A 54,401-nucleotide genomic window follows, 5' to 3' on the forward strand; every position below is an offset into this window, starting at 1 on the left:
GCTGCGCGTCGCCCGCCGCTCGGAGCCGCGCGGCATCGAGGTCGAGGCGGCGCCGCTCGAGCGGGTCGCGGCCGACCTGCTCCAGGTCACGATCAGCCCGGTCTCGAAGCTGCACGGCGTCGAGGTCGGCGAGCTGAGGCTGCCGCTGGGCGCGAACGTGTCGATGGTCGTCCGGGACGGGCAGACGATGGTGCCCGAGCGTCGTACCGTCCTGCGCCACGGCGACGACCTGATCGTCGTCACGCCCCGCAAGCTGCGCGAGGCGACCGAGCAGCGGCTGCGCCAGGTCAGCCAGGGCGGCCGGCTCGCGCAGTGGCTCGAGGACTGACCGGTACGGCGGTCAGCTCGGGTTCTCGGGCTGGCTGCTGAGCGGCGGTGTGCACACGTAGGCGTCCGTGCGGGCGGTGACGGTCGGGTTCCCCTCGACGACGCCCTGGAACCGCTTGCCGACCACGATGGTCACGCCCGGGTAGCCGGAGGGCTGGTCGACGATGTCGACGTCGCTGCCGAGGTACGACGCCAGCAGGATCGCCGCCGGGTCGCCGGGGTCGTCCGACCACACCTGCGCTGCCACGGCGCCGCCGGTGTCGGGGGCGTTGCCGGTGTCGCCCTTGGCGAAGCCGAAGCTGACCAGCTTGTCCATCGTCGTGCCCGCCAGTCCGTTGGCGCCCCCGCCGTTGAGCACCGTGACCATGACCTGCGGCGGCGCGAGGTCATCGCCCTTCTTGATCAGGGTGGCGGCGCAGGGCGCCGGCTCGACCTTCTCCGGGAACGGCTGGGTCACCTTCGCCCAGCCCCACGCGGCGCTCGCGACGAACACCACTGCCAGCGCACCCAGGGTCACCGCCGATCGGCTGCTCGCCTTGACGTCGAGGGCTTCCATGCGGCTCTCAGCCCTCCATCCGGATCACGCGCGCGTGGAGGACGTTGCGCTGTTGCAGAGCGGCCCGCAGGGCGCGGTGCAGCCCGTCCTCGAGGTAGTAGTCGCCGCGCCACAGCACGACGTGGGCGAAGAGGTCGCCGAAGAAGGTGGAGTCCTCGTCGAGCAGGGACGAGAGCTGCAGCGTGTCCTTGGTCGTGACCAGCTGGTCGAGCCGGACCTGGCGCGGCGGCACCGCGGCCCACCCCTTCGAGGTGAGGCCGTGGTCGGGGTAGGGACGCCCGTCCCCCACGCGCTTGAAGATCACGGCTTCGGAGTCTACGGGGCGAGGCCGACCGCGGATTCACCACGGGATGTAGGCGAACGGGCGGTTCCCTCGTGGAGCTCCGCTACAGATGCTCCGATTCGTCTACATCCCGTGGTGAATCCGCCCCCGGCTCCGCCTAGAGTTCCGGCATGACGCAGGAGCAGACGCCCACTCCCGACGCAGCACCTGACACCGCGGCCCCCGAGGCCCCCGCCGCCGAGGCTGACGCCCCGGCCGACGCGCCGGCCGACGCCCCGGCCGACGCCCCGGCCGACGCCCCGGCCGACGCCCCGGCCGACGCCAAGAGCCCCATCGAGGAGGCGATCGCCGCCGGGTACGCCTTCGAGGGGCCCGCGCTCGAGCTCGGCGGTCTGATGACCGGCCCCGACCAGCTCTCCGGCAGCACCATCCGGATCCCGCTGGCGATGCTCAACCGGCACGGCCTGGTGGCCGGCGCGACCGGTACCGGCAAGACCAAGACCCTCCAGCTGCTCGCCGAGCAGCTCAGCGCGGCCGGTGTACCCGTGTTCGCCGCCGACATCAAGGGCGACCTGTCCGGCATCGCCACCGCCGGCGAGGCCAACGACAAGCTCCTCGCCCGCACGAAGTCGGTCGGGCAGGACTGGAAGGCGACCGCCTTCCCGGTGGAGTACTACGCGCTCGGTGGCCAGGGCATCGGCATCCCGATCCGGGTGACCGTGTCGTCGTTCGGCCCGATCCTGCTCAGCCGGGTGCTCGGGCTCAACGACACCCAGGAGTCCAGCCTGGGCCTGGTGTTCCACTACGCCGACAAGCAGGGTCTGCCGCTGCTCGACCTCCAGGACCTGCGCGCGGTCGTCCAGCACCTCACCAGCGACGAGGGCAAGGCCGACCTCAAGGAGCTGGGCGGCCTGTCGTCGGCCACCGCGGGCGTGATCCTGCGCGAGCTCATCGGGTTCGCCGACCAGGGCGCCGAGGCGTTCTTCGGCGAGCCGGAGTTCGACTCCGCCGACCTGCTGCAGCAGGCGTCCGACGGCCGCGGCCTGGTCAACCTGGTCGAGCTGCCGAACCTGCAGGACCGGCCGGCGATCTTCTCGACCTTCCTGATGTGGCTGCTCGCCGACCTGTTCCACGACCTGCCCGAGGTCGGCGACGTCGACCAGCCCAAGCTGGTCTTCTTCTTCGACGAGGCGCACCTGCTGTTCAAGGACGCGTCCAAGCCGTTCCTGGAGTCGATCGCCCAGACGGTGCGGCTGATCCGGTCGAAGGGCGTCGGCGTCTTCTTCGTGACGCAGAGCCCGACCGACGTACCCGACGACGTGCTCGCCCAGCTCGGCTCGCGGATCCAGCACCAGCTGCGCGCCCACACGCCCAACGACGCGAAGGCGCTCAAGGCGACCGTCAACACCTACCCCAAGAGTGCGTACGCCGACCTCGGCGAGGTCATCACGACGCTCGGCATCGGTGAGGCGATCGTGACGGTCATGGGCGAGAAGGGCGCGCCGACGCCGGTCGCGTGGACCCGCCTGCGCGCGCCCGAGTCGCTGATGGCGCCCAGCAGCGCCGAGTCGATGGAGGCGACCGTCAAGGCCAGCCCCCGGCAGGCGAAGTACGCCGAGGTCGTCGACCGCGAGTCGGCCCGCGAGATCCTCGCCAAGAAGCTCGAGGAGGGCGCGAAGGCCGAGGCCGGCGAGAAGGCCGACAAGCCCGCGGCGAAGGAGAAGGCCGCGCCGAAGAAGAAGGACGACGGCAACGCCGCCGGCGAGATCGTCAAGGACGTCGTGAAGTCCTCGGCGTTCAAGCAGTTCATGCGCACCGCCGCTGCGGAGATCGCCCGCGGCATGTTCGGTACGGCGCGCCGGCGCCGCTGACGCCCCGGACGAACACCGCCGGGCGGCTCCTGCGTGAGGAGCCGCCCGGCGGTCCGGGGAAGGCGGTCGAGGGGCGCCGGTCAGGCCGACCAGCGGATGGCGTCGTCGACGAAGTCGGCGAGCGGGTGCACGCCGCGCAGGTCGGTGCGCTCGTCCATCAGGCGCGAGAGGCCCTGGGCGTGGCGGTCGCGCAGGGCGGCGCGGCGGGTGAGGGAGCGGTCCACGGCGTCGAGGTCCTCGACGGACTCGAGGTGACGCCCTGCGATCTGGGTCTCAGGAGAGGTCGTCTTGGTCATGCATCCAGCCTGCTGTCCGCAGGTTTCCGGTCGGCCGCGCGTCGGTTACGAATTGGTGACCCCACGTGTGAGCCGCGCGACAGTGCGACGCTCAGGCGCCGTCGAGGCCGTTGAGCAGCAGGAAGAACACGACGATCCCGGCCAGCGCGCCGAGCACGCCGATTCCGGCTCCGGTCAGCGCGCGCCGGCGGGGTGGGCGGGACCGGTCGAGCACGAGCCCGCCGAGGGCCGCGCCGACCGCCGCGGTCACGAGCAGCTGCACCGGCACGATCAGGTTCTCGCCGGTGTCGGTGCCGTCGAGGACGAAGGCGCTGAGGGGCAGCGCGATGCACCCGACGACGGCGAGGGCGACGACCAGCAGCAGAATCCGCACGCAGTCAGCGTGACAGAGCCTCGTGCGCCTCGACCATCGCCGGGCCGTACCAGGTCAGCAGCCGACCCGACACCAGGCGGGTCGGGACCTGCGTGAACGCCTCGGGCCCGTCCTCGGGGGTGAACACGTAGGGCTCGTCGGGCAGCAGGACCAGGTCGAGGTCGGCGCGGTCGAGGTCGGCCAGGTCGACCGTCGGGTAGCGGTCCGCACCGGCACCTGCCCCGGCGTCGTACGCGTTGCTCCAGCCGAGGCGGGCCAGCAGGTCGCTGGTGTAGGTCCGTGGCCCGACGACCATCCACGGGTCCCGCCACACGGGTACGGCGACCCGGCCGCGTCCCGCGGGCGACGGGCCGGACCACAGCTCCCGCGCCCGGGCCAGCCACGGGGGAGGGGCAAGGCCCAGCGCCTCGTCGTACAACCGGGTGAGGGAGGCCAGTGCCTGCGGCACCGTCTCGATCGCGGTCACCCAGACGGGCACGCCGGCGGCGCGCAGGCGGCGTACGTCGAGCTCCCGGTTCTCCTCCTGGTTGGCCACCACCAGGTCGGGGTCGAGCGCGCGGACGGCGGCGAGGTCGGGGTTCTTGGTGCCGCGCACCCGGGCGACGGCGAGGTCCGCGGGGTGGGTGCACCAGTCGGTGGCGCCGACCAGCCGGTCGGGTACGTCGCTCGCCAGGGCCTCGGTGATCGACGGGACGAGGGACACGATCCGGGTCGCCGGGCCGGGGAGGGGGACCCCGGCGCCGAGGTCGTCGAGGTGGCTCGTGCTCACCGCGCCACCGTAGTCCGTGGGGATCAGGCGCTGACCTGGTGATGACTCGTTCGGACCACCCCGTTCGGGCCCTCGCCCCTAGCCAGTAACACGTTCCATGGGCAAAGATCGGCTTCGACCTCGCGATCCGGCCGACATGGGAAGCCAGTTCAGGCTGACCGGATCGCACTGGGGGGAGAGAAAGGTCCACCATGCTCCGATTCCGACTTCTGTGCGCCCTGGGCGCGGCCACGGCGGCCGTTGCGGCCCTCGCGCCGGTGACCGCCAGCCCGACCGCGGCGGCTGCCGCCGTGGCTGCTGCGGCGCCGTCCACCGCGTGTGGCGGTGAGCGCCCGGCGAAGCCGGGCGGCGGGCGCTACGCATGCTCGTTCGAGGACGACTTCAACGGCAGTACGCTCGACCGGTCGAAGTGGGTGGTCCAGTCGACGGCGGTCACCGGTATCAGCGCGCTCGGCTCCGGTTGCTACGTCGACGATCCGGACAACATCCGGGTCGGCTCGGGACAGCTCTTCCTGACCGCTCGCAAGGAGGACGCGGTCTTCGCGTGCACGAGCCCCTACAGCTCGTACAACACCGACCGCACCGCCGCCACGATCGGCAGCTACGGCCTGTTCACGCAGACCTACGGCCGCTTCGAGTTCCGCGCCAAGATGCCGAACACCACGATCCAGGGCATCCACTCCGCGCTGTGGCTCTACCCGCAGAAGCACACCTACGGTGCCTGGCCGAACTCCGGCGAGATCGACGTCGCGGAGTGGTTCAGCGGCGCGCCCAAGAACGTCTACCCGTCGGTCCACTACGCCGGCGAGAACACTGCGCTGAGCAGCGGCTACAACTGCCCGGTCGCCAACTCCGGCACCCAGTTCCACCGCTACGCCGTGGAGTGGACGCCGACCTCGATGCGCTTCCTCTACGACAACCGGGTCTGCTTCACCCACTCGTGGACGCCGTCGGCGCCGCTCGTCGCCCCGCAGCCCTTCGACCAGCCCTTCTACCTGGTCCTCACCCAGGTGTTCGGCGGCCGCTGGAACGCGATCACGCCCGACACCCCGACGTCGGCGACGATGGCCGTCGACTGGGTCCGGGCCTGGAAGTGAGGCCGCCGCGCCTGAGCTTGCGAAGGCGCTGGTGAAGGCCGAAGGTCGAGGAGCGTCGGATCGGTCCCGAGCGCCAGCGAGGGGACGATCGAGGCGTCACGAGACCCCGCGGCTGCGTGCCATGATCAGCCCGTGAACGCGATCTTCGGGTGGTCGGTCCTGGCCCTGGTCTTCCTCGACGAGCTGCTGGCCGTGGCAGCGTTCGGGGTCTGGGGCTGGGACCGCAGCCCGCGGTGGCTGCTCGTGTGGCTGCTGCCCCTGCTGGCGATGACCGTCTGGTTCTTCCTGGCCTCGCCGAAGGCGCCGTACGGCGGCCCGCTGGTTCGCCCGCTGGCCAAGGTCGTCGTCTTCGGCCTGGCCAGCCTGGCCCTGTGGGACGCCGGCCACGAGGACTGGGCGGTCGTGCTGCTCGTGTTCTCCGTCGTCGTCAACGGGCTGGCGCAGCTGCCCAGCATCCGGGTCCTGGTCGAGGAGCAGTAGGCGTCAGCGCGGTTTGCGGGCCACGACGTACAGCCGCTCGGTGGTCTCGCCGCGGGCGATGACCGGCCCGCGCCGGTACCACTCGACGTCGACGAGTCCTGCCCGCTCGACGAGCGCGACGACGTCGGCCGGCTCGTGGAGGACCACGTCGAGGTCGACCTCGTGGTCGAACCAGGTGTCGTGGTGGCGCACCTCCGCCCCCGCGTGGAGGGCGAGCACGAGGAGCCCGTCGGAGCTCATCGGTCGGGTCAGCGCCTCGACCGCCCCGGGCAACTCGGATGCGGCGAGGTGGATCAGCGAGTACCAGCCCAGGACGGCCGCCCATCCCGAGCCGTTGACCGGGCGCATGAGGGTGCGCAGGTCGCCGACCTCGTAGACGCCGTCCGGGTAGCGCTCCCGCGCCTGCGCGACCATCTCGGGCGTGAGGTCGAGCCCGGTTGCGTCGGCGCCGGCTTCGGCGAGGTACGCCGTGACGTGGCCCGGCCCGCACCCGACCTCGACGACCGGGTCGGTGCCGGCGTGCGTGGCGACACGGTCGAGCAGCCACCGCTCGAACGGCAGCGCGTCGAGCTCGCCGGTCAGGGCATCGGCGTACGCCGTCGCCACGGCGGCATAGGCCGCCCGCACCTTCGCGTCACGGGTCTCGGGGCCGGCGGCGAGCACCGCGTCGCGGTCGACGGCCGGCGGCGCCGCGCCGGCCGCTGCGGCCGGAAGGTCGACGGGCCCGAGGAGGTGGATCCAGCGGGCGTCCTGCTCACGGGGCTGCTTGGGCAGCACCCGGACGAGCGGCTGCTCGCGCTGGGCGAGCCGCTGCAGGCACGCCTCGACGGCATCCCGGTCGGGGAAGGGGTGCAGCCGCTCGGTGCGCGTGCGGAGTGCACCCGGCGGCTGCGGGCCACGCAGCAGCAGCACGGTGATCAGGGCTCGCTCGTCCTCAGCGAGGTCGAGCCGCGCCGCGAGCGTCTGGAGGTACTTGAGCGTGCGCCGTCCGCGGTCGTCCCACGTGACCGCGACGAGGTCGCGCTGCTTGAGGTCGCGCAGCGTGTGGTGCACGAGGTCGTCGTCGTAGTCCACGACGGGCTCGCGGCTGCTCTGCTGGTTGCAGGCGGTGCGCACGGCGGTGAGCGTCATCGGGTACGACGCCGGCACCGTGACCTCCTTCTCCAGGAGGCTCCCCAGCACGCGCTGCTCCTCGGCCGTCAGGACGGGCAGGTCACTCACGTGCAGAGGGTATCGATGGGCGCCCCGTTCGGGTTGGCGCGTCCTGCAAGAGACCCACCAGTCCGGACGTGGTTTCCGTCGCGCGCGCCGCGTTGCCTGGACGGAGCGGAGCGGAGCGAGCGCCAGCGAGCGCAGCGGAGGAAGGCGACGCGCAAAAGCGCGCGTGACATGCGCGAGCGGAGCGAGCGCCAAACCAACACCGTGAGTCGCTCACGCAGCGCACCAGTCCCGAGCGGGGTTTCCGTCGCGCCGCCCGCCGTTTCTGGACGGAGGAGCGAGCGAGGAACGAGCGAGCGGGGGAGGAAGAAACGGCGTTGGCAGGCGGCGCGACATGCGCGAGCGGAGCGAGCGCCAAACCAACACCGTGAGTCGCTCACGCAGCGCACCAGTCCCGAGGGGGCGCCCGACAGACTGACTAACGCAGCTTGAGGCAACCCGAGGTGACCGGCGTCCAGTCGAACGCCTCGTGCTCGGCGACCCGCTTGTCGAGGCCGGCGGCGATGTCGGCGGGCCAGGGCGCGGTCTTGCGGTCGGCGATCTCGACGCAGAGGAAGATCTCCTCGAACACGCAGGCGATGCGCTGGTTGGTGTCGTCGAGCACGAAGACCAGTGCGTGCGCGGCGCGCTCGGAGCGGCCGAGCAGGCGCACTCGGACGGACATCTCGTCGCCGGTCCGCAGCTCGTGCAGGTAGGTCAGGTGGTGCTCGGCCGACAGGCAGGCGAAGCCGCTGAGCACCGGCCAGTTGAACGGGATCCCGATGTCGTAGAGCGACTCGTCGAGGCCCTCGCTGCCGATGCCGAGGTAGTGGCGCACGTTGAGGAAGCCATTGCTGTCCTCGAACGCGCTGGGGACCGGCTGGACCGCGAACGCGGGGAGAGTGACGAGCTGGTCGTACGTCGGCTGCGTGCTCATGCCCGGACCCTACTGAACCCCGCCGATGATTGGGCGGTGCCCCACACGCGGCGTACCCTGAGATGAACAGATCCACTGCGTGTATCTACCTCGCGCCGGCTCGACCGGCGGTCCAAGGCGGCACCCGAACCACCTTGGACGAAGGACATGCCTGATCACTCCCCGACGCTGGTGCGTGCCGCCGGTGCGTCGTACTTCCCGATCGCGCTGGTCGCGCGCCTGCCTTACGCGATGATGGTCGTCGGCGTGCTGACCCTGGTCGTCGCCGGTCGTGACTCGCTCGCCTTCGGCGGGCTCAACTCCGCGGTCGTCGGCCTCGGCGCCGCGACCGTCGGCCCGCTGCTCGGCGCGGCCGCCGACCGGTTCGGCCAGCGCCGGGTGCTGCTCGCCAGCGGCGTCGCGTCGACGACGGCGCTCGGCCTGATGGCGTGGGTGGTCTACAGCCCGCTGCCCGCCGCGGCCGTGCTCGGGGTGGCGTACCTGGTGGGCGCGAGCGCCCCGCAGATCGCGCCCATGTCGCGCAGCCGCCTGGTCCAGATCATCGGCGCGCGGATCGCGCCCGGACGTCGTTCGCGCACCTTCGACGCGACCATGGCCTACGAGTCGGCGGCCGACGAGATCGTCTTCATCGTCGGTCCGTTCGTGGTCGGCATCCTCGGTACGACGCTCGACCCGTGGGCGCCCGTCGCCGGCGCGGCCCTGCTCACGCTGGTGTTCGTGACCGCCTTCGCGCTGCACCCCTCGGCCCTCGCCGCGGCCGGTGCCGACGAGCAGGCCGCCCCGCCCGCCCCGGCGCGCGAGATCGCCCGGCCGGCGCTGCTGGCCGTGGTCGCCGGCATCTTCGGCGTCGGCCTGTTCTTCGGCTCGATGCTGACCTCGCTGACCTCCTTCATGGCCGACCACGGGGGTGCGGAGTCCGCCGGCCTCGTGTACGGCGTGATGGGCATCGGCTCCGCCGCTCTGGCCCTCGGCGTGGCGCTGTTCCCGTCCGCCTTCTCGCTGCGCGCCCGCTGGCTCGTCTTCGGCACCGCCATGCTCGCCGGCGCCGCGCTGCTGCCGTTCGCCTCGTCCGTCGCCGCCATGTGCGCCGTGCTGCTGCTCATCGGCTGCGGCATCGGGCCCACGATGGTGACCCAGTACAGCCTCGGTGCCCTGCGCAGCCCGGTCGGCCGGTCCGCCACCGTGATGACGATCCTCGGCTCGGCGGTCATCGTGGGCCAGTCCCTGGCCTCCGCCGTCACCGGCAACCTGGCCGACCGCTTCGGCACCTCGACCGCGCTGTTCATGCCGATCGCGGCCGCTGCCGTGGTCGTCGTCGCCGGCGTCGTGAACGCGGTGCTCTCGCCCCGGTCGGTTCCCACCGACCTCCCGGCCGGCGCGCCCGAGCTGGAGCTCGCCGGGCGCTGACCGCCCGGATCCACCGGGGGCGCCGTCGGGCCGTGGCACGATGGCGCCCATGCAGCTGACGCTCGGGCCGGCCTGGATCCACGAGGTCTTCGTCGGGCTCGGAGTCGCCGTGGCTGCGACCGTGTTCGTGCTGGAGGCTCGACGCCGCGGCCAGACCGACGAGCGGCTGATCTACGTCGTCACCGGCGCCCTCGTCGGTGCTGCGCTGCTGATGCGTCTGGGCACCTGGGCCCAGCACCTCGACCTGCGGGCGAACGCATCCCTGCCGGAGCAGTGGCTCTACGGCAACCGGTCGATCCTCGGCGGCCTGGTGGGCGCCTGGCTGGGCGTGCACGTGACGAAGCGTCTCGTCGGCTACCGGGTGCGCACCGGCGACCTGTTCGCCCCGGCCGTCGCCCTCGGCATGGCCGTCGGCCGGATCGGCTGCCTGCTCACCGAGAAGCCGGGCACCCCCACCGGTCACGGCTGGGGGGTCCGGCTCGACGAGGCCGACGCCGCTCGCTTCAGCGTCGCGGCCGGCGTACCCCTGCATCCGTCGTTCGCCTACGAGATCGCCTTCCACCTGGCGGCGTTCGCGGTGCTGTGGTGGTGGCTGCGCCGCGCCGACCTGCCGCCCGGCACGACCTTCGTCTGGTACGTCGCGGCCTACGGCATCTTCCGCTTCCTGGTCGAGCTCGTGCGTGGCAACGAGGTGGTCTGGGTCGGTCTCACCCGGCCGCAGCTCTTCCTACTCGCGACGGTGCCACTGGTGCTGGCCCGGATCGGGTGGCAGTGGCGGCGCGGCGCCTACCGCGGGCTGCGTCGTACGCCGGCCGGAGCGGCCGCATGAAGGCGCCCCGCGGGGCGGGCATGCCGCTGCGTGGCGACCGGATCCACCGCTACGTCAACGCGTTCTGCCCGCTGTGCCACGAGGAGGAGCCGACCCGGCCCCTCGACCAGGTGGCGCGACTCAGCGGCTGGCTGGCGGTCCGCGACGACCGGGTGTGGCTCGAGCGCGGCTGCGCACGACACGGACTGGTCCGCACGCTCTACGACGAGTCGCCGGAGATCCTCACCTGGCTCGAGCAGTGGACGGCACCGACGAAGGTCCATGCTCCCGACCTGCTCGGCAACTTCGCCCCGGTGCCGGCGGCGTACGCCGACGGGCTGCCCGAGATGCAGACCCAGCACACCTGCATCCTGCTGGCCGACCTGCTCGACCACTGCAACCTGAAGTGCCCCACCTGCTTCGCCGAGTCCTCCCCGGCCCTGGCGAGCGTCGCCCCGCTGGCCGAGGTGCTCGCCTCGATCGACACCCGGATCTCCCGCGAGAACGGGCGCATCGACGTCCTCATGCTCTCGGGCGGGGAGCCGACGCTGTACCCCCACCTGGCCGAGCTCCTCGACGAGGTGGCGCAGCGCCCGGTCGTGCGGATCCTGGTCAACACCAACGGCCTGCTCATCGCTCGCGACGACGCGCTGCTCGACCTGCTCACCCGCCACCGCGAGCGGGTCGAGGTCTACCTGCAGTACGACGGCCAGAGCGCCGAGGCGTCGACGCACCATCGTGGGGCGGACATCCGGCGCTTCAAGGAGGACGCGATCGAGCGCCTGTCGAGCCGGGGCATCTTCACGACGCTGACCATGACCGCCGCGCTCGGCGTCAACGACGACGAGATCGGGTTCGTGGTCAAGCGCGCCCTCGACACGCCGTACGTCGGTGGCGTGACGATCCAGCCGGTCTTCGGCAGCGGTCGGTCGAGTGGCATCGACCCGCTGGACCGGCTCACCCACACCGGGGTGCTGGCCCGGCTCGGCCCGCAGACCGGCGGCATCGTCGGGTGGCGCGACCTCACCGCGCTGCCGTGCAGCCACCCGCACTGCTGCTCGGTCGGCTACCTGCTGCGCGACGACGCCGGCACCTGGCGCTCCCTGGTGTCACTGATCGGCCCGGAGCGGCTCAAGCAGTGGCTCGACCTGGAGCCCGACCTGCTGGCCAACCGGATCGCCGACGACTCCATCCCGGCCGACCTGCGGCGGGTCGTGAAGGACTCCCTGCTCGACCTGCTCTCGGAGCAGTCCAGCCTCAGTCATCCCTCGATGGCGAACATCTGGCGCGACATCTGCCAGAGCTGCGACCTCGGCATCGGCACCCTGGCCACGCTGGCGGCCACCCGGCTGCCCGGGCAGCAGCAACGACTGCGCCGCCTGCTCGGCGAACGGGTCCTGCGGGTCACGGTCAAGCCGTTCATGGACATGAACACGATGATCGAGGAGCGACTCACCCAGTGCTGCGTGCACGTGGCCACCGTCAACGACACGACCGGCGGTCACCAGTGCGCTCCCTTCTGCGCCCTGCAGGCGTGGGAGCCGCTGGCCCGCACCCGGCTGTCGACGGCGACGGGGGAGACCGCCCGGTGAGCGCCGCGGATCGGGACCCGCGGCTGGTCACACCGGCCCGGGTGGAGCCGACGGACCGGGCCGGAGCCGACAGCGAGCTGCCCGACCCGCTGCGCCTGTGCGTGTTCGCGACGGTGGCGCTGCTCGGCTGGCTGCTCGGCCCGGTCGCGCTCCTCGGGTTCGCGGCCCTGGGCTTCGTCGGGTACGCCCGGGCCCGCCGCGCCGGGCTGCTGCGGTCGCGGTGCCTGCTGGGCGACACCCGGCTGGTGCTGGCCTATCTTGGGGCGCTCGTCGTCGCGGGCGGGGTCGGCGTGTGGTGGTGGATCAGGTGAAGGAGTCGAGATGAGCCAGCAGTTCCCGCCCGGGTCCTTCCCGCCGCCGCAGCAGGGGCCGCCGGAGACGACCAACAAGCTCCTCGGCTACCTGCTCGGCGGACTCCTGATCGGGCCGCTGCTCGCCGTCGCCTGCCCCCTCCTCGGTCTGGCGATCGGCAGCGCCTTCTCGACCCAGGCCAACAACTACGACGGCACGCCGATCGGGATCGGCGTCGTCGGTGGGATCGTGGTCCCGTTGCTCCTGCCGATCCCGTTCCTCGCCAGGCCGCGCACCCGGCCCTGGGGCGTCGGCATGCTGGCCGGAGCAGCCCTGACGATGATCGTGTTCGGCGGGCTGTGCGCGGGGTTCATCTTCCTGCTGTCCTCGGGCTCCTGACCGCGGTCCTGCATCCCCGGAGGGCGGCAGGACCGCGGTCGCCGGAGCCCGCCCGGACTAGAAGAGGTCGGGGACCGTCCAGCCGTCGAGGTCGTACTCACCGAGGAACTCGTCGGCGAAGCCCTTCATCTGGTCGACGATGCCCCGGTTCTGGGCGGCGAAGAGCAGCTCGGCCTTCACGTTCTCGTGGTTGCCGGAGTAGTTGCGCTCGTACAGCTCGTGCCGGCCGCCGAACTCGGTGCCGATCGAGTCCCACAGCGCCTTCATCACCTTGACCCGGTCGACCGCGGTGATGCCGTTGGAACCGCGGACGTACTTGTCGAGGTACGGGCGCACCTCGGCGGACTTGAAGTCGGCGGCGCCGGACGGCAGGTAGATCAGGCCGGAGGCGACGTCCTGTTCGATGATCTCCTTGACCCGCGGATAGCCGTGGATCATGAACATCCGGTAGGTCAGGCCGTACTCCAGCTTCGGGATCACGGCGTCGCCGACCCACGGCTCGGGGTCGCGGGCCATCGACTCGGTGAGCGACCAGAACAGGTTGCGCCAGCCGATGACCTCGCCGACGCGGGTCTGCACGCCGCGGAAGTCGCCGGAGCCGGTGGTCTCGAGGGCCTTCATGAGCAGGCCGGCGATGAAGTCGAGCTTCACAGCGAGGCGGGTGCAGCCCTGGAAGGTGAACCGGGGCAGGAAGCCGGACTGCGGGAAGAACGCGTTGATGCGGTCGACGTCGCCGTACATGAAGACGTTCTCCCAGGGCACCAGCACCTTGTCGAAGATGAAGATGGTGTCGTTCTCGTCCATCCGGCTCGACAGCGGGTAGTCGAACGGGGTGCCGTTCTGCGCGGCCTGCTGGGTGTACGACGTCCGGCAGATCAGCTTCACGCCCGGCGCGTCCATCGGCACGGTGCAGATCAGCGCGAACTGCTTCTTGCGGATCGGCAGGCCGTAGTGGGCGATGAAGTTGTAGTTGGTGATCGCCGAGCCGGTCGCGACGACCTTCGCGCCGGAGACGATCAGGCCGGCGTCGGTCTCCTTCTCGACCTTCATGTAGACGTCGCCGACCTCGTCGGGCGGCAGGTTGCGGTCGACCGGCGGGTTGATGATCGCGTGGTTCCAGTAGAGGACCTTCTCCTGGGACTCGCGGTACCAGCGCTCGGCGTTGTCCTGGAACGGCGCGTAGAGCTCCTTGTTGGCGTGCAGCGTGCCGAGGAAGGACGCCTTGTAGTCGGGGCTGCGGCCCATCCAGCCCCAGGTCATCTTCGCCCAGCGCGCGATCGCGTCGCGCTCCTTGAGCAGGTCGGCCGACGACGTCGGCGTCTTGAAGAACGGCATGGTCACGCCGCCGTTGCCGGTGTCGGTGGGCACGGTGAGCTCGTCGACGTGCGGGCCGGTGTGGAGGGCGTCGTACAGACGGGCGGTCATCCGGATCGGGTTGCGGAACGCCGCGTGCGTGGTGACGTCCTCGACCCGCTCGCCGTTGAGGTAGATCTCCCGGCCGTCGCGCAGGCTCTCGACGTACTCGTCGCCGGTCATCGGCCGAGAGGCGAAGTTGGTCTGCTTGTTGGCGGGGGAGTCGGCGGCGGGGTTGACGGTCGGCGGCCCGTCGTCGGGCACGACGGCGGTCTCGGGCGCGAGGGTGTCGGTCATCTCGGGTTCTCCTCAGTAGTGGGTGTCGGCCGGCACGAGCGCGCCGAACCAGCTGGTGTGGGGGTCGTCCTGGCAGCCGAGCCAGACGACGTCGGACGAACGGCGGCCGATCTGGTGGAAGGCGCTGTCGTGGAAGAGCAGCGGACGACGATCGGTGCTGACGACGTCGACCACCTCGCCGAGGAACAGCAGGTGGTCGCCGCCGTCGTCGGTGCGGTGCGCGCGGCAGGTGATGGTGGCCGCCGTACCGCGCAGGGAGGGTGCGACCGAGCCGTCGCACCAGGGCAGCGGGTCCGCACTCGGGCGGCCCGCGAAGTGCATCGCCACGTCGACCTGGTCGGCGGCGAGCACGTTGACGGCGAAGGACGCGCCGTCGAGGTACGCCGCCGCCTTCGACGTGCGGGTCAGCGCCACCTGGACCAGCGGCGGGTCCAGGGAGATCGGGGTGAAGGCGGTGACGGTCGCGCCGTGGTGGGCGCCGTCGGGAGTACGGCAGGTGATGACGGTGACGCCGGTCGCGAAGCGACCGAAGGTCGAGCGCAGCGTGTGCGGGTCCATGGCTCCTCCTCGTCGTTCGGGACCACGGGGGTCGGTATCAGGTGGGTGGACGGGGACGCTAGGCCGGTACGACGGGTGCGGCGATCCGCTCGGCGAAGGGACTGTCCGCAATGCGCAGCGGGGTGGATCGGGTGCGTTTTCCGGACAACGTTGCGCCGGTACTGTGATGGGCGTCACCGAGAAGGGGGTGAGCTGCGTGACCGGCACCCTGACCGCGTCCTCCCACGAGCTGGGCGACTTCTCCGACGCCGTCGCGCGGGCCTACTTCCCCCACGACCTGGCGATCAAGCGGAGCCCGGCCGGACCGGCCGACCTGCGCGCCGTCGACCTCGGTCCGGTCCGACTGGCCCGGATCGGCTGGGGCTCCGAGGTCGCCGTCGAGTCCGACCACCCGGGCGCCTGGGCGGTCAACGTCCCGCGCAGCGGTGTGCTCGAGGCCAACGTCGGCGGCCACCACGTGCTCTCCCTCGACGGGCAGGCGACGGTCTGTCCGCCCGACGAGCACACCCGGATGACCCGCTGGTCGGCCGACTGCTCGATCGTCGGGATGCGGGTCGAGCGGGCTTACCTCGCCGAGGAGGTGACCGCACTCGTCGGGCTCACCACCGACCGGCTGCCCGCCCAGGTCGACCTGCGCACCGACGGCGGCCGCGCCTGGATCGGCCTGCTCGGCTCGATCGGCACCGAGGCGCTGCGCAACCCGGTCCTCGTCCGCGACGAGCGGGTCGGCCGGCGCCTCGCCGGCACCCTCACCGCCGCCTTCGTCGCCGCCTGCTTCCCCGAGGAGCCGGGCTGCGGCACGATCCGCCCGCGGATCGTCTCGCGGGTGGTCGAGGCGATGGAGGCCGACCCGGCGCGTGACTGGACCGCCGCCGAGCTCGCCACCGCGTCCGGGGTCGGGATCCGCCGGCTGCAGCAGGGCTTCCAGCGCTACCTCGGTCGTACGCCGACCCAGCAGCTGCTCGCCATCCGGCTCGAGCGGGTCCACGCCGACCTGCTCGCCGGTGGCGCCGACAGCGTCTCCGAGGTCGCCGTCCACTGGGGGTTCGCGCACCTCGGCCGGTTCGCCGCCTCCTACCGGGAGCGGTACGGCGTCGCGCCGTCCGTCACCCTGCGCGGGCGGTAGCGCCCCGGTCCAGAGTCGCGAACACGCCTGCGACCACGCAGATCCCGGCCATGGTCAGGCCGGTGGCGCGGAAGGCGTCCGCATCCGCGCCCCACGCGTCGAGCAGGGCCACGGTGAGAGCCGAACCGGTCGCGAACCCGACGTACCGCAGCAGCTGGTTGAACGCCATCGCGCTCGAGGTCTCCTCGGCGGTCACATTGGGCACGATCAGCATGGCCATCGAGGAGAAGGTGAGGCCGCCGCTGAGGCCGCCCAGCGCCATGGCGAGGAAGGCCTTCCAGACGGCGTCGTGCCACTCGGCCAGGAGGAGGAGCGACGAGCCGAACACCAGGCAGCCGACGGGCAGCAGCAGGTGGGTGCCGCCGTGCCGGGCGACGAGGAGGGCCAGCCGGTTGGAGGTGATGCTGCCGACGGCGTACGGAACCAGGGCCAGGCCGCTCACCGCGAGACCCGCGTGCAGGCCGAACCCGGCCGAGCCGTCGGCCTGGATGAGGACCACGACGAGCGTGAAGAGCCCGTAGAGACTGATGCTGATCGCGACGGTGACGACGTTGGGGGCGCGGAGTCCGGCGCGCAGCGCGAGGTGCAGGTCCACCAGCGACGCGCGGCCGCGGCGGGTCCGCGCGAGGCTCCAGGCGACCCAGGTGACGAGGAGGGCCACGCCACCGCCGCCGACGGCGATGGTCGGGAGCCGGTCCCAGCCCCACTGCTCGCCCTGGCTCGTGGCCAGCAGGAACCCGAGCGTGCCCGTGCACAGGAGCAGGGCGCCCACGGCATCCACGGGCTGCGGTTCCCCCTCGCGGGCAGCAGGCAGGTGGCGCATCGCCAGGACGGCGGTGACGGAGACCAGCACCGCTCCGAACGCGTAGGCGCCTCGGATCCCGAGGTGCTCGGCGACCAGGGAGGACACCGGGTAGCCGAGCCCGGCGCCGCTCACGATGGCCACCGACATCAGGGACAGGCGCGACAGGAGCTCGGCGCCGGACCACAGCTCACGGGCATAGGCGAAGGCGAGCGGGACCAGGGCCATCCCGACGCCCTGCAGTGCGCGGCCCGCGATCATCGGGCCGATCCCGAGCGGGAGCGCGCACAGCACGGTGCCCGTGAGGACGACGCCCAGCCCGCCGAGGAGGACAGGGCGGCGCAGCGGCCCGGTGCCGAGTCGGCCGAGGACCGGCGTCACCATGGCCCCGGCCAGCAGGGCGGCGGTCAGCACCCACTGCGCGGTGCTGAGCGGCACCCCCTGCTCGGCGGCCACGGCCGGGACGAGCGGGGCGCCCAGGCTGCTCACGACCCCGGTCACGATGGTGACCGCCGCCAGGGCCGCGAACTGCACGCGGGTTCCCTCGGCGGTGGTCGTGGTCGGCACGCCGTGATGGTCTCAGTCGGTCGGTCCGGGTCTCCTCCCATTTCCATCGGGCGGGACCGGGAGCGGTCAGGTGGTGCCGCGGGCCTGTGCTGCCCGGCGCTCCAGCAGGGTCCGCTCGTCGCCGTTGCGGGTACGACGAGCGGCCTCGTCGAACTCCTCCGCCGCCTCCGCGTGCCGGCCGGTCCGCTCGAGCAGGTCGCCGCGCACGCTCGGCAGCAGCGGGGAGTCGCGCAGTGCGTCGGCCGGGAGCGCCGCGAGGACGGCGAGGCCGGCGTCCGGGCCGGCTGCCCTGCCGTGGGCGACGGCGCGGTTGACCTCGACGACGGGACCGGGAGCGGCGGCCGCCAGGACGTCGTACAGACGGGCGATCCGGGGCCAGTCGGTGGCCGCGGCCGTCGCGGCCTTGGCGTGCTCGGCGGCGATCGCGGCCTGCAGGTAGTAGCGGCCGATCGGCACCCCGCGCGCGGCGATCTCCTCGGCCCGGCGCAGGGCGGCGAGGCCCCGTCGGACCAGCAGCGCGTCCCAGCGGGTGCGGTCCTGGTCGTCGAGGAGGACCGGAGCGCCGTCGGCGTCGGTGCGGGCCGGGAGCCGGGAGCCCTGCAGCTCCAGCAGGGCCTGCAGGCCGTGCACCTCGGGCTCGTCGGGTGCGATGCCCGCGAGCAGGCGGGCCAGCCGGATGCCCTCCTGCGCCAGGTCGGGGCGGGTCCAGTCGTCACCCGCCGTGGCGACGTACCCCTCCGTGAAGACGAGGTAGACCACCGCCATCACGTCGTCGAGGCGCTGCGTGCGCTCGGCGCCGGTCGGCAGCTCGAGCTCGGCGCCGGCCTCGGTGAGCGTCTTCTTGGCCCGCGAGATCCGCTGGCCCATCGTGGTGCTCGGCACGAGGAAGCCGCGGGCGATCTCGTCGGTGGTGAGGCCGCCGACCAGGCGCAGGGTGAGCGCGGCGCGGGACTCGGGGGTGAGCGCGGGGTGGCAGCAGAGGAAGACCAACCGCAGGACGTCGTCCTCGATGTGGTCGACCTGGGACTCCAGGTCGGGCATCGGGCTCACCTCCTCCGCGGCATGGCCGAGCTCCTCGGTCTTGCGACGCAGCGTCTCGGCGCGCCGGATGTGGTCGATACCGCGGCGCTTGGCGGTCGTCATCAGCCAGGCGCCCGGGTTGTCCGGTACGCCGGCCGACGGCCACTGCTCGAGGGCGGCGACCAGTGCGTCCTGCGCGAGGTCCTCGGCGAGGTCGACGTCCCGGGTCATCCGGGCGAGCGCACCGACCAGTCGGGCCGACTCCTGCCGCCAGGTGGCGGTGATCGTGTCGGCGGTGGTGGCGTCGGCCATGCGGCCAGCCTAGAGCTGGCCGCACGGCAACGACGTCGGTGCGGGTGGTGCTCAGGCGTCGGCGGCCTCGGGCGGAGCCTCCGAGATCTGCCGCAGGGTCGCGACCATCTTGCAGTCGGGCCAGTGCTTGGCGTGCAGGTCGGCGAACTCCTCCTGGTTGGCGATCGCCTCCTCGAGGGTGTCGTACTGCAGCAGCGCCCAGCCGCCCACGGCCTCGCGGGCCTCGGCGTACGGGCCGTCGACCCGGGTGACCTCGCCGGTGCGGACCACGAAGTTGATGGCGTCCTCGAGCCCGAACAGCCCGCCACCGTCGAGGAAGTGGCCCTTCTGGGCCTGCTCCCCGATGTAGACGTCCATCGCGTCGAACAGCGCCTGCGGCGGGTTGCCCTGTCCCTCTTCCATTCGCACGAGTCCCATGAAGCGCGGCATCTTGATCAGTCCTTCGGTTCGTTGGTGGGTGACTTACGAACCTACGTCGTACGGGATCGGCCGGCTTCGACATCACCCCGGAAAATGATTCATCACGGGATGTAGGCGAGCCGTCACTTCCCGTGTGGAACTCCGCAGGGGAAGTGACGGCTCGCCTACATCCCGTGATGAAGCCGCAGCCAGCCGGGCCCGATTACACGTTCCTGCGGTACTGCCCGCCGACCTCGAAGAACGCCTCGGTGACCTGACCCAGCGAGCACACCCGGGCGGCGTCCATGAGGACGGCGAAGATGTTCTCGCCGCTCGTGGCCGCCTCGCGGAGGCGGGCGAGCGCGGCGGTGGCGTCGTCGGTGTGGCGGGCCTGGAAGTCGCGGAGCCGGACCAGCTGGGACTCCTTCTCCTCCGTGGTGGCGCGAGCCAGCTCGATCTCGTCGGGCGTGCCGTCGCCGGCGTCGGGGGCGCGGAAGGTGTTGACGCCGATGATCGGCAGGGTGCCGTCGTGCTTGCGGTGCTCGTAGAGCATCGACTCGTCCTGGATCCGGCCGCGCTGGTAGCCGGTCTCCATGGCGCCGAGGACGCCGCCGCGCTCGGAGATCCGGTCGAACTCGGCGAGGACGGCGGTCTCGACCAGGTCGGTGAGCTCGTCGACGACGTAGGAGCCCTGGAGCGGGTTCTCGTTGGAGGCCAGGCCCCACTCGCGGTTGATGATCAGCTGGATCGCCAGGGCGCGGCGCACCGACTCGGTCGACGGGGTCGTGACGGCTTCGTCGTAGGCGTTGGTGTGCAGCGAGTTCGCGTTGTCGTAGATCGCGATCAGCGCCTGGAGCGTGGTGCGGATGTCGTTGAAGTCCATCTCCTGCGCGTGCAGGGACCGGCCCGACGTCTGCACGTGGTACTTCAGCTTCTGGGAGCGCTCGTTGGCGCCGTACCGGTCGCGCATGGCGACCGCCCAGATCCGCCGGGCGACCCGGCCGATCACGGTGTACTCGGGGTCCATGCCGTTGGAGAAGAAGAACGACAGGTTGGGCGCGAAGTCGTCGATGTCCATGCCGCGGGCGAGGTACGACTCGACGTACGTGAAGCCGTTGGCGAGGGTGAACGCGAGCTGGCTGATCGGGTTCGCCCCGGCCTCGGCGATGTGGTAGCCGGAGATCGAGACCGAGTAGAAGTTGCGGACCTGCTGCTGGATGAACCACTCCTGGATGTCGGCCATGCAGCGCAGCGAGAACTCCGTGGAGAACAGGCAGGTGTTCTGGCCCTGGTCCTCCTTGAGGATGTCGGCCTGGACGGTGCCGCGGATCGACTTGATCGCCTCGTAGGGGTCGATGCCGCGCTCGCGGGCCTGGTCCATCGCGGTGTTGAGGTAGAACGCCAGCACCGTCGGGGCGGGGCCGTTGATCGTCATCGACACCGACGTCGTGGGGGAGAGCAGGTCGAAGCCGTCGTAGAGCGCCTTCATGTCCTCGAGCGTCGCGACGGAGACGCCGGACGTGCCGACCTTGCCGTAGATGTCGGGGCGCTCGTCGGGGTCACGGCCGTAGAGCGTGACCGAGTCGAAGGCGGTCGACAGCCGGGTGGCCGGCTGGCCCTCGGAGAGCATCCGGAAGCGCTTGTTGGTGCGGAACGGGTCGCCCTCGCCCGCGAACATGCGGGCCGGGTCCTCGTCGGCGCGCTTGAACGGGAAGACGCCCGCGGTGAAGGGGAAGTGGCCCGGGAGGTTCTCGCGGCGCCAGTAGCGGACCAGCTCGCCGTGGTCGGCGAAGCGGGGTACGGCGACCCGCGGCACCCGGTTGCCGGAGAGCGACTCGCGGCCCTTGGTCGCCGTGTCCTCGTCGTACGACGCCACGGTCGCGGGCCACGCGGCCAGCTGGTCGCGTACGTCGAGCGGCAGGTCGTCGTTGGCCCGGGCCGCAGCAGCAGCGAGGTCCTCGATCTCGGCGAGCTCCTCGGCCACGGCGGCGAAGCGCTGCGCCCGGCGGGCCTTCTCGACGAGGGCCTCGGTGTCGGCGTGGTAGCCGCGCACGGTCTCGGCGATCTCGGCGAGGTAGCGCACCCGGTCGGCGGGCAGCACGGTCTGGATCCGGGTCGACTTCTTGCCCTCGACCGGCGCGAGCAGGCCCTCGCCGGCGGCCAGGCCCTGGCCGGCGAGGAGGCCACGCAGGAACTGGTAGAGCGCGGTGACGCCGTCGTCGTCGAAGGTGGCGGCCGACGTACCGAAGACCGGCATGTCGGCGGGCTGCTTGCCGAACGCCTCGCGGTTGCGGACCATCTGGCGGCCCACGTCGCGCAGCGCGTCCTCGGCGCCGCGGCGCTCGAACTTGTTGATCGCGACCGCGTCGGCGAAGTCGAGCATGTCGATCTTCTCCAGCTGCGACGCGGCGCCGAACTCCGGCGTCATGACGTAGAGGGAGGTGTCGACGAAGGGCACGATCGCCGCGTCGCCCTGGCCGATGCCGGGCGTCTCGACGACGACGAGGTCGAAGCCGGCGGACTTGAGAACGGTGAGCACGTCGTCGAGGTGCTCGGGCACCTCGTGCGCGCCGCGGGTGGCGAGGCTGCGGAAGTAGACCTGGTTGCGGTCCAGGCCGTGGCCGGTCAGGTCGAGGCTGTTCATCCGGATCCGGTCGCCGAGCAGCGCGCCGCCGCCCTTGCGCCGGGTCGGGTCGACGGCGAGCACCGCGACGCGGACCTTGTCCTGCTGGTCGATGCGCAGGCGTCGTACGAGCTCGTCGGTGAGGCTGGACTTGCCGGAGCCGCCGGTGCCGGTGATCCCGAGGACGGGTACAGCGTGGGCGGCCGCGGCCTCGGAGAGCTGGTCGAGCAGCGCCCGGTCGAGCCGGCCGAGCTCGGCGCCGGTGATGGCGCGCGCGAGCGCCGCGCGGTCGCCGCTGAGGACCTGCTCGGCGGTGACGCTGCCGGTCTCCCACAGGTCGGTGTCGCACGCCGCGACGACGGTGTTGACCATGCCCGGCAGGCCGAGCCGCTGGCCGTCCTCGGGGGAGAAGATGGTGACGCCCGACTCGCGCAGCCGGTTGATCTCGTCGTGGACGATGACGCCGCCACCGCCGCCGACGACCTTGATGTGCCCGGCGCCGCGCTCGCGGAGCAGTTGGGTGAGGTACTCGAAGTACTCGACGTGCCCGCCCTGGTAGGACGACACGGCGATGCCCTGCACGTCCTCCTCGATCGCGGCCTCGACCACCTCGGCGACCGAGCGGTTGTGCCCGAGGTGGATCACCTCGCAGCCCTGGCTCTGGAAGATCCGCCGCATGATGTTGATCGAGGCGTCGTGGCCGTCGAACAGGCTGGACGCCGTCACCAGGCGGACGGGGTGCTGCGGGACGTGCAGGGCGTGCTCGGGCATCGATCCTCCAAAACTCCTTGGATCTCCGATAATAGGACGTCCAAGTAATCTGGAAAAGTCCTCGGATGCCCTAATGTCTGGCGCATGCCTGAGTCCCGCCTGCCGTTCGACCCGATCGACCGTGCCGGCGACCTGTGGGAGGAGCACTTCGGCGACGCGACGGCCATGCGCCTGGCCACGTCGGTGATGCGGGTCCAGCAGCTGATGATCGGGGCGCTCGACGCCGCGCTGAAGCCGTTCGGGCTGACCTTCTCCCGTTACGAGGTGCTCGTGCTGCTGCTGTTCAGCCAGCACGGCTCACTGCCGCTGAGCAAGATCGGTGAACGGCTGATGGTCCACCCCACCTCGGTCACCAGCGCGATCGACCGCCTCGAGGCCCAGGGGTACGTCGTCCGCGTGCCCGACGAGGCCGACCGCCGCCGTACCCTCGCCCGGCTCACGCCCGAGGGCCGCTCGACCGTGCGCCGGGCCACCAAGGCGGTCACCGCGATCGACTTCGCGGTGACCGGCCTCAGTGGCGACCAGCAGTCCGACGCCTACGACCTGCTGCGCCAGGTCCGGCAGGCCTCGGGCGACTTCGCCGGCTGACCGGCGCCTACTTCTTCGCCTTGCTCTGGCTCACCTGCGTGGTGACGGTGACCTGCGGTGCGCCCGAGCCGGCGGCGGTGTTCTTGACGACGAAGGTCAGCTTGCCCGGGACCAGCTTGGTCACCTTGATGACCAGGTAGGTCGCACCGCCCTTGGTCTTGATCTTGAGCGGGTGACCCTTGGTCGCGACGACCCGGCCGTGGCGCTGGATCTTGACCTTCTTGATCTTGAACGCGTCGAGCGGGCTGGTCCAGGTCAGCGTCAGCTGCGCGGACCGCGACTTCCGCTTGATCTTCACGCCGTGGTGCTTCGAGGCACCCGCTGCGACGGTGTCGACGAAGGTCTTGGGCGGCGACTGGCAGGTCAGCCGGGTCTGGATCTCGTTCATCACCGGCTGCAGTGCCTGCGCGTCGGGGAGGGCGAAGTACTGACCGCCGGTCTCGGCCGCGATCTGCTGGAGCCGGGCCTGGTCCTCGGGCGCGGCGAGTCCGGGGCTGAAGCCGATGACGTACGTCGGCGTCTGGGCCTGCGGGGCCGGGTTGAGGTGGGTGTTGAGGTAGGCCCCGGCGTTGTGACCACCGTCGGTCAGGAAGATCCGGACCGAGGCGCCGGGGTTGACCGCCCGCGCCGAGTCGAACGCCAGGTTGTAGTCCGTACCGCCGTTGTCCGCCTGGACCAACGTGTCGAGCGAGGCCTTCATCGCTGCCGCGTTCGGCCCGACGGCCGCCGGCGCGAAGACGTTGTCCTCGACGGACCCGAACTCGGTCGCGCCGAGGATCCGCGAGGGGGCCAGTGCGTCGATGAGCAGGTTCATCGCCTGGACCCGGAGCCGGTTCGGATCGGTCAGCGACATCGACCCGGAGTCGTCGATGATCGCCTGGATGTTCGCGGCCGGCGTGCACGCCGCGGCCGCGGTTCTCGCGGCGGTTGCTGGTGCGGGCCCGACGAGGGCTGTCACGGCCAGCCCTCCTGCCAGTGCCCATGTCACGGCTGTGCCCGGAGTACGCATGCTGGTCCCTTTCGGTTGGCGTCACGGCATCGTCCAACGCGCCGAGGGAGGGGAACATCACCGAAATCTGGGGTATCCGGCCAGTGCTGGAGGCTCAGTAGACCGTGATCCGCAGCGCCCGCATCTTCGCGTAGAGCGTCGTGCGGGAGATCCCGAGTGCCTGCGCGGCCTTCACCTTGTTGCCGTCGTGCTCACGCAGCGCCGCGACGATGACGGTGCGCTCGGCCCGGTCGATGGGGGCGAGGGGGCGCGCCGGCTCCTGCGTCCGGTAGGCCTCGGGGAGCTCGTCGACGACCACGGCGCCGGTACGACGGCGGCGTACGACGTGCTCGACGACGGCCCGCAGCTCCCGCAGGTTGCCGGGCCACGGCTGCGAGGACAGCGCGCCGAGCGCACCTGGCGTGAAGTGGAGCGACGGGTCCGCGCCGAGGTCGACGAGCATCGCGCGGACCAGCTCGGGGATCTCCTGCGGCCGGCTGGCGAGCGGGGTCAGCTGGCGGCGTTCGGTGCACTCCCCGGCAAGTCCGGCGGCCCGGCCGGTGAGACCGTCGAGGGGACCGCTCACCAGGACCAGCCGGGGTGCCCGGCGCTCGGCGAGGTGGGCGGCGACCAGGTCGACCAGGTCGTCGGGCAGCAGGTCGACGCCGTCGATGCAGACCGACCCCTGTCCCGCGCGCACCAGGGCGCCGAAGTTGCGGGCCCACACGTCGGAGCCGTCGAGCAGTGCCGACGCGGCGCTCAGCACGGTCACCGGCTGGGCGCCGGCCAGCCGGCGGGCCTCGGTCGTGCGGCCCGAGCCGGGCGGGCCCGCGACCAGCAGGGGAGCGAGGGTGGGGAGCACGGCGGTGGCGGGGCGGAGGCGCCGGGGCTCGCGGTGCGGGTCGACGTGGAGCAGTGCGCCGCCGCGGGCGCCGCCGACCCGGGCCGCCTCGACCCGGACCTCCAGGCCGGACTCGAGGGTGAGCTCGATCGACGCCTCGCTGCGTACGTCGGAGGCGAGCATCCGCAGCAGCGCCACGTCGGTCGACCCGAGCAGGTCCGCAGCGGCCTGGTTGGACATCAGCAGGTCGTTGCCGATGGCGACCACGGCCCGCCGGCGGCTGGCTGCGGCCTGGAAGGCCGCCAGCAGCTGCTTCTCGGAGACCCGGCTGCCGTCCAGCAGCCGCTGCTCGATGTCGGCGACCGCGCGGGCCACCAGGGCCGGCAGCAGCGGGCTGGCCTCCTCCATCAGTGCCGTGATGTCGAGGACACCCTCGATCCGGCGGGTGGTCGGGTGGAAGATCGGGTGGCCGTAGCAGCTGAACCGGCGCAGGGCGACCGCGAAGTGCTCACGGCCGTTGACCGTGATGCTGGTCCGGGTCTCCAGCACCGTGCCGAGCGCGTTGGTTCCGACCGCCTCCTCGAGGAGGGAGGCGCCGACGTCGACCCCGAGGTTGTCGAAGGCCCGGCGGGCGCCGCTGTCGCCGCACCAGCGCTGGGCGATCCGGCCGTCGCGGTCGACGAGGAGGGTGCCGAACATGGTGCCCTCGAGCTGCTCGTTGAGCTCGTCGAGCACCGGCGACGCCGCCACCTGCAGGGGGGTGGTGTGGTCGACGTCGCCGTACGTGAGGTGGTCGAGCGCCGAGCCCGGCGTCAGCCCGGCGAGCTCGGCGCGCCGCCAGGACTCCGCGATCGGGTCACGGAGGTCGTGCGCCTCTGTTGTCACGCGTCCTCCATCCGTCGGCTGATCCGCTCCACGTGGCGGCCGTCACAGTATGCGGACGAGGGTTGGGAGGCGGTTGTCCAGTTTCTGAACACTCGCGCGCGGCCGGTCTTGCGAGTGTGGCGGGCGTCACCCCAGCCGTCCCAGGCGCGAGAGCAGGAGAACCCTCATGAAGACCAAGGCCGCAGTCGTCTACGAGACCGGCAAGCCGATCGTGATCGAGGAGCTGACCCTCGACAAGCCCCGCGAGGGCGAGGTGCTGATCCGCTACACGCACGCCGGACTGTGCCACTCCGACGTCCACATCGCCCACGGCGACCTGGAGGCCCGGCTGCCGATGGTCCTGGGCCACGAGGGCGCCGGCATCATCGAGGAGGTCGGCCCCGGCGTCACCCGGGTCAAGGTCGGCGACCACGTCGTGTGCTCGTTCATCCCCAACTGCGGCACCTGTCGCTACTGCGCCAACGGTCAGCAGTCGATCTGCGACATGGGCGCCACCATCCTCGACGGCTACCTGCCCGGCGAGCGGTTCCCGATCACCGGCCCCGCGGGCCAGTACGGCGCCATGTGCATGCTCGGCACCTTCAGCCAGTACGGCGTCATCCACCAGAACTCCTGCGTGAAGGTGGACGACGACCTCCCGCTGGAGAAGGCGGTCCTGGTGGGCTGCGGCGTACCCACCGGCTGGGGCGCGGCCGTCAACACCGCCGAGGTCAAGGCCGGCGACACCGTCGTGATCATGGGCATCGGCGGCATCGGCATCAACGCCGTCCAGGGCGCCGCGCTCGCCGGCGCCAAGAACGTGATCGCGATCGACCCGCTCGCCAACAAGCGCGAGAAGGCGATGGAGCTCGGCGCCACGCACGCCTTCGAGTCCGCCGAGCTGGCGATGGAGACGATCACCAACCTGACCCGCGGGCAGATGGCCGACTCGGCGATCCTCACGCCCGGCCTGATGACCTCGGAGATCGTCGCCGACGGCTTCAACGCGGTCGGCAAGGGCGGCAAGGTCGTGCTCACCGGCCTCAACAAGCTGGAGGAGATGAACATCCAGCTGCCCGGGTCGATCCTCACCCTCTTCCGCAAGGAGCTGCGCGGGAGCCTCTTCGGCGACTGCAACCCGACCGTCGACATCCCGCGGATCCTCGGGCTCTACCAGTCCGGCGACCTCAAGCTCGACGAGATCCTCACCCGCACCTACACCCTCGATCAGGTCAACGAGGGGTACGACGACCTCCTCAACGGCAAGAACGTCCGGGGCGTCGTCGTCCACGAGCACTGATGACCGCAGTGCTCGCGGCGCTCGCGGTCGTCGACCGGGCCCGGGAGACCGAGCTCCTCGAGGCGGCGCTGGCCAGTGGCGCCCACGTCGTCCTCGAGGGCCCTCCCGGCACCGGCAAGACCACCCTGCTGCGCCGGGTCGCCGCCGGCCGGGACCGCTCGTTCGCCCTCGTCGAGGGCAACGCCGAGCTGACCCCGGCCCGGCTGGTCGGCCACTTCGACCCCGCCCTGGTGCTGAGCCGCGGCTACCAGCCCGACGTCTTCGTCGACGGGCCGCTGCTCATCGCGATGCGCGAGGGCGGCCTGCTGTACGTCGAGGAGCTCAACCGGGTGCCGGAGGAGACCCTGAACACCCTGCTCACCGTGATGTCGGAACGGGAGATCGTCGTACCCCGGCTCGGTCCGGTCCGTGCGGCGCCGGGCTTCGCGGTCGTCGCCGCGATGAACCCGTACGACGCCGTCGGCACCGCCCGCGTCTCCTCGGCGGTCTACGACCGGACCTGCCGGATCGCGATGGGCTACCAGTCCGCGTCGGCGGAGGCACAGATCGTCGCGCAACGGGCGCCGGTGCCGTCCGACGACTGGCGGGATCGGGCGGTCGCGCTGGTGCGGGCGACCCGCGAGCACCCCGAGCTGCGGGTCGGCTCGTCGGTGCGCGGCACCATCGACCTGGCCGGGATCAACCACCAGCTGGCCCGGGCCCGCGACGTCGCCGAGGACGACTGGCAGGCCGGCCTCGACGCGGCCCTGGTCGCGCTGAGCGGGCGGGTGCGGGTGGACGAGGCGTCCACCCGGCGACCCGAGGAGGTCATCACCGAGCTCTACCGCACCCATTTCGGCGACCCGGCAGAAAGTGGCTCCGAATCCGATGCCGACCCGGCGCGAAATGGCACGCAGGAGGAGCCGAGCCCGGGGGGAGCCTGAGCCCGCCCCCGGTCGGGGCGGGCGACCCACCATCGGCGTCCCGGCGCGGCCGGCCGGACCGCACCAACGGCCGCGCCGAGCTGGCCCGCAACCCGCGCTTCCAGGAGCTCTCGCCCGAGGTCGGCGAGCTCGACGTCGCGGCGGTCGAGGCGGCTGTCGCCGAGGACCCGGACGACGTGCTGCCGTTGCTCGCGCTGATGAGCCGGGCCACGGACCCCGCGCTGCGGGCGCGGGTCCAGGCGCTCGTGCCGCGGCTGGTCATCGAGCGGGCGCGCAGCGGTCCGCACGGCCGGATCGGGGCCGGCCGGCTGCGCCCGACCCGCGCCGATCGGGGAGGCGACCTCGACCTCGACGCCTCCCTGGAGGCGGTCGCCGTGGCCCGTGGCGAGGGTCGCCCGCCGGCCCTCGACGAGTTGACCGCGTCGGTGTGGGAGCGGCCGGCGACCGCGCTGTGCCTGCTCGTCGACCGCTCCGGGTCGATGGACGGCCGGCGGCTCGCGACCGCGGCGATGGCTGCCGCGGCCTGCGCCCTGAGGTCGGCCGAGTCGGGTGGCGAGCTCGCGGTGGTGGCCTTCGACCGCCGTGCCGAGACGGTCGTCGCCCTCGGTACGGCGAGCCCGGCCCGTCGTACCGTCGAACGGGTCCTCGGGCTGCGTGGCCACGGGATGACCTCGCTCGACGCAGCGTTGCGGGCGGCGCGCGAGCAGCTCGCCGGCGCACGGGCTCGGCGCCGGATCACCCTGCTGCTCTCGGACTGCCGGGTCACCGACGACGTCGACCCGCTGCCGGCCGCGCGCGGGCTCGACGAGCTGCTGGTGGTCGCGCCGGCGTCGGACGACGACGAGGCCAGGCGGTTCGCCCGCGAGGCCGGCGCGCGGATGGCCTCGCTCGACGCGCTCGCCGAGCTGCCCGTCGTGCTCGACCGGCTGCTGGCGCCGTGAATGTCCAGAAGCTGAACACCGCCGCGGGGCAGGGCGGACGACGCTCGCACCGCACCGATCACCCATCCCTGACGGAGGAACCATGACCGACCTGCTCGTCCCCACCGACACCGCCGTGCTGCCCCAGGTGCGCGAGTGGCTGTCTCGCCCCAAGGGCCTGTTCATCGGCGGTGCCTGGGTGGACGCCGCCTCCGGCCGGACGTTCGAGACCCGTGACCCGGCCACCGGCCAGGTGCTCACCGAGGTAGCGCACGGCGAGGCCGCCGACGTCGACCGCGCCGTCCGGGCCGCGCGGAAGGCGTTCGAGGGGGAGTGGTCGCTGTGGACGCCGGCCCAGCGCCAGCGGCTGCTGTTCAAGATCGGCGAGGCGATCTACGAGCACGCCGAGGAGCTCGCCCAGCTCGAGTCGCTCGACAACGGCAAGTCCGCGGGCGTCGCGCAGGCCGTCGACGTCACCTGGGTCGCCGAGCTTTTCCAGTACTACGCCGGCTGGGCCACCAAGATCGAGGGCCGCACCATCCCGGTCTCGGTCCCGTGGGCGCCCGGCACCCAGTGGCACGCCTACACGCTGCGCGAGCCGGTCGGCGTCTGCGGCGCCATCGTGCCGTGGAACTTCCCGCTCCTCATGGCCGCCTTCAAGATCCCCGTCGCCCTCACCTGCGGCAACACGGTCGTGCTGAAGCCGGCCGAGGACACCCCGCTCACCGCGCTCCGCCTCGCCGAGATCATGGCCGAGTGCGGCCTGCCGGACGGCGTCTTCAACGTCGTCACCGGGTACGGCGAGGCCGGCGCCGCGCTGGCCGCGCACGACGACGTCGACAAGATCGCATTCACCGGCTCCACCGAGGTCGGCAAGCTCATCGTCGACGCCGCCAAGGGCAACCTGAAGAAGGTCTCGCTGGAGTTGGGCGGCAAGAGCCCGCAGGTCGTGTACGCCGACGCCGACCTGGACCTCGCCGTACCCGGCACCGCCTCCGGCTTCCTGTTCAACCAAGGCCAGACCTGCACCAGCGGCACCCGGCTGCTCGTCGAGGACCGGATCTTCGACGAGTTCACCTCGCGCGTCGCCGAGGTCGCGGCCGCCAGCAAGCTCGGCCCCGGACTCGACCCCACCACCGAGGTCGGGCCGCTCGTCTCGCAGACCCAGCTCGACCGGGTCCTCGGGTACGTCGACGCCGGCCTGCGCGACGGCGCCCGGGCGCTGACCGGCGGTCGCCGCCACGGCGACACCGGCTACTACGTCGAGCCCACGGTCCTGGTCGACGTCGACTCCTCCTTCAGCGTCTACCGCGAGGAGATCTTCGGTCCGGTCGTCGTCGCGACCCCGTTCAACGCGGAGCAGGGCGTGGCCGCGGCGGCCAACGACACGCCGTACGGACTGGCGGCCTCGGTCTGGACCCGCGACGTCACCAAGGCGCACCGCACCGCCCGCCAGATCAAGGCCGGCACGGTCTGGATCAACTGCCACAACGCCTTCGACGCGGCGATGCCGTTCGGTGGCTACAAGCAGTCCGGCTGGGGCCGCGAGCTCGGCGCGTCGGCGATCGACGCCTACACCGAGCAGAAGTCCGTCAACGCGCTGCTGGCCTGAGTCCCACGTCCCCGGGGCGGGCGTCGCCGGACGCCTGCCCCGGGGCCTCAACGTTCTCCACGCGCCACCGGCGGCGCAGGTCGGCGGGGGAGCTGCCGAACCGCTTCTTGAACATCCGGCTGAAGTGCGCAGGGTCGGTGATGCCCCACCGCTCCGCGATCTGGGCCACGGGCTCCTGCACGGTCGCCTGCAGCAGGTCGCGGCGCGCCGCCTGGAGGCGCTGCTCGCGGATGTGGCCGGCGACGGTGCTCCCGTCGTTGGCGAACAGCCGGTGGAGGTAGCTCAGCGACAGGCTGCAGGCCGCCGCGACGTCGGCCGGTGAGAGCCGCGGATCGCTGAGGTGCCGGGCGATGTGGGACTTTGCCAGCGAGAGGTTGACCGCGGGTGGACGCCCGGCGATGCCACTCTCGGACAGCAGCGCGACGTACATGCTGACCATCGCCTGCTGGAGCGCGAGCTGCTGCGCCGCGTCGGCGGTCGAGCCGTGCCGGGCCAGGGAGGCGAGCAGGGGCGCGACCGCCGCGGCGACGCCCTGTTGCGTGGGCAGCGCCCGGGCCGTCCAGCCGCGCTGGACGCGCTCCGGCACGGGCAGCAGCCGCTTGGGCATCAGGCAGATCGTGAACTGGAAGTCGCCCGCCGTGCGGAACCGGAACGGCCGTGAGCTGTCGTAGAGCAGCAGGTCGCCCGGCGCCATCGTCGCCGTCCGGTCGTCCTGCTCGACCAGCGTCTCGCCGTGGTCGAGCAGCAGCAGGTGGAGCACCTCGGGGTCGGCGGCGCCGATGTCGCGCTGGCGGCGCTCGAAGCCGTGCTGGGTGGCCCGGATCCGGCGCAGCCGCAGCTCGGCGACGTCGCCTCCGGCGACCCGGCCGCGCAGCACACCGCCGCCCGGCTCGACCGCCAGCGGCACGAACTGGTCGCAGACCGCGCTGCGCCAGTACTCCGGGCGCTGAGGAGCCGGCCGATCCGCGGCATTGATCTCGAACCACCCAGGCATGGAGCAACACTGCGCCCCGCCCGGGGGCCGGTCAACCCTCTTCCGCGGGTGGCGGCGTCCGGCATGGACCTGGCTCGCCTGCCCTTGGCTCTCCCTATCCATCAGGCTCCTCGACCCTCCACGGCCATTGACCGGGCCGTGCCGCCGGGCGTTCGCTCTGCCGCCAGGGAACGACGAAGAGGAGGAACTGCCATGGAGCTGCCGTCCCGAACGGCGATCAGGGACCTGGCGGACGAGCTGCGGCTCGGCATCGCCGACGAGGACCTGGACTTCTACCACGCCGCGGGCACCGGACTGCTGGGCTCGTGGGCGGTCGTCGACGCGCTGTACGACGCCGAGGTCGCGCCCACGCAGCCCGTCCGGGACTGGGCGGCGCCGGCCGAGAACGCGCTGGGTGCCTGGTACGTCACGACCGAGCTGACCCGCTCCGACGTCGGCCCGCTGGCCGGGCGGCGCGTGGCGATCAAGGACAACATCGCCGTGGCCGGCGTGCCGATGATGAACGGCTCCGAGACGGTGCGGGGCTTCGTGCCAGCGGTGGACGCCACCGTCGTGACCCGCCTGCTCGACGCGGGCGCGACCATCGCGGGGAAGGCGGTCTGCGAGGACCTGTGCTTCTCGGGGGCGTCGCACACCTCGAGGACCGGACCGGTCCGCAACCCGTGGGACCTCGAGCGCACCACCGGTGGATCCTCCAGCGGCAGCGCGGCGCTGGTGGCAGCCGGCGAGGTGGACCTCGCGATCGGCGGGGACCAGGGCGGCTCGATCCGGATCCCGTCGGCCTTCTGCGGCGTCGTCGGTCACAAGCCGACGTTCGGGCTGGTGCCCTACACCGGGGCGTTCCCGATCGAGCAGTCGATCGACCACCTCGGACCGATCGCGCCCTCGGTCGCCGACGCGGCCGCGATGCTGACCGTCATCGCCGGCGCCGACGGGGCGGACCCGCGCCAGCCCATCGGCATCGCGGGTGAGGACTACCGGGCCGGTCTCGACCGCCTGGACCGAGGACTGCGGATCGGCGTCGTCAGCGAGGGCTTCGACCAGGCCAACTCGGACCCGGGCGTCAACGCCGTGGTCCGGGACGCGATCGAGCGGCTGACGACCGCCGGCCACGTCGCCGAGGAGGTGGCGATCCCCTGGCACAAGCACGGCGCCGCACTCTGGGACGTGATCTCGGTCGAGGGCGCGACCTGGCAGATGGTCCAGGGCAACGCCTACGGCCTGAACTGGAAGGGCAGGTACGACCCCGAGCAGATGGCGTTCTACGGAGAGCGCTGGCGTCGCGATCCCGCGGCCTTCTCGGAGACGGTCAAGCTGGTCGCCCTCGGCGGGACCTGGTCGCTGCGCCACGGGTACGGCGCGGCGTACGGCAAGGCACGCAACCTCGAGCGGCGCCTCGCCGAGGCGTACGACACCCCACTGGCGACGTACGACGTGCTCGTCATGCCCACGCTCCCGATCACCGCCAGCCTGATCCCGCCGGCCGACGCCCCGGTCGAGGAGATCGTCACCCGGGCCCTGGAGATGGTCTCCAACACCGCGCCCCTCGACGTCACCGGCCACCCGGCCTGCAGCATCCCGGCCGGCCTCTCCGACGGTCTGCCGGTCGGCCTCATGGTCGTCGGCCGGAAGTTCGACGACGCGGGCGTGCTCCGCGCCGCCCATGCCTTCGAGCAGACGCTCGGCACCCTCACCGCACCCCGACAGCGCACCACCCACGACAAGGAGCTCACCGCATGAACGGAGTCTTCGACCTCGCCGGCACCGACGGCATCGGACCCGTGGTCGTCCCCGAGGAGGAACCGGTCTTCCGGGCCGACTGGGAACGCGCCGTCTTCCCGATGTTCGCGATGTGCTTCCGCGCCGGCTTCTTCGGCGTGGACCAGTTCCGCCACGGCATCGAGCTGATCGACCCCGCCGTCTACCTGAAGTCGCCCTACTACGAGCACTGGGTGCACACCGTCGAGCACTTCGGCGAGCAGCTCGGCAAGCTCGACATCGCCGAGCTCGACCGGCGCACCGCACACTATCTGGCGGACCCCGACGCGCCCCTGCCCGAGCACGCCGACGATCCGGAGCTGCTCGCCTTCGTCGAGGCCGTGGTCCCGGCCGGTGCACCGGCCAAGCGCGAGTCCGACAAGGTCGCCCGGTTCCGGGTCGGCGACGTCGTCCGGGTCGACCGCTCCGCCCCCAAGGGCCACACCCGCCGGGCCCGCTACGTCCGCGGCGCGGTCGGCGAGATCGTGCTGCACCACGGCCCGATGATCTACCCCGACAGCGCGGGCAACGGGTTCGGCGAGAACCCCGAGCACGTCTACACCGTCCGGTTCGACGCCGAGGAGCTCTGGGGGGCTGAGTACGCCGAGCCCAACCAGTCCGTCTACTTCGACGTCTGGGACCCCTACCTCGAGCTCGTCACCGTCAGGCACGTCACCACCGAAGGAGCATCCGCATGAGCGCCGTCACCCGCAGCCAGGAGGAGATCGCCGCGCGCGTCAAGGCGCTCGAGTCGATGCTCATCGAGCAGGGCGTCATGACCACGCAGGCGATCGACCGGATGGTCGAGATCTACGAGAAGGAGGTCGGCCCGCAGCTCGGCGCCCAGGTCGTCGTCAAGGCGTGGACCGACCCGGAGTTCAAGGCCCGCCTGGTCGCCGACGCGAGCGATGCCTGCAAGGAGCTGGGCATCAGCGGTCTGCAGGGCGAGGACATGGTGGTCGTGGAGAACACCGACACGGTCCACAACATCATCGTCTGCACGCTGTGCTCCTGCTACCCGTGGCCGGTCCTCGGCCTGCCGCCGAACTGGTACAAGGACCCGCAGTACCGCGCCGCGATCACCCGGGAGCCGCGCAAGGTGCTGCGCGAGTCGTTCGGCTTCGTCGTCCCCGACGAGGTCGAGGTCCGGGTGTGGGACTCCAGCAGCGAGATGCGCTACTGGGTGCTGCCTGCACGTCCCGCCGGCACCGACGGCTGGAGCGAGGAGCGGCTCCTCGCGCTGGTCACCCGCGACGCCATGATCGGCGTCGGCCCGGTCGGGGCGGTGGCCTGATGCTGCCGGCGCCGTACGCCGACCCGGCGGCCGTGGCGGCCGACCGGCGCCGCGTCGAGGAGCTGGTCTGCGGCCTGCCCGCCGCGGACCCGGAGCAGCGGTCCTTCGAGCACCCCTGGGAGATCCGGGCCTTTGCGATGGCCGTCTCGGCCCACCGGGAGCTCGGGTTCGACTGGACGGACTTCCAGCAGGCCCTGATCGCATCGATCGACGGCTGGGAGGAGGGGACCGGCACCAGCGACCGGGGCTGGTCCTACTACGAGCACTGGGTCGCCGCGCTCGAGTCCGTGCTCGCGGGCCTCGGCCTGCTCGGCGTCGACGAGCTGGCCCGCCAGACCCGCGACGTCCTCGCCGTCCCGGCGAACCGCAACCACCACGAGGCGCACACCGAGCCGATCGCGATCGACCCGGCGCGCCTCGCCCACCTCTGAACGGAGACCGTCATGGCATCGAGCACCACCACCGTCCCGGGTCGCGTCGCGACCACCGCGCTCGGCCTCGCGCTGGCCGCGGTCATGCTGCTGGGCGTGCTGTTCCTCCTGCAGGAGAACGGCCTGCTGCTGTCCGCGGACGCGGCCGTCTACCTGCACGAGGCCACTCACGACGCGCGGCACGCCCTCGGCGTGCCCTGCCACTGAGCGGGGCGGGCCCGTGTCCGCCCCGACCCTCGGTCGAACCGTCGGCCACGGCGCCCTCGCGGGCGCCGTGGCCGGCGGGCTCGGCGCCGCCGCCCTGAACTGGCTCGTCGAACCGTCGATCCGAGCCGCGATCGCCATCGAGGAGGCCGGCAGCGCCCACGAGCACGTCGGCGGTGCGACGCACGACCACGGTTCGGACGTCCTCGTCTCCCGTCCCGAGCAGGTCGTGATCGGCTTGGCGACCGTGCTGGTCGTCGGCATCCTCGTCGGCGTCGCCTTCGCCCTGGTACGCCGCTTCCTCGGGTCCCGGCTGCCCGGACGGACGAGCACCAGCAGCACGATGATCCTGGCCGGACTGGGCTTCCTGACCTTCACCCTCGCTCCGGCGCTGGTCGTGCCGGCCAACCCGCCGGCTGTCGGCGACCCGGCGACGGTCGACCTGCGCGCCGCGACCTACCTCGGCACCATCGTCTGCGCCGTGGCGCTGGCCGCCCTTGTGACGGGCGTCGCGCGGTCCGCCCCGCTGCGGCCGGGCACCCGCGCGGTCGCCGCCGTCGCCCTCGGCGTCGTGGGAGCGGCGGTCCTGGTCGCCGTCCTCCCCCACACCGCCGACCCGGTCCCGGCGAACGTCCCTGCCGACCTGGTCTGGGAGTTCCGGGTCGCCTCGCTCGCGCAGATCGGCCTGATGTGGCTGGTCATCGGCGCGACCTGCGCCTGGCTCGACCAGCCGCGCTCCGTCGTACCGGACCGGGCCGCGCGGCTCGTCCGGGCCTGAGGGTGGGCGACGAGCGCGGACCCCGGGTCCGGATGTGCCGTGGCTGCTGCTGCGGCACCCGGCGCAAGCATCCCGACGTCGACCACGACGCCGTCGCGGCCGCCCTCGGCAATGATCTCGGGCCCGGCGCCGAGCTGCTGGCCGTCGACTGCCTGTGGGCCTGCGACCTGTCCAACGTCGTGGTCGTGAACCCGGCCGCCGGGGCCCGGGCCGCCGGGGCCCGGCCGGCCTGGATCACCGAGGTCAACACCGTCGAACGCGCCCGGGCCGTGGCCACCTGGGTCCGCTGCGGCGGACCCGGGGTCGTCGAGCCGCCCCCTGAGCTCGGTGAGATCCGTACCGCGGCCGGGCTGCGGCGTACCACCGCCTGATCGGCACCCATCCACCACGAGAACCCCAGTGAGGAACCCATGGAATCAGCGATCGACACCCACCTGGTGTGCCCCCGCACCCTGTCGCGGCGCGTCTCCGACGACTACACGCCGCCGTTCCCGATGTTCGTCGGACGGGGCCCGCACGACCTGCAGCAGGTCGTGATGGCCTCCTTCGGCGTGCAGTACGCCGATGCCGAGCGCCGTCCGCAGGCGCTCGCCGCACTGCGGCACATCGTCGGGACCTTCGACGTCCCCGACGGGCCGGTGCACCACGACTTGACCCAGCACGTCGATGACCAGGCGCACCACAACCTGATGGTCCTCGCCTACTGGGCCGACCCCGCGGCGTACTGCCGGTGGCTGCGCTCCGAGGAGGTCGCGGGCTGGTGGGCGTCGGCCGACCGACTCGACGAGGGACTGGGCTACTTCCGCGAGATCGTCGCGCCACGCATCGAGCAGCTCGAGACGCTGTACGCCTTCACCGACGACTTCCCCGGTGTCGGCCGACTGCTGCCGGAAGCCAGCGACGAGATCGAGGAGCACGGCTACTGGGGATCGGCGCGCGACCGGTTCCCGATCTCCCAGACCGACTGGATGGAGGCGTCCGGCGAGCTGACCGTCGTCGAAGGCGATCCCGCGCAGGGCGGCCGGGTCGTGGTCCAGGGGCACGACAACATCTGCCTGATCCGCTCCGGTCAGGACTGGCGGGCGGCCGGACAGGACGAGCGCGACCTCTACCTCGACGAGATCCTGCCGACCCTCCAGGACGGGATGGACTTCCTCCGCGACGAGGGCCAGGGCCACGGCTGCTACAGCAACCGCTTCGTGCGCAGCATCGACCTCGACGGCAACGAGCTCGACGAGAGCTACAACCTCGGCCACTGGCGCTCCCTGGACCAGCTCGAGCGGTGGGCCGAGTCGCACCCCACCCACCTGCGGATCTTCGTGACCTTCTTCCGGGTCGTGGCGGGGCTGGAGAAGCTGCGGCTCTACCACGAGGTGTCCGTCTCCGACGGTCGTGAACAGACCTTCGAGTACCTCAACTGCCATCCGCGCACCGGCATGCTGCGCGACGCCCGCGTTCCCGCCACCACCTGACCCACAGCCCGCACGTCGCGTCGCACCGCGTCGCGCGCCCCCTTTCGAGGGTGCCGCGGCGCGGCGGTCGCGAGGAGAGTGAGCACCATGAGCACCACCCTGCGTACCGCCCGTGACCTGCTGCGCGACCTCCGCGCCGATCACACCGAGGCGGTGGCCCGGTTCCGGTGGCCCGACGTCGGGCCGACGTTCAACTTCGTGCACGACTGGTTCGACTCCTATGCGCGGGGCAACGACCAGCCCGGGCTGGTGATCGTCGAGGAGGACGGCCGGCGGGCGTCGTACTCCTTCGGTGAGCTGGTCACCCGCTCCGAGCAGGTTGCTGCGCTGCTGGCCGATCAGGGGATCGGTCGTGGCGACAGCGTCGTGGTGATGCTCGGCAACCAGGTCGAGCTGTGGGAGTCGATGCTGGCGCTGATCCGGCTCGGCGCGGTGATCATGCCGACCACCACCGCTGTCGGCCCGGCCGAGCTGGTCGACCGGCTCGGCCGAGGCAACGCCCGGGCGGTGATCTGCAACGCCGCCGATGCAGCGAAGTTCGACGAGGTCCCGGGCTCGTACGTGCGGATCGCCGTGGGCTCCGTCGAGGGGTGGTCGCCCTACGCGGCTGCCCACGAGCTGGTGGCCTCGCCGGTGCCGCACCCCGGCAACGCGAGCGACGACCGGCTGCTCCTGTACTTCACCTCCGGCACCACCTCGCGCCCCAAGCTGGTCGAGCACACCCACGTGTCGTACCCGGTCGGCCACCTGTCGACGATGTACTGGCTCGGCCTGCAGCCCGGCGACGTGCACCTCAACATCTCCAGCCCCGGCTGGGCGAAGCACGCCTGGTCGAACTTCTTCGCCCCGTGGCTCGCCGAGGCGACCGTGTTCGTCTTCAACTACGCCCGCTTCGACGCGGCCGCCCTGCTCGGCCAGCTCCGAGCCGAGGGCGTGACGACCTTCTGCGCGCCGCCCACCGTGTGGCGGATGCTGATCAACGCCGACCTGTCCGGCGGACCCGGCGCCCTGCGCGAGGCGATCGCCGCCGGCGAGCCGCTCAACCCCGAGGTGATCAGCCAGGTCGAGAAGCACTGGGGCCGCACCATCCGCGACGGCTTCGGCCAGACCGAGATGACCGCCGCCATCGCCAACACCCCCGGCCAGCCGGTGGTCGCCGGCTCGATGGGCCGCCCGCTGCCCGGCGTACCCGTGGTGCTGGTGGACCCCCTCACCGGTGTCGTCGTCGACGGGGTGGGCGAGGGCGAGATCTGCCTGGACCTGTCCGCCTCGCCGTTGCCGCTGATGACCGGCTACCAGGGCGACCCGCAGAAGAACGCCGATGCCATGGCCGGCGGTTTCTACCACACCGGTGACGTCGCGGCCCGCGACGAGAACGGCTGCATCACCTACATCGGCCGCACCGACGACGTCTTCAAGGCCTCCGATTACAAGATCAGCCCGTTCGAGCTGGAGTCGGTCCTGATCGAGCACCCGGCCGTCGCCGAGGCCGCCGTCGTGCCTGCACCCGACCCGGTCCGGCTCGCGGTGCCGAAGGCCTATGTCGCGCTGGTCGACGGCCACGAGCCGACCGCCGAGACCGCCGAGTCGATCCTTCGGTACGCGCGGGAGCACCTCGCGCCGTTCCTGCGGGTACGACGCCTCGAGTTCTTCGAGCTGCCCAAGACCATCTCCGGCAAGATCCGGCGGGTCGAGCTGCGGCAGCGGGAGAACGAGGTCGAGGGGGCTCGGCCGTCGGGTGAGTTCCGGGATGACGACTTCCCGGGGCTCCGGGGCTGAACCACGGAGTTCGTCGAGTAGCCCGAGGCGCTAGCCGAGGGCGTATCGAGACGCACATCGTGTGGCGTCTCGATACGCCGCTCGCCAGCGCTCGCGGCTACTCGACGAGCTCGGGGGCTCAGCCGTAGGTGTAGAAGCCCCGCCCGGTCTTGCGGCCCAACAGGCGCGCCTCGACCATGCGGGCCAGCAGCGGCGGGGCAGCGTACAGCGGCTCCTTGAACTCCTCGTACAGCGACTCCGCGACGGCCTTGACCGTGTCGAGGCCGATCAGGTCGGCCAGCGCGAGCGGGCCCTGGGGGTGGGCGGCGCCGAGGACCAGGCCGTGGTCGATGTCCTCGGCCGAGGCGAAGCCGGACTCGAACATCCGGATCGCCGAGAGGATGAACGGGATCAGCAGGGCGTTGACGACGAAGCCGGCGCGGTCCTGGCAGTCGATGGCGGTCTTGCCGAGGTCGTCCTGCACGAACGCGCGGGCGCGCTCGGTGGTCGCCTCGTCGGTCATCAGCGACGGGACCAGCTCGACCAGCTTGAGGACCGGGACCGGGTTGAAGAAGTGCACGCCCAGCACGTGGCTCGGGCGCTTGGTGGCGACGGCCAGCTTCATGATCGGGATGGACGACGTGTTCGAGGCGAGGATCGCGTCGGGGCTGGTGAGGATCTCGTCGAGGCGGCGGAACAGGTCGGTCTTGGCCTTCTCGTCCTCGACGATCGCCTCGATCACGATGTCGCGGTCGGCGAGCGCGGCGAGGTCGTCGACGACGCGGATCCGGTCGAGCACGACGGAGGCCGACTCGATCTTGCCGCGGCTCTCGGCACGCTTGAGGGAGCCCTCGAGGCGCTGGCGGGCGGCCTCGACCGCCTCGGGGGTGGACTCGACGACGATCACGTCCTTGCCGGCGCGGGCGTTGACCTCCGCGATGCCCGATCCCATCAGGCCGCCGCCGACCACTCCCACACGCTCGATGCTCGTCATCAGGTTCCCCTCGCTCGATTACTAGGACGTCCTAGTAAATGTAGGGGTGACCGGTGAGTAGGACCAGTTCAGGCGAGTACGTCGGCCACCGCGGCCACGAGCGCGGCCGAGGTCCGCTCGACCATGGTGAGCACGGTGCCGAATCCGTCGTCGCCGCCGAAGAAGGGGTCGGGGACCTCCCCGCCCGGCTCCAACGGGTCGAAGTCGCGGAACAGCCGCACGCGCCTGGGATCGGCGTCGCCGAGCGCGCGCAGGTCGCGCAGGTTGTCCTGGTCCATCGCGAGGACCAGGTCCTGCTCGTCCAGCCAGGAGGCGAGCACCTGCTGGGCGCGGTGCCGGCTGGCGTCGTACCCCTCGGTCGTGAGCAGCGCCGCGGCCCGGCGGTCCATCGGCTCGCCGACGTGCCAGGTGCCGGTGCCGGCGCTGATCACCTCGACCCGGTCGTCGAGACCGGCGTCGGCGACACGGGCGGCGAGCACGACGTCGGCCATCGGCGAGCGGCAGATGTTGCCGAGGCAGACCAGGGCGACGCGGTACTGCCCCGGTGTGCGGGGCGGCGGAGCGGCGGTCATCAGTCGTCGAAGCCGATGATCGCGTCGAGGAACCAGGTGGTGACGCTGATGATGATCGAGCCCCACACCGCCGGCCAGAACCCGTCGACGTGGAACCCGATGTCGACCACGTCGGCCAGCCACGCGGTGAGCCGCAGCAGCAGCGCGTTGAGCACGATGAGGAACAGGCCCAGGGTCACCAGGATGAACGGGATCGACAGCAGGGTCAGCAGCGGCTTGACCCATGCGGTCACCGCGCACGAGATCAGCGCGACCAGGACCAGCGGCAGGATCTTGTCGTCGAGCTCGGCGCGACCCTCGGTCGCACCCTTGAACCAGATGCCGTCGATCAACTGCGCAGCCACGGCGAGCGCGGCGGCCGTGATCGCCCAACGGGACAGGAAGGCCAGCATGCTGCCAGTCTGTCATTCGAGACCGAGCGCCTCGATGATCTCGACCTCGGCGTCGTCGATGTGCTTGCGCAGGAAGGCGTGCGCGCCGTCCGGTCCGTCGATCCGGTCCGCCTCCAGCAGCTCGACCAGGCCCTCGTGGGAGCTGGCCTCGTCGTGCGCGTACCGGTTGATCCGCTCGACCTGGGCCAGTGCCAGCTTGAGCTCGTCCATCAGCGCCTCGGCCATCTGCACCAGCCGCGGGCTGCCGGTCAGCTCGACGAGCGAGACGTGGAAGGAGAGGTGGCGCTCGTTGAGCTCCTCGTACGACGCCTCGCCGCTGCGTACCGCTGCCGTGTAGGCGTCGAGGGTGGTGCGCACCCGCTCCCGTCGTACGGCGTCCGCGGCCGGCCACGCCTGCACGCCGGCGCCCTCGAGCACCCACCGTGCGCGGCAGACGTCGCGCACCGACTCGGCCCGCGGCGTCGCGACCATCACCCCGCGGTGCGGCTCCCGGGTCGCCAGGCCCTCGGCGACGAGCACTGTCAGCGCCTCGCGCACGGTCGGCCGCGAGACGCCGAGCGACTCGGCGAGGGCCACCTCGCGCAGCGGCGTGCCGCTCTCGAGGTCGCCCTCGAAGATCGCGCGGCGGACCTCCGCCGCGACCCGGGAGACCGTCGACTCGTTCTCCACGCTGAGGGGCGTGAACACGGTCTTCGGTGGCGTGGACGCTCCGGCCATGCGCCCATTCTGCAAGCATCACTCATCTAAGGTGTGGCCGTGCCCCCCGAGCTCCCGACCGATGGCCCGTCCCTCGAAGTCGGCGGAGGACGTGGCCTGCGAGCGGCCGTCGCCGTCGGCGGCGTCGTGCTGGTCCTCGCGATCGTGGCGGTCGCCGCCTTCCTGCTCGTCGGTCGCGACGACGGCGACGCCGACCCGGCCAGCGACGACACCGGCAGCAGCACGACGCCCGGTGCGCCCGCCACGAAGCCGACCCTCGACCTGCCCACGATCGACGCGTCGGACTTCCCCAGCGACCTGCCGACCGAGACCCTGCCCGACCTGCCGAGCGGCGCGCCGAGCGTCCCGGATCTGCCGACGAAGGTTCCGAGTGGGGTCCCGTCGGGTATCCCGGACGACATCCCGCCGTTCCCCACCGACCCCGCTGACCTGGAGTCGTGGTTCTCCGACTACCTCGAGCAGGTGAACCCCTGATGAGCCAGCAACCCCCGCCGCCGCCGTCGTTCCCGCCGCCCCCGGCCGGCCCGCCACCGTCGGGGCCCCCGCCGTTCCCGCCGTCCGGCCCGCCCGCCTTCCCGCCGCCCCCGGGCGGCAAGGGCAAGGGGGTGTGGATCGTGCTCGGCGTCGTCGGCGTGGTCCTCCTCATCGGCATCGCCATCGGCCTGGTCGTCGCCCTCACCGGCGACGACGACAGCGACGGTGACGGCGACCGCGGGGGCGACAGCGCCGCCGGGGCGCCGGAGGACGTCGTCGAGAAGGTGGTCGACGCCGCAGCGGACGGCGACTGCGCGGCCGCCGAGAAGCTGCTGACCGAGGACGCCAAGGCGACCGAGCCGTGCACGTCCGAGGCCTTCCAGCTCCTCGCCACCGAGGACGTCGAGTCCGACATCCACGACGCCAGCATCGACGGTTCCACCGCGAGCGTGCCGGCCGACTTCACCAGCGAGCACGGCAGCGCGACGTACACCTTCGTGCTCGAGAAGGTCGACGGCGAGTGGCTGGTGGCGTCGTACGACGTCGCGCGCAGCTCGAGCTCCGAGGGCCCCTCCGGCTCCGTCACCGCGCCGACCGGCACCGCGAGCCCCTCGGGCGGCCCGTCCGCCGGCGGGTCCAGCACTGCCGACGCCGTCCCTGACGAGCCGACCGCCGTCGTCGAGGCCTTCCTCGACTCCGCGTTCGCCGGCGACTGCGCGACCGCGGAGGACCTGGTCACCTCGGCGTACCTGACCGACGAGGGCAGCTGCGACGCCGCCGAGATCCCGACCGAGCTGGGTGACTCGGTGAAGTGGGACGTCGGCGACGCCACCGTCGACGACGCCGCGGGCACGGCGACCGTGCCGGTCGAGATCACGATCTACGGCTCGAGCCAGAAGTCCGACTTCGAGCTGGTCCGCGAGGGCGGCCGGTGGAAGATCAGCGACGCCGGCTGACCCGCCCCGCGACCGCCCGATCCTGACTAGTCTGACCGCATGAGCCAGCCGCCGTACGGTGCTCCGCCGCCGCCCCCAGGCCCGCCGCCCCCGCCGTACCTCGGCGGAGCCCCCGCCTCCTACGGCGGTCCCGCCCTGCCGCCCCCGCCGGTCTCGACCAGGCGGACCATCGGCTTCACGGTGGGCCTGCTGACCGCGATCGTGCTGGTGGTCGTCGTGGTGCTGGTCGCGATCATCACCACGACCAACTGAGCCGGGTGCGACGCCCCGGACGCCGGACCGCCCTCGCCCTGGCCGCGCTGGTCGCGGTCGTGGCCGTCGTGGCCTCGGTCGTGGTGCTGCTGCGCGGCCCCGCGCCCGAGGACGTCGCGGAGGACTACCTCCGTGCGAGCTGGGACGGCGCCTGGCGCACCGAGTGCTCGCTGGCCACCGAGCAGTGGCGCGACTACCTCTACGAGGGTGAGCCGTACGCCGACTGCGCGGCCTTTGCCGAGGCGGCCGCCGCCAAGGCCGAGACGTCCGCCCTCGCGCCGTACCGCGGGGACACCGACATCGTCGTCACCGTCGAGCCGTTCAGCCAGGGCGACGGCCGGGCACGGGTGACCTACGACGTCGAGCTGCGCTACCACGGCGACGACCGGGCCGGGTTCGACGCGATCTGGCAGGGCGCCGGACCCCACGACCGCGGCACGGTCGAGCTGGTCGAGGTCGACGGTGAGTGGCGGGTGGCCGGCGTCGACGCGGGCTGAGTCACACCGGGTCGCAGCGGGATTGCGCCGCGAGACTGCGTGGCATGATGCGCGGCGACCTGCCGGTGCCGCCCAGGAGAGTGTGATGTCCGACCCGAACCAGCCCGAGCGCGAGGACAAGGCGTCGGTCGAGGTGCGTCAGACGGCCGAGTACACGGCAGGCGACGAGTTCCTCGAGGAGGAGCTCGACGGCGACCGCACGAACACGCTGAACTTCACGACGGAGCTGGTCAGGGAGGGCGGCGACTGGAAGGTCGACGCGGCGAGCCCGGGCAACTGACTCCCATGCGTACCTTCACCGCGACCGTCACGGTCCTGCTCGCGACCCTGGTCGCCCCCTTCGCCATCGCCGGCACCTGGCTGACCGCACGGGTCGACGACCGTGACGAGTACGTCGACACGGTCGCCGCTCTCGCCCACGACCCGACGGTGCGCCGGGTGCTCGCCGACGCCGCGGCGGACGGTGCGGTCCGCGCGTTGCAGGAGCACATCCCGGTCGGGCTGCCCGCGGCCGTGCGGGAGTGGGCCGACGCGGCGGCGACGATGGTGGTGGAGAGCCCGGAGTTCCCGGCGTTCTGGCGCGACGCGAACGCCGACGTCCACGACCAGGTGCTCGCGGTCCTGGAGGACCCCGACGCCCCGGCCGACGGCTCGATCACCGTCGACGCCGGGCCGCTGGTCGACCTGGTGCTGGGACGGCTGGAGGACCGCGGCATCCCGGTCGGGCTGCTGCCCGACATCGCGCTGCGGGTCCCGGTGGAGAAGGAGTCGAAGGTCGCGGAGGCGGGGCCGGCGTACCGCGCCGTCGACGGGGTCAGCCGACTGCTGCCGTTCGTCTGGCTCGGCCTGGTCGCGATCGTCCTGATCGTGGCGCGCGGCTGGCGGGCCGAGGTCCGTGCCCTCGGGTTCGGCCTGCTCGGTGTCGCGCTCGCCGCCGTCGGCCTGCTGCTCGCCGCCGACCCGCTCGCCACGGCCGTGCTCGACCGGGTCGCGGTGGAGCGCCGCGAGCTCGCGGGCGTCCTGCTGGACACGGTGATCGCCTCGCTGGAGCCCTACGCGCGCGGCTTCCTCGTCGCGGCACCCGTCGGCCTGGTCCTGCTGCTCGTCAGTCTCTGGCCGCGGCGCCGGGACGAATCGCCGGTTCCGGAGCCCGAGTGGCACTAGGCTCACGCGCGTGAGCGACCAGTTCCCCCCACCTGGGCAGCCTGGCGAACAGCCCCCCACCCAGATGGCGCCGCCTGCGGGTGGTGCCCCTGTCCCGCCGTACGGCGCCCCGGGCCAGCCGCAACAGCCGCAGCAGCCCCAGCAGCCCCAGCAGCCGGGCTACCCGCCGCAGCCCCCGCAGCCGTACCAGCAGCCGCAGCAGCCCGGCTACCCCCAGCCCGGCTACCCGCAGCAGCCCGCAGCCCCCGGCTACCCGGGTGGCGGCTACCCCGGCGGCCCCGGTGGACCGGGTGGTCCCGGCTTCCCGGCGCCCCCGACCGGTGGCGGCGGCAAGAAGGGCCTGGTCATCGCGATCGTGGCCGGTGCCGTGGTCCTCGTCCTCGGGATCGTGGCGGTGCTCGCCTTCACCGTGTTCAAGGGTGACGACGACAAGCCCGCGGCCAAGGACGACACGTCGACGAGCACGGAGCCGACCGACGAGACGACGGACGAGCCGACGGACCAGCCCACCGACGAGCCGACCGAGACGGACAGCACCGATGGTGCCGACGTACCGACGGACGACCCGACGATCACCGCGCGGGCGTTCCTCGACTCGCTCCTCGAGGGCAACTGCCTGGCGGTCGAGGGGCTGTCGACGCCGGAGTACTTCGCCTCGGAGTTCACCGACCAGGCCGGCTGCAAGGCGGTCGCGGGCAACCTCGAGATGTCCAACGCCGAGTACACCTTCAAGGACCCGGAGCCGACGCTCGACGCCTACGTCGTCAACGTCTACGGCGACGTCTACGCCCCCAACACGGGCAAGACGCTCGACTCGACCTGGGCCCTGGACGGCAGCACTGGCAGCTGGCTGGTCAGCGGCTACAGCTACGTCGAGAAGTGATGCATCCGGTACGACGGCGCGGCTCCCCGTGCCGTCGTACCGCCCTGGGGGGACAGGACGCCGGGAGCGTTTCCCGCGCGTCGCCCCCAACGCCGGCCGGCGTTGGGTTCACGAGCCGATCATGGGGACGAAGTATCGTGGCGAGTGATGGTGTGCTCTGGATCACACGTCGCGCCACCCCTGTGACGGACCCGGACCACTGACCAACCCCACCCGTCCCGCGGCGATCCCGCAGGCGGCGGACGCAAGGAGTGGCGAATGACCGACCCCGTCTTCGGACCGGCCCCCGAACGTGCACCTGATCCCGAGCTCGTCCAGCTCCTGACCCCTGAGGGCGAGCGGGTCCACCACCCCGGCTTCGACGTCGACTTCAGCGCCGAGGAGCTGCGCGGCTTCTACCGCGACATGGTTCTCGTGCGCCGCCTCGACATCGAGGCGACCGCGCTGCAGCGCCACGGCGAGCTCGGCCTGTGGGCCCAGCTGCTCGGCCAGGAGGCCGCCCAGATCGGTGCCGCCCGGGCGCTCGCGCCCCAGGACTTCGTGTTCCCGACCTACCGCGAGCACGGCGTCGCCTGGGTCCGCGGCGTCGACCCGGTCAAGCTGCTGAGCCTGTTCCGGGGCGTGGACCAGGGCAGCTGGGACCCGGCCGAGCACAACTTCGCCCTCTACACGATCGTCATCGGCGCGCAGACGCTGCACGCCACCGGCTACGCGATGGGGGTCCAGCGCGACGGACTGGTCGGCACGGGCGACCCGGAGCGCGACATGGCCGTGGTCGCCCACTTCGGTGACGGCGCGTCCTCGCAGGGCGACGTCAACGAGGCGTTCGTCTTCGCCGCCTCGTTCAACGCGCCGGTCGTGTTCTTCTGCCAGAACAACCAGTGGGCGATCTCGGAGCCGTTCGAGCGGCAGTCCCGGATCCCGCTGTACCGCCGCTCCCACGGCTTCGGCTTCCCCGGCATCCGGGTCGACGGCAACGACGTGCTGGCGACGTACGCCGTCACCAAGGCCGCGCTGCAGCGGGCACGCGAGGGCCAGGGGCCGATCCTGATCGAGGCCTACACGTACCGGATGGGCGCCCACACCACGACCGACGACCCGACCCGCTACCGGCTCAGCGACGACGTCGAGCACTGGAAGCTCAAGGACCCGATCGCCCGCCTCGAGGTCTACCTGCGCCGCAACGGGATGGCCGATGACGCGTTCATGGCCGAGGTCGCGGCCGAGGCCGACGCGCTCGGCGAGCGGATGCGCCGCGAGTGCCACGCGCTGCCGGACCCCTCGCCCCACGACCTGTGGGACCTCGTGCACGCCGAGAAGACGCCCGAGCTGGCTGCCCAGCAGGCGGAGTACGACGCGCACGCCGCGTCGTTCGAGGAGGTGTCGTCATGACCACGATGACCCTGGCCAAGGCGCTCAACGCCGGGCTGCGCAAGGCGATGGAGGACGACGACAAGGTCGTCATCATGGGCGAGGACGTCGGCACCCTCGGCGGCGTCTTCCGGATCACCGACGGCCTGCAGAAGGACTTCGGCGACGCCCGGGTGATCGACACCCCGCTCGCCGAGTCCGGCATCGTCGGCACCGCCGTCGGCCTCGCGATGCGGGGCTACCGGCCGGTGGTGGAGATCCAGTTCGACGGCTTCGTCTACCCGGCCTACGACCAGATCGTGTGCCAGGTCGCCAAGCTGCACTACCGCAGCCAGGGCCGGGTGAAGATCCCGATGGTCATCCGGATCCCCTTCGGCGGCGGCATCGGCGCGGTCGAGCACCACAGCGAGTCGCCCGAGGCGCAGTTCGTGCACACGCCCGGGCTCAAGGTGGTCGCCTGCTCCAACCCGGCCGACGCCTACGCGATGATCCAGCAGGCGATCCACGCCGACGACCCGGTCGTCTTCCTCGAGCCGAAGCGGCTCTACCACTCCGCGAAGGCCGAGGTCGACGAGTCGGCGCCGCCCGCGCCGCTGTGGCAGTCCCGGGTGGTCCGCCCCGGCTCCGACGCGACCCTCGTTGCCTACGGCCCGACCGTCTCCACCTGCCTCGACGCCGCCACCGTCGCCGCCGAGGAGGGCCGCTCGCTGGAGGTCATCGACCTGCGCACCCTCTCGCCGCTCGACCTCGTCCCGGTCCACGAGTCCGTGCGTCGTACCGGACGGCTGGTGGTGGTCCACGAGGCGCACCGGACACTCGGTCTCGGCGCCGAGATCGCTGCACGCGTGACCGAGGAGTGCTTCCACTCGCTCGAGGCGCCGGTGCTGCGCGTCGCCGGCTTCGACACCCCCTACCCGCCCGCCCGGATCGAGGAGGCCTTCCTGCCCGATCTCGACCGGGTCCTCGACGCCGTCGACCGGACCTTCGGGTTCTGAGGAGTGTCATGACTGCCCACGAGTTCAAGCTTCCCGACGTCGGCGAGGGTCTCACCGAGGCCGACATCGTGGCCTGGCGGGTCAAGGAGGGCGACGTCGTCGCCATCAACGACATCATCGTCGAGATCGAGACCGCCAAGTCGATCGTCGAGCTGCCCTCGCCGTACGCCGGTCACGTGCTCGCGCTGCTCGTCGCCGAGGGCGACACGGTCGAGGTCGGTACGCCGATCATCCGGATCGGCGAGCCCGGCGCGGCTCCCGCGGCCCCACCGCTGCCCCCGGCCTCCGAGGTGCCGACCGCGCCGGCGGCAACCGAGCCCATCGACACCAACATCCCGCCCGAGGGCAACGCCACCCTGGTCGGCTACGGCCCCAAGCAGCGCGCCCTCAAGCGGCGCGCGCGCAAGGCCATGCCCGACGAGGTCCCGGCCGTCGTCGTCCCCGGCCCCGTCGACGAGCCCGCCCGTCCGATCCGGGCCCTCGCCAAGCCGCTGGTGCGGCGCCTGGCCCGCGACCTCGGGGTCGACCTGACCGCCCTGGCGCCGACGGGCCCGAAGGGCACGGTCTCCAAGGAGGACGTGCTCGCCGCCGCCGGTGGCGCCACGCCCACCGCCCCAGCCGTTGCCCAGCCGGTCGCCGTCGATCCCGCCGGCCGCGAGACCCGGGAGCCGATCAAGGGCGTCCGCAAGAACATGGCCGCCGCCATGGTCGCCTCCGCCTACACCGCGCCCCACGTGACCGAGTGGGTCACCATCGACGCGACGGCCACCGTCGAGCTGGTCGCCCGGCTCCGCGAGCGCCGGGAGTTCGCGGGCGTGAAGGTGAGTCCGCTGCTCGTCGTCGCCCGGGCGTGCCTGCTCGCGATGCGTCGTACGCCGTTGATCAACTCGACCTGGGACGAGGCCGCCCAGGAGGTCGTGGTCAAGCACTACGTCAACCTCGGCATCGCCGCCGCCACTCCGCGCGGCCTGGTCGTCCCCAACGTCAAGGACGCCCACGCCCTCACCCTGGTCGAGCTCGCCCAGGCACTGGAGGCGCTCACCGCCACGGCACGCGAGGGCCGCACCCAGCCGCCCGACCTGTCCGGCGGCTCGTTCACGATCACCAACGTGGGCGTGTTCGGCGTCGACGGCGGTACGCCGATCATCAACCCCGGCGAGTCCGCGATCCTGTGCCTCGGCGCGATCAAGCCACAGCCGTGGGTCGTCGACGACCAGGTGGTGCCGCGCCAGGTGATGACGCTGTCGCTGTCCTTCGACCACCGTCACGTCGACGGCGCCACCGGCTCGCAGTTCCTCGCCGACGTCGCCGACCTGGTCAGCGATCCCGCCACCGCGCTCTTGTTCTAGCTCCACGGACGGCCCGGGGCTGTGGACGACCGTTCGCCAGTGCCGGACCCGCCCGGTAGAACGGCGGCATGCTCCAACCCGACCCGCCCGCGACGCTCGGTCCCTACCGGATCGTGCGACACCTCGGGCGCGGCGGCATGGGCACGGTGCACGAGGCCGTCGACACGGCGCTGGGGCGCCACGTCGCGCTCAAGCTGATCCTCCCGGAGCTCGCCGACGACCCGGACTTCCGCGCCCGGTTCGTGCGCGAGGCCCGGGCCCAGGCGTCGCTCGACTCGCCCCACGTCGTGCAGGTCTTCGCCCACGGCGAGGTCGACGGGCGGCTCTTCCTCGCCAGCCAGTTGGTGCCCGACGGCGACCTCGGCGCGGCGCTGCGCCGGCACGGTCCGCTGCCCGAGCGGGAGGCGGTCGACCTCGTCGCGCAGGTCGCCGACGGGCTGGCCGAGGCCCATCGAGCGGGCATGGTGCACCGCGACGTCAAGGCGTCCAACGTGCTGCTGCGCTGTCGGGGCACCCACACCGTCGCCTACCTCGCCGACTTCGGGATCGCCGTCCCCGCGCGCGGCGACGCGGCTGTCGACGACGTCCGGGCGGTCCTACGGCTGCTGCGCGACGTCCTCGGCGAGACGCCCGGGCCCGCGCTCGCGCGGCTGCTCGCCGATCCGCCGGCGACCGCGGCCGGGCTGCGCGACGCGCTCCGGGCCGCGCCCGACCGGCCGTCCCGCCGCCGGTGGGCGGCGGCCGTCGTCGCTGCGGCACTCACCCTCGTCGCCGCCGTGCTCGCGTTCCTGGTGCCCGGACCCGAACCGCGGTCGGACGCCGTCGCCACCCTCGCCCGCACCCTCGTGCATGACGCCGGACTCGACCCCGCCGCCGCCCGCTGCACTGCCCGCGCCCTCGCCTCCACCCACGGCGCGGCCGAGCTCCAGGACGTCCCGGTCGACGACGTCCTCACCGCGGCCGCCGGTTGCCTGTGGACCGCTAACCCGCGTGACGGGCCCGCTTGACGGCGTACATCGCCGCGTCGGCCTGCCGGAACGCCTCGTGGACGGTGCGTTCGCCCGGACCCGTGATCGCGTGTCCCAGGGACGCCTCGACGCCGTGCTCGTTCAGGGCGTGCACGAACCGTGCGTAGTGCGCGGTCTGCTCGTCGACGGGCACGTTGTTCGACAGGACGGCGAACTCGTCGCCGCCGTAGCGGGCGACCCGGTCCCGGTCGGTCGCCGCGAGCCGCAGCGCCTCGCCTGCGCGACGCAGCAGCTCGTCGCCGGCCGCGTGGCCCGCGGTGTCGTTGACCTGCTTGAGTCCGTCGATGTCGAGCACTGCGACGGCCACCGGGTCGCCGAACGCGTCGACCCGCTCCTGGGCGTCCGCGACCAGGCTGTCCCAGCCACGCCGGTTCATCAGGCCGGTCAGCGCGTCGGTGTCGGCGAGCGCGGTCGCGAGCCGCGCCGCGTGTCGGCCCCGGTCCGCCGCGCGGGCGGCGGCGAGGTGGCTGGACAGCAGGTGGCTGAGCGTCTCGACCAGGTCGTCGTCGACCGCGGCCGGGTCGGGGAGCGGGCTGTCCGCGACGCCGCACAGGATGCCGAACAGGTTCCCGTGGTCGTCGCGGATCGGGTACCCGACGTACGCCCGCACGGCCGGCGAGTCCGGCAGCACGGCGTACGACGGGTCGAGGGTCGAGTCAGGTACGACGTGCGCCGCGCCCAGCGTCATCTGCCGGCAGAAGGTGTCGTCCCACCGCACCCGGTCACCGGTACCGATCAGGCCGTGCCCGTGCACGTGGACGTGCACCTGCTCGCCACTCGCCACCCGCGACACCGACCAGTTCGTCAGCGGCGTGCGCCGGGCGAGGTAGCCGACCACGCGGCGGGCGGCCTCGGTGAAGCTGTCGGGGGCACCGACGTCGGACGCCATGGCTGCCTCCGATCTGCCGCAGAGTCCTGGATGCCCCCGATCGGCAGAGCAGGCGACGACCTGAGCCCTCCCGAGGGCTCAGCCGTCGGTGACGCGGATCAGCCCGACGATCGTGGCGACGTACAGCGCGCCGTCGGGGCCGAGGTAGATCGACGCGTAGTGGTTGTTCCACTGGATGCCGGTGCCGGTCAGCCTGCTCCAGCGGGTCTCGCCGGTGCGGATGTCGATCGCGGTGACGTACCACGGGTCGACCAGGTTGCCCTTGGGCTTGGAGTAGACGTAGACGAGCCCGTTGCCGAGCGACGCCTTCGGTACCGACGTCGGTGCGCTGGTCGGGTTGGTCCACGCGACGTGGCAGCCGTCGGGGTCGATCATCACCCGCGAGACGCCGGGGGTCGTGGTCTTGCCGAGCAGCGTGGACTGCACGCCGGCGTACCCGTAGTTGTTCTCGATGATCAGCGACTCACCCGCGGCGACGAGGCTGTTCTCGGTCGTGCTCGCACCCGACGCCAGCACCGGGATCGAGCAGTGCTCGCGGTCGGCGACGCCCGTGCGGCGGTCGTAGACGATGACGTGGCTCTGCGGCTCGGCGTTGTCGGCGATCGCGATCCACCTGTCGCCGATGAGGGTCGGCGAGGTGCCGGAGCCCTGCGAGAGCATGCCCGGCTTCTTCACGCTGCCGCGGTCGTACGGGATCGCCCAGGTGATCTGCGGGGTGCCGTCGGCGGCCGCGTCGAGGCGGTACGACTGGTGGGTCGACACGAAGTAGACGCCACCGGTCTCGTCGGTGGAGACCGAGTTGAAGATCCCCTCGCCGTCCGGCAGCTCCAGCGCCTTCACCGCGCCGGTCGTGCGGTCGAGGGTGCCGACGGTGCCCTGCTGGCTGAACCACCAGACCCGGCCGGCCCAGTCGACGCCGGTCGCGACCAGGCAGTCGTCGGCGCCGAGGTGCGCGGCGAGCGGCCAGGTCCGGCCCCGGGTGAGCGATCCGTCGGCGTTCACGGCGACCTCGGCGATCGAGGAGTCGGTCGTCGTGGCGTACGCGCGGTCCTGGCCGTCGAGGAAGAAGTAGGTGCCGCCGCAGATGTCGGTCAGCGGGTTCGCGCCGGAGAGCAGGTCGCGCTGCGAGAGCTGCAGCTGCGAGACCGCGTGCAGCGTGACCGGGTCGATCACCATCAGCGTGAAGCCCTCGAGCCCGCCGCACAGCCCGACGATCCGGTCGTGCGAGTCGAACGCCGTCGTGGCGCACTCCCGGATGCCGTACGACGCCGTGCGCACCTGCAGGTTGCGACCCAGCGGCCCGGACACGGCGTACGCGTCGGAGCTGTAGGGGTCGTTGTGCATGCTGCTGCGTCCGTTGGGCGCGAGGAACGGGTTCTGGGGGATGGGCGGCGCCTCCAGCGGCTGCGCGGTGACCGGGGCGCCGGTGAAGCGGGGGGCGAGCAGGTCGGTCGGCAGCGAGGGGATCGGCAGGCCGGGGATCGTCGGCAGGGCCGGCAGCCCGGGCAGGCCCGGCAGGCCGAGGTCGGCATGGGCCGGGGCGGACGGCAGGACGCCGAGGGACAGGGCGAGGGTGGCGGCGAACCCCGAGGCCGCGACGCGGAGCATGCGCATCCGGGGATGCTAAGTCGTTTTGCGCAGAACGAGAACCTGTTTCACCTTGCGCGGTCGTCTGGTGACCGGGAGGGCGCGAGCGCCCGGCGGCATCAATATGATTAGTTCAATCAACTTAAAGTTGAGATGACGATGAAGGAGCCGCGATGTCTCTCGCGTTCGACTGGTACCTGCCGACCGACGGCGGGGACGGCCGCCAGGTGGTGGGCGGTGGTCACGGTCTCGCCGCGGGCCCCGCGGGCCGGCCCGCGTCCGTCGACTACCTCGGTCAGGTCGCCCGCAGCGCCGAGCAGCTCGGCTTCGAGTCGGCACTGGTGTCGACCGGTACCTGGACCGAGGACCCTTGGGTGACCTCGGCGATGCTCGCCGAGGTCACCCGGCGCCTCCGGTTCCTGATCGCCGTGCGTCCCGGCCTGATCTCGCCGCCGCTGCTGGCGCAGATGGCTGCCAGCTTCCAGAATCTCTCCGGCGGCCGGCTGCTCCTCAACGTCGTGACCGGTGGGGAGGGCGCTGAGCAGCGCGCGTTCGGCGACTTCCTCGACAAGGAAGAGAGGTACGCGCGCTGCGAGGAGTTCCTCACCGTCGTCCGACGCCTGTGGGCCGGCGAGCGCGTCGACTTCGCGGGCCGGCACGTGCGGGTCGAGGGTGCCGAGCTGCACCGGGTGCCGGAGGTCCGCCCCGAGATCAGGTTCGGTGGCTCATCGCCCGCCGCGGGGCCGGTGGCGGCTCGCCACGCCGACGTCTACCTGACGTGGGGAGAGCCGCCGGCCGCGGTCGCCGAGAAGGTCCGCTGGATCCGCGACCTCGCCGACGCGGAGGGCCGGGAGCTCCGGTTCGGCCTGCGGGTCCACGTCATCAACCGCGACACCTCCGAGGAGGCCTGGGCCGAGGCCGACCGGCTGCTGGCCGGCATCGACGACGCCATCATCGCCGAGGCCCAGGCCGGCCTCGCCGCCAGCGAGTCCGTCGGGCAGCAGCGCATGCTCTCGCTGAACCGGGGCACGCGCGAGGGGCTCGA

The 54,401-nt window shown here is 72.2% G+C and carries 58 protein-coding genes (2 of these 58 only partly in view); 36 read left to right on the forward strand and 22 right to left on the reverse strand.

Going from position 1 to position 54,401, the window contains the following annotated elements:
- Positions 1-328, forward strand: partial view of a potassium/proton antiporter gene (locus ACZYRU_RS02620; RefSeq protein WP_488955521.1) — the final stretch only. The gene continues 1,166 nt to the left of window position 1, outside the view; the window shows 328 of its 1,494 coding nt (coding positions 1,167-1,494); the start codon falls outside the window, past its left edge; its stop codon occupies positions 326-328.
- Positions 329-340: 12 nt separating this feature from the next.
- Here the strand turns inward: ACZYRU_RS02620 and ACZYRU_RS02625 are convergent, their stop codons facing one another.
- Both ACZYRU_RS02625 and ACZYRU_RS02630 read right to left on the reverse strand, forming a co-directional pair.
- The gene (locus tag ACZYRU_RS02625) at positions 341-883 is read right to left on the reverse strand and encodes a LytR C-terminal domain-containing protein (RefSeq protein ID WP_488955522.1); all 543 of its coding nucleotides are present in this window, start codon (positions 881-883) and stop codon (positions 341-343) included.
- Positions 884-890: 7 nt separating this feature from the next.
- Complete coding sequence (locus tag ACZYRU_RS02630; RefSeq protein WP_204836622.1) at positions 891-1,187, reverse strand: type II toxin-antitoxin system VapB family antitoxin; 297 nt, start codon at positions 1,185-1,187, stop codon at positions 891-893.
- A gap of 149 nt (positions 1,188-1,336) precedes the next feature.
- Between ACZYRU_RS02630 and ACZYRU_RS02635 the strand changes: the two genes are divergently transcribed.
- Entirely contained in the window at positions 1,337-3,037 is a 1,701-nt protein-coding gene (locus ACZYRU_RS02635) for a helicase HerA-like domain-containing protein (RefSeq protein WP_488955523.1), read from the forward strand.
- A gap of 80 nt (positions 3,038-3,117) precedes the next feature.
- Here the strand turns inward: ACZYRU_RS02635 and ACZYRU_RS02640 are convergent, their stop codons facing one another.
- The 3 genes from ACZYRU_RS02640 to ACZYRU_RS02650 all read right to left on the reverse strand — a co-directional run bounded on the left by ACZYRU_RS02640 (position 3,118) and on the right by ACZYRU_RS02650 (position 4,475).
- A complete protein-coding gene (locus ACZYRU_RS02640; RefSeq protein ID WP_488955524.1) occupies positions 3,118-3,333 on the reverse strand; it encodes a hypothetical protein in 216 nt (71 codons plus the stop codon).
- 91 nt (positions 3,334-3,424) lie between these two features.
- Positions 3,425-3,706, reverse strand: coding sequence for a hypothetical protein (locus ACZYRU_RS02645; protein WP_488955525.1), 282 nt, complete (start codon positions 3,704-3,706; stop codon positions 3,425-3,427).
- Positions 3,707-3,710: 4 nt separating this feature from the next.
- Positions 3,711-4,475, reverse strand: coding sequence for a helical backbone metal receptor (locus ACZYRU_RS02650; protein WP_488955526.1), 765 nt, complete (start codon positions 4,473-4,475; stop codon positions 3,711-3,713).
- 191 nt (positions 4,476-4,666) lie between these two features.
- Here ACZYRU_RS02650 and ACZYRU_RS02655 point away from each other — a divergent pair, with 191 nt between their 5' ends.
- The gene (locus tag ACZYRU_RS02655) at positions 4,667-5,572 is read left to right on the forward strand and encodes a glycoside hydrolase family 16 protein (protein WP_488955527.1); all 906 of its coding nucleotides are present in this window, start codon (positions 4,667-4,669) and stop codon (positions 5,570-5,572) included.
- 132 nt (positions 5,573-5,704) lie between these two features.
- Positions 5,705-6,052, forward strand: coding sequence for a YrdB family protein (locus ACZYRU_RS02660; protein WP_488955528.1), 348 nt, complete (start codon positions 5,705-5,707; stop codon positions 6,050-6,052).
- Between the two features lie 3 nt (positions 6,053-6,055).
- On the opposite strand, the gene ACZYRU_RS02665 is transcribed toward ACZYRU_RS02660, so the two are convergent.
- Together ACZYRU_RS02665 and ACZYRU_RS02670 are read right to left on the reverse strand one after the other, a co-directional pair.
- A complete protein-coding gene (locus tag ACZYRU_RS02665; RefSeq protein WP_488955529.1) occupies positions 6,056-7,273 on the reverse strand; it encodes a DUF480 domain-containing protein in 1,218 nt (405 codons plus the stop codon).
- Positions 7,274-7,688: 415 nt separating this feature from the next.
- A complete protein-coding gene (locus ACZYRU_RS02670; RefSeq protein ID WP_488955530.1) occupies positions 7,689-8,186 on the reverse strand; it encodes a thioesterase family protein in 498 nt (165 codons plus the stop codon).
- Between the two features lie 147 nt (positions 8,187-8,333).
- Here ACZYRU_RS02670 and ACZYRU_RS02675 point away from each other — a divergent pair, with 147 nt between their 5' ends.
- From ACZYRU_RS02675 to ACZYRU_RS02695, 5 genes are read left to right on the forward strand one after another with little or no spacing between them, the layout of a single operon-like run.
- On the forward strand, positions 8,334-9,593 hold the full coding sequence (locus ACZYRU_RS02675) for an MFS transporter (protein ID WP_488955531.1): 1,260 nt from the start codon (positions 8,334-8,336) through the stop codon (positions 9,591-9,593).
- A gap of 49 nt (positions 9,594-9,642) precedes the next feature.
- The gene (locus ACZYRU_RS02680; RefSeq protein WP_488955532.1) at positions 9,643-10,422 is read left to right on the forward strand and encodes a prolipoprotein diacylglyceryl transferase; all 780 of its coding nucleotides are present in this window, start codon (positions 9,643-9,645) and stop codon (positions 10,420-10,422) included.
- On the forward strand, positions 10,419-11,993 hold the full coding sequence (locus tag ACZYRU_RS02685; RefSeq protein ID WP_488955533.1) for a radical SAM protein: 1,575 nt from the start codon (positions 10,419-10,421) through the stop codon (positions 11,991-11,993). Before ACZYRU_RS02680 ends, ACZYRU_RS02685 begins: the two co-directional genes overlap by 4 nt.
- Positions 11,990-12,304, forward strand: a complete 315-nt coding sequence (locus ACZYRU_RS02690) for a hypothetical protein (protein WP_488955534.1) — start codon at positions 11,990-11,992, stop codon at positions 12,302-12,304. Before ACZYRU_RS02685 ends, ACZYRU_RS02690 begins: the two co-directional genes overlap by 4 nt.
- Before the next feature lie 10 nt (positions 12,305-12,314).
- The gene (locus ACZYRU_RS02695; protein WP_488955535.1) at positions 12,315-12,683 is read left to right on the forward strand and encodes a hypothetical protein; all 369 of its coding nucleotides are present in this window, start codon (positions 12,315-12,317) and stop codon (positions 12,681-12,683) included.
- A 57-nt stretch (positions 12,684-12,740) separates the two neighbouring features.
- Here ACZYRU_RS02695 and ACZYRU_RS02700 read toward each other — a convergent pair whose 3' ends face one another.
- Positions 12,741-14,333 carry a 4-hydroxyphenylacetate 3-hydroxylase family protein gene (locus tag ACZYRU_RS02700; protein ID WP_488955536.1) on the reverse strand — a complete coding sequence of 531 codons (1,593 nt, stop codon included), beginning with the start codon at positions 14,331-14,333 and terminating at the stop codon, positions 12,741-12,743.
- Positions 14,334-14,345: 12 nt separating this feature from the next.
- Complete coding sequence (locus tag ACZYRU_RS02705) at positions 14,346-14,891, reverse strand: flavin reductase family protein (RefSeq protein WP_488955537.1); 546 nt, start codon at positions 14,889-14,891, stop codon at positions 14,346-14,348.
- Between the two features lie 196 nt (positions 14,892-15,087).
- Between ACZYRU_RS02705 and ACZYRU_RS02710 the strand changes: the two genes are divergently transcribed.
- Entirely contained in the window at positions 15,088-16,017 is a 930-nt protein-coding gene (locus tag ACZYRU_RS02710; protein WP_488955538.1) for an AraC family transcriptional regulator, read from the forward strand.
- Here ACZYRU_RS02710 and ACZYRU_RS02715 read toward each other — a convergent pair.
- From ACZYRU_RS02715 to icmF, 4 genes are all read right to left on the reverse strand, one after another.
- Positions 15,998-17,386 (reverse strand): MFS transporter, encoded by a 1,389-nt coding sequence (locus tag ACZYRU_RS02715; protein WP_488955539.1) that lies wholly within the window; start codon positions 17,384-17,386, stop codon positions 15,998-16,000. The genes ACZYRU_RS02710 and ACZYRU_RS02715 overlap by 20 nt on opposite strands.
- Positions 17,387-17,452: 66 nt before the next feature.
- A complete protein-coding gene (locus ACZYRU_RS02720) occupies positions 17,453-18,718 on the reverse strand; it encodes an RNA polymerase sigma factor (protein WP_488955540.1) in 1,266 nt (421 codons plus the stop codon).
- Positions 18,719-18,769: 51 nt separating this feature from the next.
- Entirely contained in the window at positions 18,770-19,135 is a 366-nt protein-coding gene (locus tag ACZYRU_RS02725; protein ID WP_488955541.1) for a YciI family protein, read from the reverse strand.
- A 205-nt stretch (positions 19,136-19,340) separates the two neighbouring features.
- On the reverse strand, positions 19,341-22,511 hold the full coding sequence (gene icmF / locus ACZYRU_RS02730) for a fused isobutyryl-CoA mutase/GTPase IcmF (protein WP_488955542.1): 3,171 nt from the start codon (positions 22,509-22,511) through the stop codon (positions 19,341-19,343).
- An 84-nt stretch (positions 22,512-22,595) separates the two neighbouring features.
- On the opposite strand from icmF, the gene ACZYRU_RS02735 reads away from it, so the two are divergent.
- Positions 22,596-23,099, forward strand: coding sequence for a MarR family winged helix-turn-helix transcriptional regulator (locus tag ACZYRU_RS02735; protein WP_488955543.1), 504 nt, complete (start codon positions 22,596-22,598; stop codon positions 23,097-23,099).
- 7 nt (positions 23,100-23,106) lie between these two features.
- Here the strand turns inward: ACZYRU_RS02735 and ACZYRU_RS02740 are convergent, their stop codons facing one another.
- Together ACZYRU_RS02740 and ACZYRU_RS02745 are read right to left on the reverse strand one after the other, a co-directional pair.
- Positions 23,107-24,057 carry a vWA domain-containing protein gene (locus ACZYRU_RS02740; protein ID WP_488955544.1) on the reverse strand — a complete coding sequence of 317 codons (951 nt, stop codon included), beginning with the start codon at positions 24,055-24,057 and terminating at the stop codon, positions 23,107-23,109.
- A 145-nt stretch (positions 24,058-24,202) separates the two neighbouring features.
- Entirely contained in the window at positions 24,203-25,813 is a 1,611-nt protein-coding gene (locus ACZYRU_RS02745) for a sigma-54-dependent Fis family transcriptional regulator (protein ID WP_488955545.1), read from the reverse strand.
- 166 nt (positions 25,814-25,979) lie between these two features.
- Here ACZYRU_RS02745 and ACZYRU_RS02750 point away from each other — a divergent pair, with 166 nt between their 5' ends.
- The 4 genes from ACZYRU_RS02750 to ACZYRU_RS02765 all read left to right on the forward strand — a co-directional run bounded on the left by ACZYRU_RS02750 (position 25,980) and on the right by ACZYRU_RS02765 (position 30,547).
- Positions 25,980-27,092 (forward strand): NDMA-dependent alcohol dehydrogenase, encoded by a 1,113-nt coding sequence (locus tag ACZYRU_RS02750; protein WP_488955546.1) that lies wholly within the window; start codon positions 25,980-25,982, stop codon positions 27,090-27,092.
- Positions 27,092-28,015 carry an AAA family ATPase gene (locus ACZYRU_RS02755; protein WP_488955547.1) on the forward strand — a complete coding sequence of 308 codons (924 nt, stop codon included), beginning with the start codon at positions 27,092-27,094 and terminating at the stop codon, positions 28,013-28,015. The genes ACZYRU_RS02750 and ACZYRU_RS02755 overlap by 1 nt, the downstream gene beginning before the upstream one ends.
- Before the next feature lie 176 nt (positions 28,016-28,191).
- On the forward strand, positions 28,192-28,956 hold the full coding sequence (locus tag ACZYRU_RS02760; RefSeq protein WP_488955548.1) for a vWA domain-containing protein: 765 nt from the start codon (positions 28,192-28,194) through the stop codon (positions 28,954-28,956).
- A gap of 82 nt (positions 28,957-29,038) precedes the next feature.
- On the forward strand, positions 29,039-30,547 hold the full coding sequence (locus ACZYRU_RS02765) for an aldehyde dehydrogenase family protein (RefSeq protein ID WP_488955549.1): 1,509 nt from the start codon (positions 29,039-29,041) through the stop codon (positions 30,545-30,547).
- Here the strand turns inward: ACZYRU_RS02765 and ACZYRU_RS02770 are convergent.
- The gene (locus tag ACZYRU_RS02770; protein WP_488955550.1) at positions 30,528-31,541 is read right to left on the reverse strand and encodes an AraC-like ligand-binding domain-containing protein; all 1,014 of its coding nucleotides are present in this window, start codon (positions 31,539-31,541) and stop codon (positions 30,528-30,530) included. The two genes, ACZYRU_RS02765 and ACZYRU_RS02770, sit on opposite strands and share 20 nt — an antisense overlap.
- Before the next feature lie 192 nt (positions 31,542-31,733).
- Between ACZYRU_RS02770 and ACZYRU_RS02775 the strand changes: the two genes are divergently transcribed.
- From ACZYRU_RS02775 to ACZYRU_RS02815, 9 genes are all read left to right on the forward strand, one after another.
- The gene (locus tag ACZYRU_RS02775) at positions 31,734-33,281 is read left to right on the forward strand and encodes an amidase (RefSeq protein ID WP_488955551.1); all 1,548 of its coding nucleotides are present in this window, start codon (positions 31,734-31,736) and stop codon (positions 33,279-33,281) included.
- Positions 33,278-33,997: a nitrile hydratase subunit beta gene (nthB, locus tag ACZYRU_RS02780; protein WP_488955552.1), complete on the forward strand. Its 720-nt coding sequence runs from the start codon at positions 33,278-33,280 to the stop codon at positions 33,995-33,997. Before ACZYRU_RS02775 ends, nthB begins: the two co-directional genes overlap by 4 nt.
- Complete coding sequence (gene nthA / locus ACZYRU_RS02785; protein ID WP_488955553.1) at positions 33,994-34,593, forward strand: nitrile hydratase subunit alpha; 600 nt, start codon at positions 33,994-33,996, stop codon at positions 34,591-34,593. The genes nthB and nthA overlap by 4 nt, the downstream gene beginning before the upstream one ends.
- Positions 34,593-35,024, forward strand: a complete 432-nt coding sequence (locus ACZYRU_RS02790; protein ID WP_488955554.1) for a nitrile hydratase accessory protein — start codon at positions 34,593-34,595, stop codon at positions 35,022-35,024. The genes nthA and ACZYRU_RS02790 overlap by 1 nt, the downstream gene beginning before the upstream one ends.
- Before the next feature lie 12 nt (positions 35,025-35,036).
- Positions 35,037-35,231 (forward strand): CbtB domain-containing protein, encoded by a 195-nt coding sequence (locus tag ACZYRU_RS02795; protein ID WP_488955555.1) that lies wholly within the window; start codon positions 35,037-35,039, stop codon positions 35,229-35,231.
- Between the two features lie 13 nt (positions 35,232-35,244).
- Positions 35,245-36,006: a CbtA family protein gene (locus ACZYRU_RS02800; protein WP_488955556.1), complete on the forward strand. Its 762-nt coding sequence runs from the start codon at positions 35,245-35,247 to the stop codon at positions 36,004-36,006.
- Between the two features lie 2 nt (positions 36,007-36,008).
- A complete protein-coding gene (locus tag ACZYRU_RS02805; RefSeq protein ID WP_488955557.1) occupies positions 36,009-36,377 on the forward strand; it encodes a hypothetical protein in 369 nt (122 codons plus the stop codon).
- 39 nt (positions 36,378-36,416) lie between these two features.
- The gene (gene oxdA, locus ACZYRU_RS02810) at positions 36,417-37,478 is read left to right on the forward strand and encodes an aliphatic aldoxime dehydratase (RefSeq protein WP_488955558.1); all 1,062 of its coding nucleotides are present in this window, start codon (positions 36,417-36,419) and stop codon (positions 37,476-37,478) included.
- Between the two features lie 87 nt (positions 37,479-37,565).
- On the forward strand, positions 37,566-39,257 hold the full coding sequence (locus tag ACZYRU_RS02815) for an AMP-binding protein (RefSeq protein WP_488955559.1): 1,692 nt from the start codon (positions 37,566-37,568) through the stop codon (positions 39,255-39,257).
- Positions 39,258-39,375: 118 nt separating this feature from the next.
- On the opposite strand, the gene ACZYRU_RS02820 is transcribed toward ACZYRU_RS02815, so the two are convergent.
- The 4 genes from ACZYRU_RS02820 to ACZYRU_RS02835 form a co-directional block, all read right to left on the reverse strand.
- Positions 39,376-40,221, reverse strand: coding sequence for a 3-hydroxybutyryl-CoA dehydrogenase (locus tag ACZYRU_RS02820; protein WP_488956237.1), 846 nt, complete (start codon positions 40,219-40,221; stop codon positions 39,376-39,378).
- 77 nt (positions 40,222-40,298) lie between these two features.
- Entirely contained in the window at positions 40,299-40,802 is a 504-nt protein-coding gene (locus tag ACZYRU_RS02825) for a low molecular weight protein-tyrosine-phosphatase (RefSeq protein WP_488955560.1), read from the reverse strand.
- Positions 40,802-41,194 (reverse strand): phage holin family protein, encoded by a 393-nt coding sequence (locus ACZYRU_RS02830; RefSeq protein WP_488955561.1) that lies wholly within the window; start codon positions 41,192-41,194, stop codon positions 40,802-40,804. Before ACZYRU_RS02830 ends, ACZYRU_RS02825 begins: the two co-directional genes overlap by 1 nt.
- A 12-nt stretch (positions 41,195-41,206) precedes the next feature.
- Positions 41,207-41,911: a GntR family transcriptional regulator gene (locus ACZYRU_RS02835; protein WP_488955562.1), complete on the reverse strand. Its 705-nt coding sequence runs from the start codon at positions 41,909-41,911 to the stop codon at positions 41,207-41,209.
- A 39-nt stretch (positions 41,912-41,950) separates the two neighbouring features.
- Between ACZYRU_RS02835 and ACZYRU_RS02840 the strand changes: the two genes are divergently transcribed.
- The 11 genes from ACZYRU_RS02840 to ACZYRU_RS02890 all read left to right on the forward strand — a co-directional run bounded on the left by ACZYRU_RS02840 (position 41,951) and on the right by ACZYRU_RS02890 (position 50,859).
- On the forward strand, positions 41,951-42,385 hold the full coding sequence (locus tag ACZYRU_RS02840; RefSeq protein WP_488955563.1) for a hypothetical protein: 435 nt from the start codon (positions 41,951-41,953) through the stop codon (positions 42,383-42,385).
- On the forward strand, positions 42,385-43,341 hold the full coding sequence (locus tag ACZYRU_RS02845) for an MTB12 C-terminal domain-containing protein (protein WP_488955564.1): 957 nt from the start codon (positions 42,385-42,387) through the stop codon (positions 43,339-43,341). Before ACZYRU_RS02840 ends, ACZYRU_RS02845 begins: the two co-directional genes overlap by 1 nt.
- Before the next feature lie 39 nt (positions 43,342-43,380).
- Entirely contained in the window at positions 43,381-43,593 is a 213-nt protein-coding gene (locus ACZYRU_RS02850; RefSeq protein ID WP_488955565.1) for a hypothetical protein, read from the forward strand.
- A gap of 5 nt (positions 43,594-43,598) precedes the next feature.
- Positions 43,599-44,090, forward strand: a complete 492-nt coding sequence (locus ACZYRU_RS02855; RefSeq protein WP_488955566.1) for a hypothetical protein — start codon at positions 43,599-43,601, stop codon at positions 44,088-44,090.
- Between the two features lie 85 nt (positions 44,091-44,175).
- Positions 44,176-44,370, forward strand: coding sequence for a hypothetical protein (locus tag ACZYRU_RS02860; RefSeq protein ID WP_488955567.1), 195 nt, complete (start codon positions 44,176-44,178; stop codon positions 44,368-44,370).
- A 5-nt stretch (positions 44,371-44,375) separates the two neighbouring features.
- The gene (locus ACZYRU_RS02865; RefSeq protein WP_488955568.1) at positions 44,376-45,254 is read left to right on the forward strand and encodes a hypothetical protein; all 879 of its coding nucleotides are present in this window, start codon (positions 44,376-44,378) and stop codon (positions 45,252-45,254) included.
- Between the two features lie 10 nt (positions 45,255-45,264).
- Complete coding sequence (locus ACZYRU_RS02870; RefSeq protein WP_488955569.1) at positions 45,265-46,137, forward strand: PT domain-containing protein; 873 nt, start codon at positions 45,265-45,267, stop codon at positions 46,135-46,137.
- 258 nt (positions 46,138-46,395) lie between these two features.
- Positions 46,396-47,529 carry a pyruvate dehydrogenase (acetyl-transferring) E1 component subunit alpha gene (gene pdhA / locus ACZYRU_RS02875; protein ID WP_488955570.1) on the forward strand — a complete coding sequence of 378 codons (1,134 nt, stop codon included), beginning with the start codon at positions 46,396-46,398 and terminating at the stop codon, positions 47,527-47,529.
- On the forward strand, positions 47,526-48,503 hold the full coding sequence (locus ACZYRU_RS02880) for an alpha-ketoacid dehydrogenase subunit beta (RefSeq protein WP_488955571.1): 978 nt from the start codon (positions 47,526-47,528) through the stop codon (positions 48,501-48,503). The genes pdhA and ACZYRU_RS02880 overlap by 4 nt, the downstream gene beginning before the upstream one ends.
- 8 nt (positions 48,504-48,511) lie before the next feature.
- Positions 48,512-49,852: a dihydrolipoamide acetyltransferase family protein gene (locus ACZYRU_RS02885; RefSeq protein ID WP_488955572.1), complete on the forward strand. Its 1,341-nt coding sequence runs from the start codon at positions 48,512-48,514 to the stop codon at positions 49,850-49,852.
- Between the two features lie 68 nt (positions 49,853-49,920).
- Complete coding sequence (locus tag ACZYRU_RS02890) at positions 49,921-50,859, forward strand: serine/threonine-protein kinase (protein WP_488955573.1); 939 nt, start codon at positions 49,921-49,923, stop codon at positions 50,857-50,859.
- Here the strand turns inward: ACZYRU_RS02890 and ACZYRU_RS02895 are convergent.
- Complete coding sequence (locus tag ACZYRU_RS02895) at positions 50,834-51,769, reverse strand: sensor domain-containing diguanylate cyclase (protein ID WP_488955574.1); 936 nt, start codon at positions 51,767-51,769, stop codon at positions 50,834-50,836. The genes ACZYRU_RS02890 and ACZYRU_RS02895 overlap by 26 nt on opposite strands.
- Before the next feature lie 78 nt (positions 51,770-51,847).
- Entirely contained in the window at positions 51,848-53,383 is a 1,536-nt protein-coding gene (locus tag ACZYRU_RS02900; protein WP_488955575.1) for a hypothetical protein, read from the reverse strand.
- Between the two features lie 146 nt (positions 53,384-53,529).
- On the opposite strand from ACZYRU_RS02900, the gene ACZYRU_RS02905 reads away from it, so the two are divergent.
- Positions 53,530-54,401, forward strand: the 5' portion of a protein-coding gene (locus ACZYRU_RS02905) for an LLM class flavin-dependent oxidoreductase (protein ID WP_488955576.1). 250 nt of this gene lie beyond the right edge of the window; the window shows 872 of its 1,122 coding nt (coding positions 1-872); its start codon is at positions 53,530-53,532; its stop codon lies beyond the right edge, outside the window.

The organism is Nocardioides sp. F233, assembly GCF_057813895.1.

Excerpts from the sequence above, each read along its gene's own strand:
- ACZYRU_RS02625 (WP_488955522.1), bottom strand. The coding sequence starts at position 883 with ATGGAAGCCCTCGACGTCAAGGCGAGCAGCCGATCGGCGGTGACCCTG.
- ACZYRU_RS02635 (WP_488955523.1), top strand. The coding sequence starts at position 1,337 with ATGACGCAGGAGCAGACGCCCACTCCCGACGCAGCACCTGACACCGCG.
- ACZYRU_RS02640 (WP_488955524.1), bottom strand. The coding sequence starts at position 3,333 with ATGACCAAGACGACCTCTCCTGAGACCCAGATCGCAGGGCGTCACCTC.
- ACZYRU_RS02655 (WP_488955527.1), top strand. The coding sequence starts at position 4,667 with ATGCTCCGATTCCGACTTCTGTGCGCCCTGGGCGCGGCCACGGCGGCC.
- ACZYRU_RS02670 (WP_488955530.1), bottom strand. The coding sequence starts at position 8,186 with ATGAGCACGCAGCCGACGTACGACCAGCTCGTCACTCTCCCCGCGTTC.
- ACZYRU_RS02675 (WP_488955531.1), top strand. The coding sequence starts at position 8,334 with ATGCCTGATCACTCCCCGACGCTGGTGCGTGCCGCCGGTGCGTCGTAC.
- ACZYRU_RS02680 (WP_488955532.1), top strand. The coding sequence starts at position 9,643 with ATGCAGCTGACGCTCGGGCCGGCCTGGATCCACGAGGTCTTCGTCGGG.
- ACZYRU_RS02685 (WP_488955533.1), top strand. The coding sequence starts at position 10,419 with ATGAAGGCGCCCCGCGGGGCGGGCATGCCGCTGCGTGGCGACCGGATC.
- ACZYRU_RS02695 (WP_488955535.1), top strand. The coding sequence starts at position 12,315 with ATGAGCCAGCAGTTCCCGCCCGGGTCCTTCCCGCCGCCGCAGCAGGGG.
- ACZYRU_RS02700 (WP_488955536.1), bottom strand. The coding sequence starts at position 14,333 with ATGACCGACACCCTCGCGCCCGAGACCGCCGTCGTGCCCGACGACGGG.
- ACZYRU_RS02705 (WP_488955537.1), bottom strand. The coding sequence starts at position 14,891 with ATGGACCCGCACACGCTGCGCTCGACCTTCGGTCGCTTCGCGACCGGC.
- ACZYRU_RS02720 (WP_488955540.1), bottom strand. The coding sequence starts at position 18,718 with ATGGCCGACGCCACCACCGCCGACACGATCACCGCCACCTGGCGGCAG.
- ACZYRU_RS02725 (WP_488955541.1), bottom strand. The coding sequence starts at position 19,135 with ATGGGACTCGTGCGAATGGAAGAGGGACAGGGCAACCCGCCGCAGGCG.
- icmF (WP_488955542.1), bottom strand. The coding sequence starts at position 22,511 with ATGCCCGAGCACGCCCTGCACGTCCCGCAGCACCCCGTCCGCCTGGTG.
- ACZYRU_RS02735 (WP_488955543.1), top strand. The coding sequence starts at position 22,596 with ATGCCTGAGTCCCGCCTGCCGTTCGACCCGATCGACCGTGCCGGCGAC.
- ACZYRU_RS02750 (WP_488955546.1), top strand. The coding sequence starts at position 25,980 with ATGAAGACCAAGGCCGCAGTCGTCTACGAGACCGGCAAGCCGATCGTG.
- ACZYRU_RS02755 (WP_488955547.1), top strand. The coding sequence starts at position 27,092 with ATGACCGCAGTGCTCGCGGCGCTCGCGGTCGTCGACCGGGCCCGGGAG.
- ACZYRU_RS02765 (WP_488955549.1), top strand. The coding sequence starts at position 29,039 with ATGACCGACCTGCTCGTCCCCACCGACACCGCCGTGCTGCCCCAGGTG.
- ACZYRU_RS02770 (WP_488955550.1), bottom strand. The coding sequence starts at position 31,541 with ATGCCTGGGTGGTTCGAGATCAATGCCGCGGATCGGCCGGCTCCTCAG.
- ACZYRU_RS02775 (WP_488955551.1), top strand. The coding sequence starts at position 31,734 with ATGGAGCTGCCGTCCCGAACGGCGATCAGGGACCTGGCGGACGAGCTG.
- nthB (WP_488955552.1), top strand. The coding sequence starts at position 33,278 with ATGAACGGAGTCTTCGACCTCGCCGGCACCGACGGCATCGGACCCGTG.
- nthA (WP_488955553.1), top strand. The coding sequence starts at position 33,994 with ATGAGCGCCGTCACCCGCAGCCAGGAGGAGATCGCCGCGCGCGTCAAG.
- ACZYRU_RS02790 (WP_488955554.1), top strand. The coding sequence starts at position 34,593 with ATGCTGCCGGCGCCGTACGCCGACCCGGCGGCCGTGGCGGCCGACCGG.
- ACZYRU_RS02795 (WP_488955555.1), top strand. The coding sequence starts at position 35,037 with ATGGCATCGAGCACCACCACCGTCCCGGGTCGCGTCGCGACCACCGCG.
- oxdA (WP_488955558.1), top strand. The coding sequence starts at position 36,417 with ATGGAATCAGCGATCGACACCCACCTGGTGTGCCCCCGCACCCTGTCG.
- ACZYRU_RS02815 (WP_488955559.1), top strand. The coding sequence starts at position 37,566 with ATGAGCACCACCCTGCGTACCGCCCGTGACCTGCTGCGCGACCTCCGC.
- ACZYRU_RS02825 (WP_488955560.1), bottom strand. The coding sequence starts at position 40,802 with ATGACCGCCGCTCCGCCGCCCCGCACACCGGGGCAGTACCGCGTCGCC.
- ACZYRU_RS02830 (WP_488955561.1), bottom strand. The coding sequence starts at position 41,194 with ATGCTGGCCTTCCTGTCCCGTTGGGCGATCACGGCCGCCGCGCTCGCC.
- ACZYRU_RS02835 (WP_488955562.1), bottom strand. The coding sequence starts at position 41,911 with ATGGCCGGAGCGTCCACGCCACCGAAGACCGTGTTCACGCCCCTCAGC.
- ACZYRU_RS02845 (WP_488955564.1), top strand. The coding sequence starts at position 42,385 with ATGAGCCAGCAACCCCCGCCGCCGCCGTCGTTCCCGCCGCCCCCGGCC.
- ACZYRU_RS02850 (WP_488955565.1), top strand. The coding sequence starts at position 43,381 with ATGAGCCAGCCGCCGTACGGTGCTCCGCCGCCGCCCCCAGGCCCGCCG.
- ACZYRU_RS02860 (WP_488955567.1), top strand. The coding sequence starts at position 44,176 with ATGTCCGACCCGAACCAGCCCGAGCGCGAGGACAAGGCGTCGGTCGAG.
- ACZYRU_RS02865 (WP_488955568.1), top strand. The coding sequence starts at position 44,376 with ATGCGTACCTTCACCGCGACCGTCACGGTCCTGCTCGCGACCCTGGTC.
- pdhA (WP_488955570.1), top strand. The coding sequence starts at position 46,396 with ATGACCGACCCCGTCTTCGGACCGGCCCCCGAACGTGCACCTGATCCC.
- ACZYRU_RS02880 (WP_488955571.1), top strand. The coding sequence starts at position 47,526 with ATGACCACGATGACCCTGGCCAAGGCGCTCAACGCCGGGCTGCGCAAG.
- ACZYRU_RS02885 (WP_488955572.1), top strand. The coding sequence starts at position 48,512 with ATGACTGCCCACGAGTTCAAGCTTCCCGACGTCGGCGAGGGTCTCACC.
- ACZYRU_RS02890 (WP_488955573.1), top strand. The coding sequence starts at position 49,921 with ATGCTCCAACCCGACCCGCCCGCGACGCTCGGTCCCTACCGGATCGTG.
- ACZYRU_RS02895 (WP_488955574.1), bottom strand. The coding sequence starts at position 51,769 with ATGGCGTCCGACGTCGGTGCCCCCGACAGCTTCACCGAGGCCGCCCGC.
- ACZYRU_RS02900 (WP_488955575.1), bottom strand. The coding sequence starts at position 53,383 with ATGCGCATGCTCCGCGTCGCGGCCTCGGGGTTCGCCGCCACCCTCGCC.